The organism is Aurantimonas sp. 22II-16-19i, assembly GCF_002088275.1.
Lineage (GTDB): Bacteria > Pseudomonadota > Alphaproteobacteria > Rhizobiales > Rhizobiaceae > Jiella.
This window is the reverse complement of sequence record NZ_AQQS01000035.1, coordinates 1-57193: the sequence shown is the minus strand read 5'-3', so window position 1 is coordinate 57193 and position 57193 is coordinate 1. Positions and strand designations below refer to the sequence as shown.

47 protein-coding genes and 3 pseudogenes (1 of these 50 cut by a window edge) are annotated in these 57193 nt (G+C 66.1%); 22 read left to right on the top strand and 28 right to left on the bottom strand.

The window, feature by feature from the left end; all coding sequences use genetic code 11:
- The 3 genes from ATO4_RS21775 to ATO4_RS21765 all read right to left on the bottom strand — a co-directional run.
- Nucleotides 1-134, bottom strand: the 5' end (the start) of a protein-coding gene (locus ATO4_RS21775; protein WP_083593874.1) for a XapX domain-containing protein. Its footprint begins 160 nt before the window's first position; the window shows 134 of its 294 coding nt (coding positions 1-134); its start codon is at nucleotides 132-134; its stop codon lies off the left edge, out of view.
- Nucleotides 135-198: 64 nt separating this feature from the next.
- Nucleotides 199-852: a hydrolase gene (locus tag ATO4_RS21770; protein WP_083593873.1), complete on the bottom strand. Its 654-nt coding sequence runs from the start codon at nucleotides 850-852 to the stop codon at nucleotides 199-201.
- A 146-nt stretch (nucleotides 853-998) separates the two neighbouring features.
- Entirely contained in the window at nucleotides 999-1583 is a 585-nt protein-coding gene (locus tag ATO4_RS21765) for an AraC family transcriptional regulator (RefSeq protein ID WP_139802617.1), read from the bottom strand.
- 352 nt (nucleotides 1584-1935) lie between these two features.
- Here ATO4_RS21765 and ATO4_RS21760 point away from each other — a divergent pair, with 352 nt between their 5' ends.
- Nucleotides 1936-2661: a LuxR C-terminal-related transcriptional regulator gene (locus tag ATO4_RS21760; RefSeq protein ID WP_083593872.1), complete on the top strand. Its 726-nt coding sequence runs from the start codon at nucleotides 1936-1938 to the stop codon at nucleotides 2659-2661.
- Nucleotides 2661-3050, top strand: a complete 390-nt coding sequence (locus ATO4_RS21755; protein WP_176223115.1) for a response regulator — start codon at nucleotides 2661-2663, stop codon at nucleotides 3048-3050. The genes ATO4_RS21760 and ATO4_RS21755 overlap by 1 nt, the downstream gene beginning before the upstream one ends.
- 206 nt (nucleotides 3051-3256) lie before the next feature.
- Here the strand turns inward: ATO4_RS21755 and ATO4_RS21750 are convergent, their stop codons facing one another.
- From ATO4_RS21750 to ATO4_RS21725, 6 genes are all read right to left on the bottom strand, one after another.
- Nucleotides 3257-4054: an AraC family transcriptional regulator gene (locus ATO4_RS21750; protein WP_139802616.1), complete on the bottom strand. Its 798-nt coding sequence runs from the start codon at nucleotides 4052-4054 to the stop codon at nucleotides 3257-3259.
- A gap of 205 nt (nucleotides 4055-4259) precedes the next feature.
- Complete coding sequence (locus ATO4_RS21745; protein WP_083593869.1) at nucleotides 4260-4895, bottom strand: response regulator; 636 nt, start codon at nucleotides 4893-4895, stop codon at nucleotides 4260-4262.
- The gene (locus ATO4_RS21740; protein WP_083593881.1) at nucleotides 4885-6363 is read right to left on the bottom strand and encodes an ATP-binding protein; all 1479 of its coding nucleotides are present in this window, start codon (nucleotides 6361-6363) and stop codon (nucleotides 4885-4887) included. Before ATO4_RS21740 ends, ATO4_RS21745 begins: the two co-directional genes overlap by 11 nt.
- A complete protein-coding gene (locus ATO4_RS21735; protein ID WP_348626478.1) occupies nucleotides 6360-11123 on the bottom strand; it encodes an AAA family ATPase in 4764 nt (1587 codons plus the stop codon). Before ATO4_RS21735 ends, ATO4_RS21740 begins: the two co-directional genes overlap by 4 nt.
- Before the next feature lie 540 nt (nucleotides 11124-11663).
- A complete protein-coding gene (locus ATO4_RS21730; protein WP_083593867.1) occupies nucleotides 11664-12359 on the bottom strand; it encodes a response regulator transcription factor in 696 nt (231 codons plus the stop codon).
- A complete protein-coding gene (locus tag ATO4_RS21725) occupies nucleotides 12349-13896 on the bottom strand; it encodes an MASE4 domain-containing protein (protein WP_176223113.1) in 1548 nt (515 codons plus the stop codon). The genes ATO4_RS21730 and ATO4_RS21725 overlap by 11 nt, the downstream gene beginning before the upstream one ends.
- 598 nt (nucleotides 13897-14494) lie before the next feature.
- Here ATO4_RS21725 and ATO4_RS21720 point away from each other — a divergent pair.
- Both ATO4_RS21720 and ATO4_RS21715 read left to right on the top strand, forming a co-directional pair.
- Nucleotides 14495-14683, top strand: a pseudogene (locus ATO4_RS21720) (MFS transporter); the annotation flags it as partial.
- Nucleotides 14684-14838: 155 nt separating this feature from the next.
- Nucleotides 14839-15954, top strand: a complete 1116-nt coding sequence (locus ATO4_RS21715; RefSeq protein WP_083593865.1) for an FAD-dependent monooxygenase — start codon at nucleotides 14839-14841, stop codon at nucleotides 15952-15954.
- 251 nt (nucleotides 15955-16205) lie between these two features.
- Here the strand turns inward: ATO4_RS21715 and poxB are convergent, their stop codons facing one another.
- Together poxB and ATO4_RS21705 are read right to left on the bottom strand one after the other, a co-directional pair.
- Nucleotides 16206-17942: a ubiquinone-dependent pyruvate dehydrogenase gene (gene poxB / locus ATO4_RS21710; protein ID WP_083593864.1), complete on the bottom strand. Its 1737-nt coding sequence runs from the start codon at nucleotides 17940-17942 to the stop codon at nucleotides 16206-16208.
- Between the two features lie 267 nt (nucleotides 17943-18209).
- Nucleotides 18210-18797 carry an AraC family transcriptional regulator gene (locus ATO4_RS21705; RefSeq protein WP_210191120.1) on the bottom strand — a complete coding sequence of 196 codons (588 nt, stop codon included), beginning with the start codon at nucleotides 18795-18797 and terminating at the stop codon, nucleotides 18210-18212.
- A gap of 206 nt (nucleotides 18798-19003) precedes the next feature.
- Between ATO4_RS21705 and ATO4_RS21700 the strand changes: the two genes are divergently transcribed.
- Entirely contained in the window at nucleotides 19004-20917 is a 1914-nt protein-coding gene (locus ATO4_RS21700; RefSeq protein WP_083593862.1) for an ATP-binding protein, read from the top strand.
- Nucleotides 20918-21151: 234 nt separating this feature from the next.
- Here ATO4_RS21700 and ATO4_RS21695 read toward each other — a convergent pair whose 3' ends face one another.
- From ATO4_RS21695 to ATO4_RS21680, 4 genes are all read right to left on the bottom strand, one after another.
- Nucleotides 21152-22120: an alpha/beta hydrolase gene (locus ATO4_RS21695; RefSeq protein WP_083593861.1), complete on the bottom strand. Its 969-nt coding sequence runs from the start codon at nucleotides 22118-22120 to the stop codon at nucleotides 21152-21154.
- A 138-nt stretch (nucleotides 22121-22258) separates the two neighbouring features.
- Complete coding sequence (locus ATO4_RS21690) at nucleotides 22259-22738, bottom strand: hypothetical protein (protein WP_083593860.1); 480 nt, start codon at nucleotides 22736-22738, stop codon at nucleotides 22259-22261.
- 567 nt (nucleotides 22739-23305) lie between these two features.
- Nucleotides 23306-24220, bottom strand: a complete 915-nt coding sequence (locus ATO4_RS21685) for an AraC family transcriptional regulator (RefSeq protein ID WP_176223112.1) — start codon at nucleotides 24218-24220, stop codon at nucleotides 23306-23308.
- Complete coding sequence (locus ATO4_RS21680; RefSeq protein ID WP_083593858.1) at nucleotides 24217-25107, bottom strand: AraC family transcriptional regulator; 891 nt, start codon at nucleotides 25105-25107, stop codon at nucleotides 24217-24219. The genes ATO4_RS21685 and ATO4_RS21680 overlap by 4 nt, the downstream gene beginning before the upstream one ends.
- Nucleotides 25108-25562: 455 nt before the next feature.
- Between ATO4_RS21680 and ATO4_RS21675 the strand changes: the two genes are divergently transcribed.
- Together ATO4_RS21675 and ATO4_RS21670 are read left to right on the top strand one after the other, a co-directional pair.
- Nucleotides 25563-26759, top strand: a complete 1197-nt coding sequence (locus ATO4_RS21675; protein ID WP_210191119.1) for an HlyD family secretion protein — start codon at nucleotides 25563-25565, stop codon at nucleotides 26757-26759.
- A complete protein-coding gene (locus ATO4_RS21670) occupies nucleotides 26756-28333 on the top strand; it encodes an MFS transporter (RefSeq protein ID WP_245308879.1) in 1578 nt (525 codons plus the stop codon). The genes ATO4_RS21675 and ATO4_RS21670 overlap by 4 nt, the downstream gene beginning before the upstream one ends.
- A 284-nt stretch (nucleotides 28334-28617) precedes the next feature.
- Here ATO4_RS21670 and ATO4_RS21665 read toward each other — a convergent pair whose 3' ends face one another.
- From ATO4_RS21665 to ATO4_RS21645, 5 genes are all read right to left on the bottom strand, one after another.
- Complete coding sequence (locus ATO4_RS21665; protein ID WP_083593857.1) at nucleotides 28618-28923, bottom strand: UBP-type zinc finger domain-containing protein; 306 nt, start codon at nucleotides 28921-28923, stop codon at nucleotides 28618-28620.
- Between the two features lie 39 nt (nucleotides 28924-28962).
- Nucleotides 28963-29961 carry a cytochrome d ubiquinol oxidase subunit II gene (cydB, locus tag ATO4_RS21660; RefSeq protein WP_245308878.1) on the bottom strand — a complete coding sequence of 333 codons (999 nt, stop codon included), beginning with the start codon at nucleotides 29959-29961 and terminating at the stop codon, nucleotides 28963-28965.
- Nucleotides 29962-29963: 2 nt separating this feature from the next.
- Nucleotides 29964-31373, bottom strand: a complete 1410-nt coding sequence (locus ATO4_RS21655; RefSeq protein WP_083593855.1) for a cytochrome ubiquinol oxidase subunit I — start codon at nucleotides 31371-31373, stop codon at nucleotides 29964-29966.
- A 9-nt stretch (nucleotides 31374-31382) separates the two neighbouring features.
- Nucleotides 31383-33695, bottom strand: coding sequence for an FdhF/YdeP family oxidoreductase (locus ATO4_RS21650; protein WP_083593878.1), 2313 nt, complete (start codon nucleotides 33693-33695; stop codon nucleotides 31383-31385).
- Nucleotides 33696-33838: 143 nt separating this feature from the next.
- The gene (locus ATO4_RS21645) at nucleotides 33839-34357 is read right to left on the bottom strand and encodes a DNA starvation/stationary phase protection protein (RefSeq protein ID WP_139802612.1); all 519 of its coding nucleotides are present in this window, start codon (nucleotides 34355-34357) and stop codon (nucleotides 33839-33841) included.
- Nucleotides 34358-34665: 308 nt separating this feature from the next.
- Here ATO4_RS21645 and ATO4_RS21640 point away from each other — a divergent pair, with 308 nt between their 5' ends.
- Entirely contained in the window at nucleotides 34666-35496 is an 831-nt protein-coding gene (locus tag ATO4_RS21640; RefSeq protein WP_083593853.1) for a helix-turn-helix domain-containing protein, read from the top strand.
- 484 nt (nucleotides 35497-35980) lie between these two features.
- On the opposite strand, the gene ATO4_RS21635 is transcribed toward ATO4_RS21640, so the two are convergent.
- Nucleotides 35981-36640: a response regulator gene (locus ATO4_RS21635; RefSeq protein WP_083593852.1), complete on the bottom strand. Its 660-nt coding sequence runs from the start codon at nucleotides 36638-36640 to the stop codon at nucleotides 35981-35983.
- A gap of 15 nt (nucleotides 36641-36655) precedes the next feature.
- Here ATO4_RS21635 and ATO4_RS21630 point away from each other — a divergent pair, with 15 nt between their 5' ends.
- From ATO4_RS21630 to ATO4_RS21620, 3 genes and pseudogenes are all read left to right on the top strand, one after another.
- Nucleotides 36656-37168, top strand: coding sequence for a response regulator (locus ATO4_RS21630; RefSeq protein ID WP_083593851.1), 513 nt, complete (start codon nucleotides 36656-36658; stop codon nucleotides 37166-37168).
- Nucleotides 37169-37435: 267 nt separating this feature from the next.
- Nucleotides 37436-37635 (top strand): annotated as a pseudogene (locus ATO4_RS21625) (hypothetical protein); the annotation flags it as partial.
- Between the two features lie 118 nt (nucleotides 37636-37753).
- Nucleotides 37754-38920: a sensor histidine kinase gene (locus ATO4_RS21620; protein WP_083593850.1), complete on the top strand. Its 1167-nt coding sequence runs from the start codon at nucleotides 37754-37756 to the stop codon at nucleotides 38918-38920.
- 169 nt (nucleotides 38921-39089) lie between these two features.
- On the opposite strand, the gene ATO4_RS21615 is transcribed toward ATO4_RS21620, so the two are convergent.
- Both ATO4_RS21615 and ATO4_RS21610 read right to left on the bottom strand, forming a co-directional pair.
- Nucleotides 39090-39995 (bottom strand): PHB depolymerase family esterase, encoded by a 906-nt coding sequence (locus ATO4_RS21615; protein WP_083593849.1) that lies wholly within the window; start codon nucleotides 39993-39995, stop codon nucleotides 39090-39092.
- 233 nt (nucleotides 39996-40228) lie between these two features.
- Complete coding sequence (locus ATO4_RS21610) at nucleotides 40229-41095, bottom strand: transglutaminase family protein (protein WP_280940518.1); 867 nt, start codon at nucleotides 41093-41095, stop codon at nucleotides 40229-40231.
- A 57-nt stretch (nucleotides 41096-41152) separates the two neighbouring features.
- On the opposite strand from ATO4_RS21610, the pseudogene ATO4_RS28535 reads away from it, so the two are divergent.
- Nucleotides 41153-41299, top strand: a pseudogene (locus tag ATO4_RS28535) (3-oxoacyl-ACP reductase); the annotation flags it as partial.
- 273 nt (nucleotides 41300-41572) lie between these two features.
- On the opposite strand, the gene ATO4_RS21600 reads toward ATO4_RS28535, so the two are convergent.
- Nucleotides 41573-42472, bottom strand: coding sequence for a LysR family transcriptional regulator (locus ATO4_RS21600; protein ID WP_083593847.1), 900 nt, complete (start codon nucleotides 42470-42472; stop codon nucleotides 41573-41575).
- 429 nt (nucleotides 42473-42901) lie between these two features.
- On the opposite strand from ATO4_RS21600, the gene ATO4_RS21595 reads away from it, so the two are divergent.
- Nucleotides 42902-43738: an alpha/beta hydrolase gene (locus ATO4_RS21595; protein ID WP_083593846.1), complete on the top strand. Its 837-nt coding sequence runs from the start codon at nucleotides 42902-42904 to the stop codon at nucleotides 43736-43738.
- A 92-nt stretch (nucleotides 43739-43830) separates the two neighbouring features.
- On the opposite strand, the gene ATO4_RS21590 is transcribed toward ATO4_RS21595, so the two are convergent.
- Nucleotides 43831-44943 carry a GAF domain-containing protein gene (locus ATO4_RS21590; protein ID WP_245308877.1) on the bottom strand — a complete coding sequence of 371 codons (1113 nt, stop codon included), beginning with the start codon at nucleotides 44941-44943 and terminating at the stop codon, nucleotides 43831-43833.
- Between the two features lie 251 nt (nucleotides 44944-45194).
- Here ATO4_RS21590 and ATO4_RS21585 point away from each other — a divergent pair, with 251 nt between their 5' ends.
- The 7 genes from ATO4_RS21585 (at nucleotide 45195) to ATO4_RS21555 (ending at nucleotide 54196) form a co-directional block, all read left to right on the top strand.
- Nucleotides 45195-46811, top strand: a complete 1617-nt coding sequence (locus ATO4_RS21585; protein WP_083593845.1) for a GMC family oxidoreductase N-terminal domain-containing protein — start codon at nucleotides 45195-45197, stop codon at nucleotides 46809-46811.
- Nucleotides 46812-47151: 340 nt separating this feature from the next.
- Nucleotides 47152-47805: a hypothetical protein gene (locus ATO4_RS21580; protein ID WP_139802611.1), complete on the top strand. Its 654-nt coding sequence runs from the start codon at nucleotides 47152-47154 to the stop codon at nucleotides 47803-47805.
- Nucleotides 47796-48887: a cytochrome c peroxidase gene (locus ATO4_RS21575; protein ID WP_210191118.1), complete on the top strand. Its 1092-nt coding sequence runs from the start codon at nucleotides 47796-47798 to the stop codon at nucleotides 48885-48887. The genes ATO4_RS21580 and ATO4_RS21575 overlap by 10 nt, the downstream gene beginning before the upstream one ends.
- Complete coding sequence (locus ATO4_RS21570; RefSeq protein WP_139802610.1) at nucleotides 48884-51421, top strand: two-component system VirA-like sensor kinase; 2538 nt, start codon at nucleotides 48884-48886, stop codon at nucleotides 51419-51421. The genes ATO4_RS21575 and ATO4_RS21570 overlap by 4 nt, the downstream gene beginning before the upstream one ends.
- 22 nt (nucleotides 51422-51443) lie before the next feature.
- Complete coding sequence (locus ATO4_RS21565) at nucleotides 51444-52169, top strand: response regulator (RefSeq protein ID WP_083593841.1); 726 nt, start codon at nucleotides 51444-51446, stop codon at nucleotides 52167-52169.
- A gap of 286 nt (nucleotides 52170-52455) precedes the next feature.
- Nucleotides 52456-53568 (top strand): FAD-dependent monooxygenase, encoded by a 1113-nt coding sequence (locus ATO4_RS21560; protein ID WP_176223111.1) that lies wholly within the window; start codon nucleotides 52456-52458, stop codon nucleotides 53566-53568.
- A gap of 4 nt (nucleotides 53569-53572) precedes the next feature.
- The gene (locus ATO4_RS21555; RefSeq protein WP_083593839.1) at nucleotides 53573-54196 is read left to right on the top strand and encodes a phosphatase PAP2 family protein; all 624 of its coding nucleotides are present in this window, start codon (nucleotides 53573-53575) and stop codon (nucleotides 54194-54196) included.
- Nucleotides 54197-54204: 8 nt separating this feature from the next.
- Here ATO4_RS21555 and ATO4_RS21550 read toward each other — a convergent pair whose 3' ends face one another.
- On the bottom strand, nucleotides 54205-54588 hold the full coding sequence (locus tag ATO4_RS21550) for a helix-turn-helix domain-containing protein (protein WP_083593876.1): 384 nt from the start codon (nucleotides 54586-54588) through the stop codon (nucleotides 54205-54207).
- A 56-nt stretch (nucleotides 54589-54644) separates the two neighbouring features.
- On the opposite strand from ATO4_RS21550, the gene ATO4_RS21545 reads away from it, so the two are divergent.
- Nucleotides 54645-54968, top strand: a complete 324-nt coding sequence (locus tag ATO4_RS21545) for a nuclear transport factor 2 family protein (RefSeq protein WP_083593838.1) — start codon at nucleotides 54645-54647, stop codon at nucleotides 54966-54968.
- Entirely contained in the window at nucleotides 54968-55753 is a 786-nt protein-coding gene (locus ATO4_RS21540; protein WP_083593837.1) for an SDR family oxidoreductase, read from the top strand. The genes ATO4_RS21545 and ATO4_RS21540 overlap by 1 nt, the downstream gene beginning before the upstream one ends.
- A gap of 118 nt (nucleotides 55754-55871) precedes the next feature.
- Here ATO4_RS21540 and ATO4_RS21535 read toward each other — a convergent pair whose 3' ends face one another.
- A complete protein-coding gene (locus ATO4_RS21535; protein ID WP_083593836.1) occupies nucleotides 55872-56297 on the bottom strand; it encodes a DoxX family protein in 426 nt (141 codons plus the stop codon).
- A 139-nt stretch (nucleotides 56298-56436) separates the two neighbouring features.
- On the bottom strand, nucleotides 56437-56937 hold the full coding sequence (locus ATO4_RS21530) for a cupin domain-containing protein (RefSeq protein ID WP_083593835.1): 501 nt from the start codon (nucleotides 56935-56937) through the stop codon (nucleotides 56437-56439).
- Nucleotides 56938-57193: the final 256 nt, after the last annotated feature.

The window sequence follows — 57193 nt, the reverse complement described above, 5'->3', positions numbered from 1 at the left end:
ATCTGTTCGCCGACCAGGATCCCGAGAAGGCCGACCAGAGCGACGACGGGCGGGGCGGGCGAGCGCACGTTGATCAGGGCGTAGATGATGCCGACGAGGAGCCCGGCACCGAGCGAGAGGAGATAGATCTTCATGCAGCTCTCCGTCGCAGAAGAAGGAGGGGGCGCCGGTTCGTGGCAGATCCGGCGCCGCGATCGTTCAGCCCTCGTGGGCGTTGAACATCTGTTTCGCGTAGGTGATGCCGAGGCCGTAGGCGCCGCCGAGCTTGCGGGCGATGCCGGTGGTCATGTCGTAGGTCTCGGTGCGTGCCCAGTCGCGCTGGAGTTCCAGCAGATATTGCAGCGAGGTCATCGGCGAGGCGCCGGCCTGGACCATGCGGTCCATCGCCCGTTCGTGAGCCTCGGCGGACACGTCGCCGCAGGCATCGGCGATGACATAGACCTCGTAGCCCTGTTCGATGGCCGAGAGCGCCGGGCCGACGATGCAGACCGACGTCCAGAGGCCGCAGAGGACGAGGCGATCCTTCCCCATCGCGCTGATCGCTGCCACGGTGGCTGCATCTTCCCACGTGTTCATCGAGGTGCGGTCGTAGAGCTGCGTTTCGGGAAACACGTCGGTGATCTCGGAAAACATCGGGCCGGAGAAGCTCTTTTCGGCGACGGTCGTCAGCACGGTCGAAACTTCGAAACCCCTGGCGGCACTGGCCACGAGGGCAGCGTTGTTGCGAAGCGTGATCGCGTCGATCGACTTGGTGGCGAATGCCATCTGCGACTGGAAGTCGATCATCACCAGCGTGTGGTCGGTGGGGGTGACGAGCTTGGAGCCCGGGATCGGCGTGGCGGCGATGGGCATGGTCCAGAGTTCCTCTAGCCGGTTCAAAGGGAGTGGTTCGCGTCATCCTTCGGCGATCGCGTCGGCACGATCTTGTCGCCTCCTGGCCGATTTGGACGGATGGGCGGTCGATCGCCGCGCGGCGGGGCGCCGCCGCCGCATGATCGTCAGGCCGCCTGCCGGCAAACCGAGCGCCTTCGCCAGTTCGAGGGCGTCGTTGCGAAGTGACGGCGGAAGAGGCGGGAGAGATGGGCCTGATCTGACAGGCCGCACATCAGCGCGATCTGGCTGAGAGGTTCGTCCGTCGAGGCCATCAGCAACTGGGCATGCTCGATCCGCCGGCGCATCACGAAGCTGTGCGGCGTCTCGCCGAAATGCGCCCGGAAGGCCCGGCAGAAGTGGCTCGCACACAAGGAGACGAGCGCGGCGAGGTCGGCGACGCGGATCGGTGCCTCGATGTTCTCGCCGATGTAGCGTTCGACGCGGTTTGCCTGCCAGGGGGCGAGGCCGCCGATGCGTGGCCCGGCTCCGGCGTCGCGCTGCCGGTCTTCCTGCTTGCCGGGCCCGAGCGACGCGGTGGCGGCGAAGGAGGTGAGACGATCCAGCGATCTGAGCGCCAGGATCTCGCCATCGGGAATATGCCGCCTGACCTCCGCGACAAGACCCTGAAGGACGTCGGGAGGTAGATCCCATGCCGCACTCGTTGCAGTTCGCGAAAGCGGCGAGCCATTGAGAGCGATGGCCGATGTCATCCGAGGTATCCTTTTCCGATCAAGGCTTCGGAAGGGATAGGCCAGTCGCACCCGCGGCCCAATTATACGCAGGGGTTAGTGGCGGAAGACGCTGGGGGGTGTCGGGGGCGGCTGGAGCCCCTTGCCGCCGGGACGCGTGCAAGGAATTCGAGCTGCGAGCTTTCTGCTGCTCAGGCAACGGATCCGTTCCGGGCCTTCGAAATGTTCCAGCACTGATCCTCATAGACAAGACATGGAACCTGCGAGATGGCCAAGCTGGCGGCTCATACGGTCTGAGGAATTGGGCGACCCAGGGGAGAGGACGGGAGCCGCCGGCGCTTCGGGCCGAGCCTTCACTCCGGAGCGTGGTGCCATGGACGAGCGAAGAAGAGCCGAGAACGAAACCTTGAAAGAGGGGCTGGTCTTCGTCATCGATGACGATCAGGATGTCCGGACGGCCCTCGGCTCGCTCTTGCGGGCCGTGGGATACGACGTAAGCACCCGGTGCGGCGTCGAAGGTTTCGCCGAGAGTGGCCTGCCGGAGCGGCCGTGTTGCCTGCTTCTCGACATTCATCTTCGCGGCGCCAGCGGGCTCGACTTTCAACGATCCCTCGCCGAGCGCCGGGTCGCCATTCCCGTCGTGCTCCTGACCGGCGCGGGAACGATCCCGATGAGCGTGCGCGGCATGAAGGCCGGCGCGATCGACTTCCTGTCGAAGCCGTTGCGGGTCGAGGCCGTCCTCGGCGCCGTCGCCGAGGCGCTCGACATCGATCGCCGGCGCCGCGAAGGTCGCTCCTTCGAGCGGGAGGTGCGCGATGGCTTCGGCACGCTCTCGCCGCGGGAAAGGGAGGTGATGGGGTTCGTCGCGGCCGGCCTGATGAACAAGCAGATCGCCGGACAGCTCGGCCTCAGCGAGATCACCGTGAAGATCCATCGCGGTAACGTCATGCGCAAGATGCGGGCCCAGTCGCTGCCCGATCTTGTCCTGATGGCCGAACTCCTGGACGTGCGCGCCGCGACCGGGCGTTTCGGCTCGAAATGTGGCGATCTGCGGGAGGCGTTCGAGCCGAACATGCTGCCCCGGCGGACGTTGGGCTGATGAGCGGCGAACAACCTGCGGGAAGACCGCTGATCTGCCTCGTCGACGACGAGGTCGGCGTTCTCGCCGCAGTCTCGGCGGCGATCCGCAGTCGCGGCGACTACGACGTCCAGGGCTTCGACCGTGCGGCCGCCTTTCTCGCCTTCGTCCGGGCGCCGGCGACCAACTGCCTGGTGACGGACTACAAGATGCCGGCGCTGAGCGGTCTTCAGCTTGTCCGGGAGGTGCGGCGGCGGCAGTGGACGTTTCCCGTCGTCGTCAGCAGCGGCCTCGCCGGCGACATCCGGCGCGGCTTTGCGGGGTTGAACGTCGCCGCATTCATCGAGAAGAACGCCGGGTCCGACCTCCTGATCGCGACGGTCTTCCAGCTTCTCCAGCCGTTGCCGTGACGGTCACGATCGGACGCTCGCCCGGTAGCGGCGTGGCGTCGTTTCGAGGGCGGCTCTGAATGCATGGGTGAAATCGCACTGGTCGGCGAAAGCCGCAATGACCTGAGCCGTCTTGAGCGATGCCGTCGCCTGACTCCGGAAGCTTCGCAACGTGAATCGGCGCGCGATCCCTCCGCCATGAGCCGGTCCTGCGTCTGTGGGATCAGTCATCGCTCGCGCCTGAATGCCGCTGGAATCATGCCGACCTCAGCCGAAAACACCCGGGTGAAGTGGCTGTGATCGGCAAAGCCGCAGCGGAAGGCGATCTCCTTCAGGGGCAGGGTCGTCCGGAACAGCATCTGCTTGGCCGCTTCGATGCGTGCCCGTCGCAGCCACCGCGCCGGCGTCAGGCCCGTCGTGCGGCGGAAGTCGCCGGCAAACCGCAGGACCGGCAGACCGCACAGCCGGGCAAGGTCCTCAAGCGCGGGCTCGCCGCGAAGATCATCCGTCAGGCGCTCGGTGACGAGCCGCTGCTGCCATGGCGCGAGGCGGCGCTCCGAGGCGAGCCTGGCCGCGGGAGCGGCATAGCGGTCGGACAGATGAGCCAGCATGGCGCAGACGATCTGGTCGAAGAACAGGCGCTCGGGTCTTGAGAAGGCCTCCGGGGCTCGCTCCAGCACCGGCAGCAGAGCCTCGGCGAGATGGCGCATCGTCGTGTCGATCTCGCCCTTGCGGCAGCGAAGAAGCCCCGGATCCTTCCGGTGTTGCGCATCGGCGAAGGCCCGCAGGGCAGCGTCCGGCACCTCGAGATGGAAGCAATCGAACGCCGCTGGAACGATGGCTTCGGGCTGCTCTTCCAGATGGATGATCTCGATCGAAGATTCGGGATAGGGCTCGTCGCTGTAGAGCTTTCCGAGCTTGAACAGGGATTGATGTGCGATCGGAGCGAATTGGACGCAGACGAAGCTCGTCTGTTCGACCGGCGGGATCGGTGTCGGGTCGGAACCGAGACCCGACCCCGCCACGCGCCGCGCCAGCAACGGTACGCCCCCGATCGCGACCTCATGCTCCCGCGAGGCGAGATATGGCGCCAGATTTTCACTCAGCCTCGACAAGAGCTTCACCGCCCGACAGTGTGATGGCACCGGCGGAATCTACGGCCGAGCGATCGGCCGAACCATTGTCCTCCTGGCTCCTGCGACTAGACCATCGGAGGGGGTGGTGACGCAGTCAGAGGCCCATCTCGACCGCGCGCCGGATGAGCGCGGCGAAACTGATCACCCCGAGCTTCTTCATGATCTGTCCCCGATGGGCCTTCACGGTTGCCTCGATGATGCCGAGCCGGGCGGCCGCTTCCCGGTTCGTCAGCCCGGATGCGACGAGGGTCAGGACCTCGCGCTCCCGCGGCGACAAGGCCTCGAAGGCCGATTGCTGCGATTTGGCGGCTGCTTCCAGCGCTCGGCGCTCGCGGTCCGTCGCAAGCGCCGAATGGATCGCGTCGATCAGTTCCTGGGGGCGCAGCGGCTTGGTGAGGAAGTCGGCTGCGCCGAGCTTCATCGCGCGCACGGCCATCGCCACGTCGGCATGCCCGCTGACGAAGACGATCGGCATGCGCGAGCCGCTTTCGACGAGGTCGGCCTGGAAGGCGAGACCGCTTAGACCGGCGAGCCGGACGTCGAGGATGAGGCAGCCGGGAGCATCGACGCGGCCGGACGCCAGGAAGGCTTCCACCGACGCGAATGTCTCCACCGTGAGATGAACCGACCGAAGCAGCCCTTCGAGGGCGAGGCGGACGTCGCGGTCGTCGTCGACGAGGAAGACGGTCTGGCGCTCCGCGGCGGAGCGATGTCCGCGCTCAAAGTTCATCGCGGCGCAGCGGAATAGCAAAGGCGAAGCGCGTGCCGGGCGCGCCGGGTTCGACCCAGATCCGGCCGCCATGGCCCTCGACGATCGAACGACTGATCGACAGGCCGAGCCCCATGCCGTCCGGCTTCGTCGTGAACATCGGCTCGAAGATCTCGTCCGGCCTGCTGCTGAGCCCGCTGCCGGTGTCGGAGACGGTGACGGTCAGCGCCTCTCCGTCGTTGGCCGCCGCGGTGATCTTGAGCCTTCGCTGCCGCCCCTCCACCTCCCGCATGGCGTCGATCGCATTGGCGATGAGGTTCGAGACGACCTGCTGCAACTGCACCCGGTCGCCGCTGACGGTCGGCAGCGAGGCGGAAAGGCCGAGGTCGAGCACGATCTCGCATTCGCGGATTTCGCTTCGCCTGAGCTCGATCACCTCGTGGATCAGCGCCTCGACGTCGACGTCGGAGATCTCCTGGCGTGAGCGGCCGACGAGCGTGCGGATGCTGCGGACCACGTTGCCGGCTCGGTGGCCGTTGTCGACGATCCGCTCGGCCGCCTGCCGCGCCTCGTCGAGATAGCGCAGGCACGTGTCGGCATTGGTGACGATGGCCGTCAGGGGCTGGTTCACCTCGTGGGCAATCATCGCGGCGAATTCGCCCAGCTGGGAAAGCCGCGAAACCAGCGTCAGCCGGGCCTCGGCCTGGCGCAGCGCCTGGTCCATCTCGCGCTTCTGACTGATGTCGCGAAAGACCAAGACGACGCCCGAGATTTCGCCGTCGTCGTCGATGATCGGCGATCCGCAATCGTCGATCGGGATCTCGCGTCCGTCCCTGGCGATGAGCACCGTATGGTTGGCGAGACCGACGATCGTGCCGAGCCGCAAGACCTTGGCGACCGGATCCTCCACCGTCTGGCGGGTGTCCTCGTTGACGATCCGGAACACCTCCTGGACCGGGACGCCCTTCGCCTCGGCCATGGTCCAGCCGGTGAGGGTCTCCGCGACCGGGTTCATGAAGGAGACGAGCGCCTTCGCGTCAGTTGCGATGACGCCGTCGCCGATGCTTGCGAGGGTCGTCGCGTAGCGCCGTTCGCTCTCGCGAAGCCGCCTCTCGGCCGCATGCTTGTAGAGCGCGATCTCGATCGCGGTGCGCAGCTGCTGATCGTCGAATGGCTTCATCAGATAGCCGAAGGGCTCGGCGTTGCCGGCGCGCCGGACCGTCTCGTCGTCGGCATAGGCGGTCAGGAAGATCACCGGCGCGGCGCAGGCCCTGCGAATCCGCTCGGCGGCCTCGATGCCGTCGATCTCGCCCTCGAGGCGAATGTCCATCAGGACGATGTCCGGCGTCTCGCCGAGGGCAATATCCACCGAAGCTTCGCCCGTCGTCGCCGCACCCAGCACCTCGTAGCCGATGCGCCGAAGTTGCTGCTGGATATCGCGCGAGACGATGCGGTCGTCCTCGACGACGAGGATCCGCGCCGGCGTCACCAAGCCGGAGCCCCGGTGCCGAAGCTGATCTCGAAGCGCGAACCTGGCATGGAAACGATCTCCAGCCGGCCCTTCAATTGATCGGAGAGGTCGCGGACCAGCTGCAGGCCGAGCGTATCGCCGGTTTCCCAGCCGTCTGGCAAGCCGATTCCGTCGTCGCCGACGACGAGCACGACGCGCCCCGAGGCCGCCCGGCGCAGCGAGACGTGGATGGTCCCCGTCGCGGGCGGGGGATAGGCATGTTTCAGCGCGTTAGAGACGAGTTCGTTGACGATCAGCCCCAAGCTCACGGCGCGGTCGAGGTCGAGGGCGATGTCCTCGACATCCACTTTGACGGAGATGCCGCTCGCCAGGCTCGCATAGGCCCGCTGGAGATGGGCGCACAGGGTCTGGATGTGGTCGGCCATGGTGATGCGCGCATAGCTGCCGGCGCGGTAGAGGTTTTCATGGACGAGGGCCATCGAACGGATGCGGTTGCGGCTTTCGGCGAAAAGCTCGGCGACGGCTGGATCGGCAATCCGCGAAGCCTGGAGATTGAGCAGGCTGTTGATCAGCTGAAGATTGTTCTTCACCCGGTGATGGACTTCCTTCAGGAGCGAATCCTTCTCCTCGAGGGCGGCGGATTCCAGCGACATCGCGGCCTGGGCGGCGAGGACACGCAGAACGGCGATCTGGCCGGAGGAAAATGCACTTGGCGTCGGGCTTTGCAGCAGGAGAAGTCCGATCGGCTTCCCCTGCCGTACCAGCGGAAGCGCCAGGATCGATCGGTCATGGTTTGCCCGCAGATAGGGATCCGCCGAATGGGCATGAGGCTGCGCGGCGTCGGCGATGACCAGCGGCGTCAGGGTTCTGAAGGCGTCGCGCACGAGCGAAAGAGGGGCATTGGCCGGATCGGCCGGTTTGCGATCGCAGCGCACGTCGATCGTTTCCGGGCCGGTGACGGCCTCGGCCTCGATCATCAGCTCGTCGCCTTTCGGCAGGATCAAAAGGCCGCGTTCGGCGCCGGCGTTCTCGAGGGCTATTTCCATGATGCGCCCGATGAGTTCGCCGATCTGCAGCTCGTTCGAGACCGCCTCGGAGGAACGGATCACCGAATGAAGGTCGTTCCGGTCGAGATCGCCTGGCGCCGACCAGCGCTCGGTCGGCACCCTCTCGCTCCGCAGTTCCGGCCGCAGCCTTTCGAGCTGGCGAAGCTTGGCGTGCGCGCCCCAGCGCCGATAGGCGTCGTAGCTTCGTTTCAGGTTGGCGGCCTCGAACGTCGCCAGGCCATGGCGGCGGCAGAAGCCCGCGGCCGCCTCGAGCGCCAACGCTTCGACATGCAGGAAGCCTTCGCGCTCTGCCGATGCGATCGCGGCTTCGTAACCCTTGATGGCCGCCATGTCGTGGCCCTCGATCCGCTCGATCTCGGCATGGACCAATGCGGCATGATGCAGGAAATTCTTCGGACAGTTGTCCGCCCAGGTCTGCAGCGTCCGGTGGTGCTTGCGCAACGCGGCGAGATGGCGTTCGCCCGCTCCGCCGGAAGCCGCGGCTTCATGGGCGCCGGCATGGGCAAGGGCGGCATAGAAGTGGTATTCGACCAGCTCGAAGTGGCCGCCGGTCGTCCATGTCAGGGGAGCCGCCTTGGCTTCGGCGGCGAGGGCCGCGGCGAAATCCCCCTCGAAGACGTGGGCCTGCATTTTTCGGATGAAGTACCAGCAGGCGGCGATCTTCAGCCCCGGGTTGCTTTCGAGACGGGCTTCGAAGGCGCCTTCATCCAGGTTGTCGTCGTCGAAGGTGCCCGGGCCACGGGTCACCCCCTGCAGCCGCCGCACCAGCATCAACTGGGTGGTGACGATGTCGACGATCAGGCCGAATTTGGCGCGCTCGACATGGGCGAGCCCCTTGGTGGCTTCGCGCTCGATGCGCGGCAGCGGTTCGCCCGAACCCAGATAGTTGCTGAGGAGCGTGCAGGTGCTGAAGCCGGTATAGGTCAGATCGCCGACCTCGGCGGCCAGATCGAAGGCGCGCCGCAGGATGTCCCGGCTCTCGCGCATCGGCTTGGAAAACGTCATCACGTGGCTGGCAAAAGCCATCACCACCCGGGCCCGGAAGCGGCCGCTCGCCGAACTCTCGATCAGGTCGAGACCCAGCTTGCCGAAGGCGTAGCCGGCCGGGTAGTCGCCGAAATACGGGCCGAGTACCATGCCGAGATAGGTATAGCCGAGGGCGGAGGCGTCGCTGTTGCCATGGATGCGGGAGATGTTCGCCATCCGGCAGAGCAGCAGGCAGACGAGCTTCTCGTCGGTGAAGAAGGCCGGTGGCAGCATCGCCGCAAGCACTTCGAGCGTGTCGCGGCTGTCCCTGTCCTCCAGAGGTGACAGATGGCGTCTGGCTTCGATCCTGCCTTGCGCGATTTCCTCGGCGATCGGCGCGAATTCGAGGTCGAGGTCGGCGCGATCCGGGTGGGGATCGACGACGAAGCCGCCCGTGCCGAGATAGGCGAGCCCCAGCGCGATCGCGCGGTCGAGCCGCCCGAGCGCCGTGTTCAGCGTGATTTGCGCCCAGACGATCCGGGCGGCGTCGGAGCGGCTTTCGGCGCGCGGGGACAGCCGGTCGAGGCGCTGGTCGGCCGCTTCCGGCTCGCCGGTGAGGAACTCGCAATCGGCGGTTCGAAGCTCGAGCTCGAAGACGGTCCGATGATTTTCGGACCAGTCGCCTTCCCGAAGCAGCGCGGCTCCGGCGAGATAGTAGGAAAGGGCCGTCGCATGGGCGGTGGACGTTTCGGCGCGTATGCCGGCTTTGAGGTTGTACGCCATCAGGGCAACCCGTTCGGCATCGCTCTCGATGCACTCGCTGCCACGGTTCATCTGGGAGGCGATGTCGAAGATCGCATCCTCGCTTGCCCTCTCGTCGCCATTTCGGGCGAGACGGCGGCCGATGGAGAGATGCATGGCCGGACGGTCCGTCGCAGGGATCAGCCGATAGGTCGCTTCCTGCACCCGGTCGTGCAGGAACAGGTATGCTTCTCCTAGGCGGAAGACGAGGCCGGCGACGATCGCCTCCGTCAGAGAGTCGCAGACGGTCGCCTCGTCGGTGCCGCAGGCGCGGGCAAGCCGGTCGGCCGTCACCGCGTTGCCGAGGCAGGCGAAGCGCGCGAGGCAGTCCTTCGTGGTGGTCTGCAGGGCTTCGAGCTTGGCGGTTATCAGGTCGACGATGTCGAGGCTGGCGCTTCCCGCCAGCTCGTCGTGATCCCAGAGCCAGTGGCGGCTCTCTTCGTCGAAGCTGAGCTTGCCGGTCTCGACGAGCGAGGCGAGGAGCTGTTGCGCGAAGAACGGATTGCCCGCGGTCTTTGCCAGGACGATGTCTGCCAGGGGGGCGATCTCCTCCCGGTCGGTGCCGAGCGAATCGGCGAGAAGCCGGCCGACCGCTCCAGCCTCCAGCGGTCCGAGAAACATCGCCTCGACGAGACCGCCGCCGCTTCGCACGCGTTCGATCATCCCGGTCAGCGGATGGGAAAGCGGAACCTCGTTGTCGCGATAGGCGCCGACGAGGAGCAGAGGTCCGATCGTCCGCTCATCGGTCAGCCGTTCGAACAGTTCGAGCGTTGCCTGATCGATCCATTGCAGATCGTCGAGAAAGATCGTCAGCGACGTCGCCTGTCGGACAAAACCCTCGATGAAGCGCAAGAGAATCCGGTGGTACCGGCTTCGGGCCTCGTGCGGCGGCAGATCGGGAGGCGCCGGCTGATCGCCGATCAGCTCCAGGAGGGCGGGCAAGAGCGAAAACAGAAGGGCGCCATAACCGCCGACGGCCTGGAGGATCGCCTTCCGCCAGCTTTCGCGGGTCGGCGTGTCCCCCTGGAGAATGTCGAGAAGCGCCGCCTGGAAAGCCTGAGCGATCGTCGCATAGGGGACGTCGCGGGCAAGCTGGTCGAACTTGCCGGACAGGAACAGGCCGGGGGCATGGTCGAGATGGCGCCCGAATTCGCGAACGAGTGAGGACTTGCCGATGCCGGAATAACCGGAGACGAGCAGCAGACGTGTTGTCTTCTCCGCCAGCGTCTGCTCGTGGCTGGCAACCAGCCGGGCGATTTCGGCATCGCGACCGTAAAGCTTCGTCGGCACGGTGAAGCGGCCACGGCTGTCGTCGGAGCGCAGGACGAACGGGGCGATGCGCCCGTGGCTCTCCCAATCGGCGAGGCAGCGGGCAAGGTCGCGCGCGAGGCCCCGGGCCGTCTGGTATCGATCCTCCGGCGCCTTTTCGATCAGCTTCATGACGATCGAGGCCAGCATCGTCGGAACGCCGGGGACGAAGCGACCGGGAGCCATCGGCTGGCGCGCCATGTGGCTGTGCATCCACTCCGCCGTGTCGCGTGCCGAAAATGGCAGCCGGCCTGTCAGCATCTGGTAGAAGACGATGCCGAGCGAATAGAGGTCGCTTCGCCGGTCCGCGACGCGGTTGCGGCCGTTGGTTTCGGGGGCGGCGTAAGGCTCTGAACCCGGCGGCCGGTCATGTTGCCTCGATCGAGGCAGACCTTCTCGGTCAGCATGGCCAAATCCGGTCAGCCGGACTTCGGGCAAGAGGCCGAAGATGAGGGTTTGCGGCCTGAGATCGCGATGAACGACGCCGTTCGCGTGGATATGATCGACGCTTTCCGCAAGCGCGACCGCGCGGGCGAGAACGTCCTCGATCGCAAGCGGCCATTCGGCGGATGGATCAGGGATGTTTCCGCCGTCATCGCCGAGCAGGAGGGCCGGTGCGCCGTCGAACTCGACCATCTCCCGGGCGGTCGCGACATGGGCGGGATCGAGACTGTGGGTCGCCTGGTATTCGCGCTGCATCCGCGTCCGGCCTTGCTCGGCGGACGCTTCCGGTGTCGCACGCAGCATCAGAATGTTCGGCAACTCCGGCCCATATCCGCGGAACAGGATCGTCTCCGCATCCCGCCGCAAAACCACGAATGAATAGGCGTCCCACCCCGGCACGGCTGCTGTGATCCTTTCAAGATCATCCCATCATACGATCTTCACCAGACAACGGAAGGGACCGGCGGACGCGAAGGGGAGGAGCTTCGGCCGCCGGCCTTCCCGCATGGACGCGGGGTTCAGGCAGGGCGTCTCATGCGGACGATCGGCCTCGGGGGAGAAGCCGGTCGGTCTACTCGTGGTCCGGCGAGGCAATCGGGATTCTCCCAACCGTCGCCATCGCGGGAGAGACTAGATCGACGGACAGGCGGGGCTTCGAACCTTGCTTGCCTCGACACGACGAAACATGGACCTCGGGGTCGCAGGGGACAACCATACGTAGGTTTGGTGAACTCATACATTGTCTGTCCCGCCGCCCTGTGGCGCATGCCGGCCTGCAGAGGGAGATCGCAAGACGACGCCCGCCGACGCCCTCCCTCTTGCGGCCGTGATGCGGTCGGCGATCCGGACGAGATCGGGCAGCGATCTGGCCTGCAGCTTTGCCATGACGCTGGCGCGATGCGCCTTGACTGTCACTTCGCTCACGCCGAGGGCTGCGGCGACCTGCTTGTTCAACTGTCCTGCAGCGACGAGCTCCAGAACCTGCATTTCCCGGGCGGTCAGCGAAGCGACCCGCTCGTTCAGCTCGCGCGATTCTCTTTCTGCCGCTTGTCTCGCCCTGTCCCTTTCCAAGGCGGCGTGCACGGCCTCGAGGAGATCCTGGTCGCGGAACGGCTTGGTCAGGAACTCGACGGCGCCTGCCTTCATCGCCGCGACCGACATCGGCACGTCCCCGTGGCCCGTCACGAAGATGATCGGCAGCCGGAAGTCGGCTTTGGCCATTTCTGCCTGGAACTGCAGCCCGCTCGCCCCGGGCAGCCTGACATCGAGGACGAGGCAGGCCGGACCGTCCGGGCGCCTTGCCGCAAGGAGATCGGCTGTCGACCCGAAGCTCGCGACGGCGTAGCCGACCGAGCGGAGCAGGCTGTCGAGCGACTGGCGCAAGGAAGCATCGTCATCGACGACGAGGACGGTCGCGTCACATGTCATGGCCTGCCTCCTTCCTGTGGGATACGGTTTCCGCCATCGCCGGGAGGACGAACTCCAAGATCGTTCCTCGCGGGTCGTTGTCCGACATCGTAAGCCTCCCGCCATGCGCTTCCACGACGAGGCGACTGAACATCAAGCCCATCCCCATTCCATCGGGCTTCGTCGAAACGAATGGCTTGAAGATATCGGGCTTGAGATCGGCTTCTATGCCGCATCCGGTATCGGCAACCGAGACGGCAACGGAGCCATCGGCAATCTTGCGCGTCGTGATCCGCAACATACGGTGATCGGCCGGGCTGTCCTGCATCGCGTCGACCGCATTGGCGATGAGATTCGACACGACCTGCTCAAGCTGGACCGGTTCTGCCGGGACATTCGGAAGCGCCGAGCCGAGGTCGAGGTCCATGGTGATTCGGGACAGCCGCAACTCGTCGCTGCAGCGCCGGACAGCTTCTGTCACGATGTCGTTCACCGCCACCGGGACGGTCTCGCGCGTGTTGGAACTGAACATCGACCTGATGCTTCTGACGACTTCTCCGGCACGGTGTCCCTCGGCGACGATGCGCTGCAGCGCCGCCTGAGCTTCGTCGCTGTGGGATGCGCCCCGGCCCAGCCAGCGCAGACCCGCGTCCGCATTGGTGACGATGCTTGCCAGCGGCTGGTTGATCTCGTGGGCGATCGACGCGGACAGCGCTTCCATCGCGGTCAGGCGATTGGCGCGGGCGCGACGCTCGGCGATCATCGAGCGCGCCAGGCGGTCATGAAGCGAAACCTGCTCGACGAAAAGCACGATGAGGACGATGCCGCTGGCCGCCAGACCGTAGATGCGACCGGCCCACCAGCCGAGGCTGAGCCGCACCCCGGCGCTGACATAGCCGAGGAGAACCGTCTCGATCATCATGGCGCACAGAACGACGATCAGCCAGAGATCGATGATCGTCCGGCGGCGAAGGATCAGCCAGAGGAGCGCCACGCCATAGAGCATGAGCGCGGCTGCCGGAACGTAGCGCCAGAGGGATGTGGCGACCAGGGGCGATGCCATGAAGGTCGGAAGGTCACCATGGAGCCCGATCGCCAGCCAGCCGAGCAGGCAAACCAAGGCCGCCGGGATCAAGATCGCGGCGCCGATCATCCGCCTGGTTGCCGGGGCCGATCCGTCGCGCGATGCTGGGCGGTCCCGCAAGGCGAGGTAGGCCAGAACGAAAAGCGGAAAGCCCAGCCGCCGAAAGGCAGCGACGAACGCGGCACTCTGGAGTTGCGCGTCGAGGCCCAGCTTTGGAAAAACGTCTGGAAATGTCAGCGCCCAGGGGATGATCAGGAGGGCCGAGAACAGATAGCCCGATCCGAGGACCAAGATCGCCGGCGACAGCTGTGCCGAATAGAGCGCCAGCAGCAGCGCCGCCGTCAGTGCCTCGAGCAGAAGTGCCGCCGCCGCATAGGCCGGCAAGAGGCCCGACAGCCCTGTCAGCGGCGTGTGGGCGGCGGGGATCGTCGCGACAAGCCCCAGGCAGAGGACTGCTATAAGGGCAAGAGCCATCTTCCGATGCGCCTGCGACGGGGACGTCGTGGAGATGAGGAACGGATGATCGTCTACCACCGACTCTGCCCATGATCTCGCTGCATGTCGCATGGACCAGCATCTTCGTCCCCTTGGGATTCCGACGCCCGGCCGGTTCGAGAATCTTCGGTGACCCGAGATATCGGACGGACGAGCGAAACTGCGGCCACGCTTTCAGAGCCTCCAGGACTTGCGATTGTCGCGGCCGATCCGGTCTTGAACCGGCAGCTGGACTGTTCGATCGGCTTCCGCCGGGAGCGATCATAAGAGCAAATGCCGCCGATTGCGACGCGGGGGAGATCGCGTCCGAACGAGACCTGCGGCGCGCCTGTTCACCGCGGCGACCAGCAAGTTGTGAGACGTCCATTCAACCGGCAGCAGGGTGCGACAAGCAAGGCCCTGACGTCGGCCGCCAGAATGCCTCTTGAACGGGCAGGGCCCGCGACAACACGGCGGCAGCCTCCGCGGAGGCTGCCATACCACCATCGCGAAAGGGGTTTCAGTTATGACGGCCGAGACGGCTGCGAGCGTTCGTGTTCGCCCATCGCCCCATCTGTCGTGGGTTCTCCTATTCCTGATGGCGGTCGTCGCGGGTCTTGCCGTCGCCAACATCCACTACAACCAGCCGATGCTCGGCCTGGTCGAGGACGCCTTTCCCGGCAGCGCGGCGGGGCTGATCCCGACGGCGACGCAGCTCGGCTATGCGGCGGGCCCACTCCTTCTCCTGCCGCTCGGCGATCTCGTTCGTCGCCGGCGGCTGATCGTCGTGCCGGCTCGGCTGGCGCGACGCTCGCCCGGGACCAAGGGGGGATGGAATGCGGACTGCGCCTTCGGCGCGGTGCTCGCCGCCGCCGGCTGCCTGATCGAACTCTGCGGGCGCAAGAGCCGTGCGAGGACCGACGGCGACATCGCGAGGCCGGCATGAGCCGGCTTCGGATCGCCATCGCCGGCGGGGCGCTCGGCGGGCGCTTCGCCGCGGCGCTCCTCCTGCGCGCCGGGCACGCGGTGACGGTGTTCGAGCGGTCGGCGGGCGGGCTCGCCGGAAAGGGCGCCGGGCTCGTCGCCCAGCGCGAGGTGTTCCGCATCCTTCGGCTGCTCGGCTGCGAGCACGTGGCGCAAATCGGCATTCTCGCCAGCGAGCGGATCACCTTCGACCGCAACGGCGACATTGCCGACGTCCAGGCGACGCCGCAGACGCAGATTTCGTGGGATCGGCTGTACCAGGCCGTGCGCGAGGCGGTTCCCGATGCGAGCTACCATGGCGGCCGACGCATCGTTGCAGTCGAGGGCGACGCCGCCGAGGCCAGGGTCTTCTTCGACGACGGCAGCGCTCTCTCCGCCGACCTCGTCATCGGCGCGGACGGTGTCGGCTCGATCGTCCGGTCCTTTGTCGCGCCGGAGGATCATCTGCCGCGATACGCCGGCTACGCCGCCTGGCGGGGCCTCGTGCCGGAACGCCAGATCCCGCGGCAGGCGTCCGAGGCACTGTTCGGGCGCTTCGCGTTCTATCATCTGCCGCGATCGCACATCCTCGGCTATCTCGTCCCGGGACCGAACGGCGAGACCGGGCCCGGCGAGCGGCGCTACAACTGGGTCTGGTACCGGCCGATCCCGACCGACGAACTCGCCGACGTTCTGACTGACCGCGAGGGACGGCAACATCCGTTCTCCCTCGCGCCCGGACAGCTGCCGGCCCATCGCCGCCGCAGGCTGGTCGAAGACGCCCTGCGTCTCCTGCCGCCGCCCTTCGCCGCAGCGGTCGCGGCGGAAGAACACCCCTTCCTGCAGCCGATCTTCGACTACGAGGCGCCGCGCATGGTCCGTTCGCGGACCCTGATCCTCGGCGACGCCGCCTTCGTCGTCCGGCCGCACACGGCAATGGGGGTGTCGAAGGCGGCGGGCGACGCGATGGCGCTGGCGGACGCGCTCGCCTCGATGAAGCTCGAAGCGGCGCTCGCTTCCTTCGAGGCCGAGCGGCTTTCCAGCGGGCGGGCGATCGCTGCCTACGGCCAGCGCCTCGGCGCCTCGCTTGGATGAGGTGCTACGGGCAGCCTGGACACCGATGAGAAAGGCGCGGCAAGCCTTTGCCGTCGCCCCTTTTGTCCAGTGGCGGCCGGCATCATGTCGGGCCGGCTGGATCATCTTCTGCACATCGGCAACGCCGGTCCGACCGCCCGGAAGCCCGTGGCGGGTGAAATCCCGGTGTTCGGCCTCCCGGCGCCCCGCACCCGCCGAGTGATCCACCACGTTCCTGTGGCCGGATCAGCGCTGTTGCAATTGCTGCCCGCTCAGCGGGAGAAGAGGTTCTGTTTCGCCAGATCCACCACTTCGTCGCCGCGCCCGCTCATCACCGCACGGATCATCCACAGGCTGAAGCCCTTGACCTCCTCGGCCTTGATCGTCGGCGGCATCGACAATTCCTGCGTCGCCGTGACGACGTCGAGAAGGGCCGGCCCGTCATGGGCGAGGATCTCCGCGACCGCTCCCGGCAAGTCGCCGGGATCCTCGACGCGGATCGCATGGATGCCGATGGCGCGGGCCATGGCGGCGAAGTTCGGGTTGTCGAGGCGGGTGCCGAGTTCGACGAGACCTGCCGCCTTCATCTCGAGCGCGACGAAACCGAGGGTGCCGTTGTTGAAGACGACGATCTTTGCCGGCAGCTTCTCCTGAACGAGCGTCAGGAGATCGCCCATCAGCATGGTGAAGCCGCCGTCGCCGGACAGCGAGATCACCTGTCGGGTCCGGTCCGCCGCCTGGATCCCGATGGCCTGCGCCATGGCGTTGGCCATGGAGCCGTGGGCGAGCGAGCCGATCAGCCGCCGCTTGCCGTTCATCGTCAGGTAGCGGGCGCCCCAGATGGTCGGGGTGCCGACGTCGAAGGTGAAGGCCGCGTCGTCGTCGGCCGCCTCGCTGACGAGCTTCGCCAGGTATTGTGGATGGATCGGCTTATGGCCGGGCGAGCCTTTGGCGAGGTCATCCAGTCCCTCGCGGACTTCGACGTAGCGCGAGACGCTGTGGTCGAGATGCCGCGTATCGGATTTCGCCGTCAGCTTCGGCAGGACGAGCCGGATCGTCTCGCCGACGTCGCCCACGATGCCGAGATCGAGCTGCGCCCGCCGGCCGAGCTGCTCCGGCCGGATGTCGACCTGAACGATCTTCACGCCCTGCGGAATGAACTGTTTGTAGGGAAAGTCGGTACCGAGCATCACCAGGAGATCACAGGCATGCATCGCCTCGTAGCCGGAGGCAAAGCCGATGAAGCCGGTCATGCCGACGTCGTAGGGATTGTCGTATTCGACATGCTCCTTGCCGCCGAGAGCGTGGACGATCGGGCTCTTCAGCGTCTCGGCGAGCTGCATCAACGCCCCGTGCGCGCCGGCACAGCCGCGGCCGCAGAAGAGGGTGACCTTCTTCGCCTCGCCGAGGAGGGCGGCGAGGGCGTCGATCTCGGCCTCCTGCGGTCGAACGATCGGGACCGGGGGCAGGAGCCCTGCAACGCTCGACGGCTTGCGCCGCGGCGCCGGCTTCAACGCCACGTCGCCGGGGATCACCACCACCGCGACGCCGCGCTGCCCGACGGCGGCACGGATGGCGTTCTCGATGACGAAGGGCATCTGGCTCGGATCGGAGACCATCTCGCAATAGACGCTGCACTCGCGGAATAGGTTCTGGGGGTGGGTCTCCTGGAAGTAGCCGCCGCCGATCTCCGAGGAGGGGATCTGAGCGGCGATGGCGAGCACGGGAGTGCGTGTGCGCTGGGCGTCGAAGAGCCCGTTTATGAGGTGGAGGTTTCCAGGCCCGCAGGAGCCGGCGCAGACGGCGAGCTGGCCGGTCACCTGCGATTCGCCGGCCGCCGCGAAGGCCGCCACCTCCTCGTGTCGCACATGCACCCAGTCGATCGTGCCCCGCGATCTGAGCGCTTCGGTCAGCGCATTGAGGCTGTCCCCGACGACGCCGTAGATGCGTCGGACACCGACCAGTTCGAGCGTCTCGACGATCAGATCGGCAACGTTGTCTTTTGCCATGGTGGTCTCACTCCGTTTGGGTCAGTGCGAGCGACTTGTTCAAGCCGTGACCGCGACGAACAATCCTCCCGCCTGGGCTTGTGCCAATGATGTCGCTGGCCGCACCTTGGAAGCTGGAGCGAGGCGACATTGGTGGAAGCAACGGACGAGAGATATCACAACACACGTGCCGTTCCCGCGATCCGTGAGGTGTCGGCCGGGGCGCTACAGCCACTCCTGCAAGCCCCAGGTCAGCCACATGCGGACGCGACGCCGCCGTCCGCATGCTCAGGCGGTCTGACGATGGGCGCGGCGCCAGTTCAGCGGCGTGTCGCCGACGAAGCGGCGGAACAGCCGAGTGAGATGCGCCTGGTCGGTCAGGCCGCAATCGCCGGCGATCCGGCTGAGCGGCGAGCGGGTGGTCAGCATCAGGTGCTGTGCCTCCTCGATCCGCCTGCGCATCACGAACCGGTGCGGCGTCTCGCCCAGCGAGATGCGGAAGGCCCGGGAGAAGTGGCTGTTGCTCAGCCGGGCGACTGCGGCGAGTTCATCGAGGCGGATCGTTTCGGAGAGCCCGGCATCGATATGTCGGACCACCTGCCGGATCTGCCATGCGGCCAGGCCGCCGCGAACGGATCTTGCCGTCGCAGCTTCGGCGGCATCGCGCGTGGTCTGGAGCCGCGGCGCCTCGACGAGCGTCGGCGTCAGCAGGTGTTCCAGTCGGCGCAGATAGTGGAGTGTCAGTTCGGGATCGAGATCGAGCGCCTGCCTGGCGCTGGTCACCAGATCGAACGCGATCCTGCCGCCATCGTCGTCGGCCCAGGGTCCGGCGAGAACCGGGCGCGGGCGGCCATCGATCGTCGTGCGCTGAAGCAAGGCTGGACCCTCCATTCCCTGGTGAGGACTGGAAAGCTACGCCCTGTGGAGGCTTCGGACCTATCGAACACAGGTTGGCGCGGTGCGGGCCGGATGGTCGGAAACCCCATACCGATGGATGGGATGCCGCCGGTGTTCGGCGGCCGTTGCAACGACACGCCAGCGGCTTCGACCGGCGTGTCGTCGATCGGAAGGAGCGGCGTGCGATGAACAGGCGTCTTGGCGATCTGGCGCTCGCGGGCCGCAGAATGCGCGCCGGTTCTCGCGGAAAACTCGCCGCTGCCGGCATTCTGGCATCGGCGATCTTCGTCGTCGATACCTTCACTCAGCTCGCAAGCGCCGTCGCGGTCCTCTACGTCATCGTCATCCTGATCGTCGACGACACTGCGGGCCGGCGAGGCATCTGGTTCTCGTCGATCACCTGCGTCCTCATGACCTCCGCGAGCTTTGCGATCGTCCATGGGATCGACGCCGGCTCGGAAACCGTCCTGAGGCTGATCGTCAGCCTGAGCGCCATCGCCGCAACCAGCGCGCTGATCTTGCGGGGCAGCGCCGACCGGCGGGTCGTGGAGGCCCAGGCCCGGCTCCTCGACATCTCCGGCGACGCGATCTTCCTGCGGGACAGGGACGACAAGATCATCCTGTGGAACGAAGGCGCCGAGCGGATCTATGGCTGGCGCCGCGAGGAGGCTCTCGGCTGCAATGCTCACAACCTGCTCGGGACCCGCCCGAGCGACCCCTTCGAAGTGATCGCGGCTGCGCTCGCAACATCCGGTTTCTGGGAGGGTGAGCTTCGCCAGAAAAACAGGGACGGACGCCAGATCACCGTCCTCAGCCGCTGGCAGCAGCAGCGCGACGGGAGCGGGATCGCCTCGACCACCCTCGAGAGCAACACCGACATCACGATGCGCAAGAGCATCGAGGAAGCGCTGAGGTCGAGCGAGGAACGCTACCGCACCATCTTCAATTCGCTGGCGATCGGGATCTGGGAGCACGACCTCAGGCCGCTCGAAACAATGATCGCCGCGGTGCGGGCGGCGGGCGTCACCGATTTCCGCCGCTATGTCGCGGAGCATCCTGCATGGGTGAGCCAGGCGCGGGCCTCGGTGGCCATCACCGACGTCAACGACACTGCGCTGCGCATGCTGAAGGTGCCGGCCAAACAGGATTTCTACCGGCGGCTCGACGAGTTTCTGGTCGACCCCGGCGAGAGCTTCGCGACCTTCATCGTCGCCATGGCGGAAGGCAGGACGAGCTTCGAGGCGGAGGCGGCGGTGCGGACCCTCGACGGCGAGACGATCCGGGTGCTCGTCGCGATGCGTTTTCCCTGCCGCCATACGTCCCTGGAGCGGGTGCATGCGAGCATTCTGGACCTGACCCAGCGGGTGCGCATGGAGGAGAGGCTGGAGGAGACACGGCGGGAACTCGAGCATGCCATGCGAGCGGCGACGATGGGCGAGGTGTCGGCCTCGATCGCTCACGAGGTCAACCAGCCGCTTTCCGCGATCACGACCTATGCCGATGCCGCCCGCCGCTGGCTTCGCCGCGATCCTCCGGACATGGAGGAGGCGCGCCTGGCGCTGGACGAGGTGGTGGTGGCCGCACGCCACGCGGGCGATGTGGTCAAGCGAGTGAGAAGCCTGCTGGGCAAGGCGACGCCCGACAGCGCTCCGCTGGCGCTCGGTGCCGCGGTCACCCAGGCCTTGAGGTTCGTCGAGCGGGATCTGGCGACCCACCGCGTCGCGCTGTCCGTGGACCTGCCGGAACGCCCCCTCATGATCGAGGGCGACATGATCCTCCTCCAGCAGGTGTTCATCAACCTGATGGTGAATGCCGTCCAGGCGATGGAAGCGGTTTCTGCGGGGGCGAGGCGGCTGTCGATCTCCGCAGTGCCGGAGGGCGACCGGGTCGCCATCACCTTCGCCGATACCGGGCCGGGGTTTCCGCCGGAGGTCGCGGCGCGGGCGTTCCAGGCCTTCTTCACGACGAAGGACAAGGGCATGGGGCTGGGATTGTCCATGTGCCGGTCGATCATCGAGGCGCATCGCGGAACGATCGTATTGGGCGATCCTCCGGGGGATGGCGGGACGATCCTGATCCGGCTGCCCGTCATCGCGTGATCTGTCGTTGGACGAGCCAGCGCGAGGAGCTGTCGGCAAGCCCGCTTGCAAGCGGGCAAACGATCCTAGAGCGATCGAAGCATCATTTCTGCGCTGCGCGAAACGGGCGCGGAGGCCGTCCGGAAGCCGGGCGGCCTCCGCGCAGGAGGCGACAGGCGAGCGGTGGGAGGGCCGCATCAGCCTGCGAGGCATCGGCTGTCGCGCCGGTCGCGCGACTGCCGATACCACCAGGTATTACTTCTGGATGAAGGCCAGCATGTCCGGGTTCACGACGTCCGCGTGGATCGTCATGAAGCCATGCGGGTAGCCGTCGTAGATCTTCAGCTCAGAACCCTTCACGAGCTTCGCCGACAGCTTGGAAGCGTCGTCGATCGGTACCACCTGATCGTCGCTGCCCTGCATGATCAGGGTCGGGATGTCGATCTTCTTCAGATCCTCGGTGAAATCGGTCTCGGAAAACGCCTTGATGCCATCATAGTGCGGCTTTGCGCCGCCCATCATGCCCTGGCGCCACCAGTTGTCGACCACCGCCTGGTCGAACGCCGCGCCCGGACGGTTGAAGCCGTAGAACGGGCCGCTGGCGACGGCGACGTAGAACTTCGCCCGATTGGCCGCGAGCTGGGCGCGGAAGTCGTCGAACACCTCGATCGGGGTGCCGCCGGGATTGCTCGCCGACTTGACCATGATCGGGGGAACGGATGCCAGCATGATCAGCTTGGCAGCCCGGCCCTTGCCCTGATTGGCGACATAGGCCACGGCCTCCCCCCCGCCCGTCGAATGGCCGATGTGGATGGTCTTCTTGAGGTCGAGATGATCGATCACGGCCGCGACGTCGGCGGCATAGTGAGCCATGTCGTGGCCGTCGCTGACCTGGGTGGACCGGCCATGGCCCCGCCGGTCATGGGCGACGACGCGGTAGCCCTTTTCGACGAAGTAAAGCATCTGGGCGTCCCAGTCGTCCGAGGAGAGCGGCCAGCCGTGGTGGAAGACGATGGGCTGGGCGTCCTTCGGACCCCAGTCCTTGTAGTAGATCTGGACGCCATCTCTGGTGGTGACGAATTCTTCGGTCATGATCGGTTTTCCTTCGTGGGAGGTTCGGCGCGACGTCTCGGCTGCCGCAGCCGGAAGCGCTATGGCAAGTGTCAGGGCTGCTCCCGAGAGCAGCGTCTGTCGGCGGGTGATCAGGGGATTGAGCTCATTCATCGGTCGATCTCAAATGGCGGGCGGGGGGGAACAGGCATCACCCGGATCGTTCGGGAGATGCCGGCGGCTCTTCGGACGTTCGTCGAGGCCGCCTCGCGGCGCGGGCCGACCTCAGGCACGACCGTCGGGACAGGCGGTCTAGTTGCCGCCTTCCTCGATCTTCAGGCGCGTCGCATCGTCTTCGAGGTGGATCGTCGCGTCGGAGCCCGGAATGAGGCCATCCGGTGTCTTGTCGATCGTCGTGCCGTCGGGTGCCCGGGCGGCTTCCCTCGCGCCCCTCTCGCCCGGCAGCTTGCCGCTCTCGTCGACGTCGAGCCGCGATGCGTCGTCCTCGGCGTGAATTGTCGCGTCGGAGCCCGGGATGAGGCCATCCGGCGTCTTGTCGATGGTCGTGCCGTAGGGCGCGATCTCGCCTTCCCTCGCACCCTTCTCGCCGGGCAGCTTGCCGCTCTCGTCGATTTCGAGGCGCGTCGCGGCATCCTCCAGACGCGTCGTCGCGTCGGAGCCCGGCAATAGCCCGTCGGGCGTCTCGACGATCGTGGTGCCGAGCGGTGCCTGAGCGTTCGCAGTCGAAGAGAGGGCGACGAGTGCGGCAGCGGCCGCCATGAAGATGCGCATTTGAGCCTCGCGAGTTGGGAGTGGTTCGGTGAGCGGCCTTGGTGCCGTCCGTCTTCAAACTACCCTTTGCGAGGAACGCTTCGAGACACGACTGAGTATGCGAATCCATGCCTTGGTATGGCGCCGGCGGGCTCGCGTCTGGGATGGCCCATTCCCGCGGATGCGAGCGGCACCTTCCTCAGTATCTTCGGCCCGGCATTCCCCCCTGAAAGCTCTGTGAGCGTGCGTCTCTCGGTGGCGGCATGAGGATGCAGCGCCGCTGCCTTCGGGCCGTTCATCGGGCGGGGTCGCTGCGACACTGGTGATCGGCTCTTGAGGGTTGGCGCCCGGGTCGAGCATGCGCGAGCCGCCATGTCGCCGTCTGCAAAGGCCAATTCGGGACCGGGTGGCCGGGAGCGCCAGCGCCGCCTGTCTCTACGGTGGTCGACGCGCCGACCGTTCCACGACAAGGCGAACGATGTCGGGGCGGCCGCACGATACTGGAATTCATGAGGAAATCGGGCCCGCACCGCGACAATCAGGGCTGCGCTTCGAGCCGTTGCCGATCGTCTGCGCCTTCTTGCGCAATCAACTGCGTCGGGCGCGGCGGAACGAGGCTGGCGTCGTGCCGAAGGCATCCTTGAAAGCTCTGGTCAGGTGTGCCTGGTCGGCGAAGCCGCAGCAGGAGGCAATGTCGGCAATGGCTCGATCGGTGCATACCAGGAGGCGACTGGCGGCGCTGAGTCGCTGCTGCTTGAGCCACTGGTACGGAGCAACGCCGGTGGTTCGGTGAAACGCTCGAGAGAACGTCACCGTCGGCATGCCGCAAGTGGCCGCGACATCGACAAGATTGGGGCTTGCGGCGAGATCTGCGGCCAGAAGCTCCTTGGCCTGCCTCTCCTGCGTCACCGACAGGCTGCCGGCATTGGCGGGCGCCCGCCATCCGCGGCAATGGCGGGCAATGAGATGAGCGCAGACGGCCGTCACGACATGATCGATGAAGAGCAGACTGGCCTCCGTCGGGCGCGCCAGTGCCGGCAGGATCGATCGGCACAACGCCGCGAAGACCGGGGTTCCGGGTTGATGCCCGTCCGTTGCGCCGTCGAAGAGCGGATAGCCCTCGCTTTCTGCAAGCTCGCGCAGCGCCAGGTCGGGAATGTGGAACTGCATGCTGTCATAGGCATGCGGGATGTAGGCCCTTGGCTCCTCTTCCAGATGAAGCAGGTACATCGATCCTTTGGCGAGGCCGCCGGCCCGCCGCATCCTGCCATGCTTCCAGAGTTCGTGATGCTGAAGATCGGCAACCAGATGGGTGACGATCCAGGCCTTTTCGAGGGGGATCGGGGCGGTCATCCCGATCTGGCCGGCGTGTGCCGAAAGCCGCGTCACGCTGACCTGGGCGGTCCGCAGGGACGTGGTGCGGATGGACTGAAACCGTGCGGAGCCGAAGTGGCGCGCCATCTCGGAGCCGCAGGCGGACGTGTCGCGGCTTTCGACCTTCATCTCTCGCGCCTCCATGCGGCGGGCGTCATGCCGACCGCCGCGGCGAACGACCGGCTGAAATGAGGGGGGTCCGCAAAGCCGCACCGATGCGAGATCTCCTTCAGCGGTTGGCCCGTTCGGAAAAGCAGCTGCTTGGCGTACTCGATCCGGTAATCGCGACGCCACTGGCTCGGCGTGCGGCCTGTCGTGTTTCGGAAGGCTTGGGCGAAGTGCGTCGCCGGGATGCCGCATGCTCCGGCAAGCTCGGCGAGAGGGATGTCGCGAGCAAGATCGACCGAGAGCATTTCCAGCACGCGCTGCTTCTGCGACGGGTCGAGCCGATCGACCGGTGTGGCGTCCGGCCGGCATGCACCGTAGCGATGCGTCACATGCGCGAGCATCGCCAGGATGATCTCGTCGGCAAACAGCTGGTCGACCGGTGACCTTGCTCCGTGAGGCCGCGCGAGCGTGGGAAGCGCCGCTTCGACGAGAGCCGACAGGAGCGGATCGATCAGGGCAAACCGGCAACCGAGCTGCGCAACGTCGGATGTATGGTTGGCTTGCGTGAAGGCCGACAGGCTCTCCCTCGGCACCTCCAGATGGAAACTGTCGAACCTGGTCGGCGTCAGTGACTGGGTCAGGTCGCGAAGGTTGATGATCGCGATCGAGTGGCGGGCCATGGGGGCATTGCTCACCATCTTGCCCCAATTCCACAATTCCTGCCTCGGCAGGCAATAGCGCTGGACGCAGATCAGGTACGTGTCTTCCGGGTTCGGCGCCTCGGTCAGCTCGCTGCCCAGTCCATCGCCCGCGACATGACGCGCCAGCACCCTCGACGAGCCGATCGCGATCTCGCGGATTTCGCAGCTGAGATGCGGTTCCATCTGCCGGCGAAAATCAACAGCCATGCTGCGAAGGCCTCACCACCACGCCGGCGATGCGTCTCGGCGCCGGGAGCCATTTCATCTGAAGACCCAACCCGAAACCCTTCGCTCCGGACACAGCGCAAGAACGTCGACCAGTCGCAGGTTCAGCCTGTCGACGGATATATCGCTGCGTCCCCAGAGCGGCAATTCGCCCGAAGGAGGGTGGACCACGACCATAGGAGGGGGTGCTGCCGCCAAAGGGAGGGGCGCGAAGCGAACGCGTGTCGAGACAGCCATCGCTTCAAGCGGCGAAGGGGGTGAACCGGCGGGAAGGCGGGTTTTCATCCAATAAACAGGCACTGGCGCAGGCTAGGCTCCGGGATCGTCGCGAACACCTCGCTGCTCGACCCGGAGATGACCGCGATGAGCGTTCCGACGGCCCGAGCCGCAAGATCGGGTCGCCGTGTCGGTCTGCGTCTCTCCAGAAGGATGATCCGATGTTGCTCCGCCCTGCGGCCAGGCCGGCAAACACCACCCGGCGTGAGGACGCCGTGACAGGACAGGGCCAGGCGGAGACCGCAACGATGCTCGGCGAGAGCGGGCGCGCGAGCATCCTGCCGCCGATCCTGCACGCCCTCGTCGCCGTGACCATCGTCGCGGGCGGGTGGTTGATCGCCTCGCGGTGGGACGCATGGACGGGCCGGGCTCGGTTTCAGACGACCGCCGACGCCTATGTCGCAGGCGACGTCACGCCGCTCGCGGCGCAGGTGGCAGGCACGATCAGGCGAACGGCCGTCAACGACAATCAGTGGGTCGAGCCGGGGGATCTGATCGTCGAGATCGACCCGGCGGATTACCTCGCCAAGGCTGCTGCCGCCCGTGGCGACCTGGCGCTCGCCGAGGCCAATCTGGCCGCCATCGGGGACCGCAGGGCCGTCCAGCAGACGATGATCCGGGAAGCCGAAGCCAGGATGTCCGGGGATCGCGCCAATAGCGAGGAGGCCGCTGCGGAAGCGGCCCGCCAGCGAACCTTGTTGAAGGGCAGGCTCGTCGGTACCCAGCAACTCGTCCAGGCGGCGGATGCCGCCGCCGCAAGCGCTGCCGCGGCCGTCGACTTCGATGAGGCCAATCTCGACCAGCAGAAGATCCAGTTGCAGCAGCTCGACATCGTCGAGAAGCAGCTCGTCTCGCAGCGTGACGTCGCGGCGTCCGAGTTGCGTCAGGCGGAGATCGACCTCGGCTATACGCGCATCGTCTCGCCTGTCTCCGGGATGGTCGGAACCCGTCAGGTCCGGCCCGGCCAGTTCGTCGCCGTCGGCAGCCAGGTGATCACCGTGGTGTCGCTGCCGAAGGTCTGGATCGTCGCCAATCTCAAGGAGACACAGATGACGAATGTGCGTCCGGGCGATCCGGCGACCATCACCATCGACGCCTTTCCGGCCCTGAGGCTGACGGGCCGGGTCGACAGCTGGGCGCCGGGAACGGGCAGCGTCTTCGCGCTGCTTGCGCCGGACAATGCCACCGGCAACTTCACCAAGGTCGTCCAGCGGGTGCCGGTGAAGATCGACATCGACGACCATCCCTCGCTCGGCCGGCTGGTGCGGCCGGGCATGTCGGCGGAGGTGACGATCGACACCGGTGGGCAGGTTGCTGCCGCCCCTGGCAGCGAGGCGGCGGCAGGGGCGAAGCCGTGACGGCCCCTTTTGCCGCACGTGCCGGCCGGCCGGCCGGCCGATGGCTCGACGCCAAGCGGCCTTATGTCGGTCTTCTCGGCGTCATGCTGGGCTCGATGATGGCGACGCTCGCGACACGGGTGACGACCTTTGGCGTGGCCGACCTTCGCGGCAGCCTCCATTCCGGCTTCGACGAGGGGGCGTGGATCACCACGGCGTTTGGTGCCGGTCAGCTGCTGTCCGGCATTTCCTGTGCCTATTTCGCCTCGATCGTCGGTGCCAGGCGGCTTCTCATGACCGGCATCGCAGCGTTCTTCGCGACCAGCCTGCTCGCGCCGCTCTCTCCTGACCTCTACGCCTTCTATCTTGCCCAGTTCATCGGCGGGCTCGGGTCGGGAACGTTCATTCCGCTGACGATCATCTTCGTCCTGCGCAACCTTCCGAAGAAATTCCTGATCCTGGGCCTCTGCGTCTACGCGATGAATTCGGAGTTTTCGCAGAATGTCGCAGCCTCCATCGAAGGGTTCTATGTCGAGCGCTTCTCCTGGCACTGGATCTTCTGGCAGTACTGCCTCGCCCTGCCGGTGATGCTCGCCTGCATCGCCTTCGGCATGCCGAAGGACGATCTGCCGGCCGAGCGCCAGCCCGTCGATTGGACAGGCCTCGTCTATGCCTATCTCGGTTTCGGCTGCCTCTACATGGCCCTCGATCAGGGCAACCGCCTCGACTGGACGAACAGCGGGACGGTCAACGGGCTGCTCTTCGTCGGGCTGGCGTCGCTGGGAGGGTTCGTCGCCAACGAGCTCACCAGCCGCAGCCCGGCGATCGAGATCCGCCTGTTGCTGCGCACCCGTCTCGTCCTGTTTCTGGTGATGCTGGCCGGCTTTCGCGTCATCATCCTTTCCACGGCCTACATCATCCCGGCCTATCTCCAGGTCGTGCAGGGCTATCGGGCTCTCGAGATCGGCTCGGTGCTCGTCTGGATCGCATTGCCGCAGTTCGTTCTGGTCCTGCCGCTGGCCTTTCTGCTCGGCCGGATCCATGCGCGCTGGACGCTCGGCTTCGGCACGGCGCTGGTGGCTTTGGCCTGTGCGATGTCGACGGCGCTGACCGGGCAATGGGCAACGGCCGACTTTCTTCCCGGCCAGGTGATCCAAGCGGTCGGGCAATCGCTCGCCTTGACCAGCCTGGTCGTCCTCATCGCGACCTCGATCACTCCCAAGGAGGCGGTGACGGTCGGTGCCTTCATCCAGATGTGCCGGCTGTTCGGCGGCGAGATCGGCATCGCTTTCATGGAGACGTTCCTGCGCGTTCGCGAGCAGGTCCATTCCAATCTCGTCGGCCTGCATGTCCAGTCGCATCAGGACCTGACGGCCGAGCGCCTCGCCGCCTACGAGCATCTTCTCGCGCCGCACATGACCGATCCCGCCGCCATCGCCGGCCAGGCGACAGGCCTCCTGGCGTCGGCGGTCGCGCGGCAGGCGGCGGTGCTGTCCTATATCGATGGGTTCACTGCGGCTGCGATCGTCGGAAGCGGACTGTTCGTTCTCGCCGCGTTCCTGACCACGCCGAGGCCGGCGGTTCCGAAGAGCTGAAAGCGTCCGGGTCAGAAAGGGTTGCAGCGATCGGACCGAGGCAAGGGGTCTGCACCCGGGGCAAATGGAAAGGGGGGCGGGCAGGCTTTCGTCACGACCGGTTCAGACGCGAGCCCCACGAGTGTCGGCCGCAGACCCGCAGGCACCCGCCGGCCGACAATGCGCCCCGCGGGCCGGGTCGGAACATGCTCAGTCCGACCGAGCAGACCTGGGCGTGCAGCCAAGCCCGCGTCGGCCCAGCGGACGTCGACTCCGTCATCCCGGAACATCCATCGGACCCGGCATCAGACGAAATTCGGGATCGGACCGATCTGCGGGGTGGTGTCCTCGCCGAGGTCGAAGACGACCTCGTCGACATAGCACCAGCCCCAGCCTTCCGGAGGATCGTAGCCCTCGATGATCGGATGGTGGGTCGCGTGGAAATGTGCCGTCGCGTGGCGGTTGGGGGAATCGTCGCAGCAGCCGACATGGCCGCATGTCCGGCAGAGGCGCAGATGCACCCACCAGGAGCCGGTCTTCAGACACTCTTCGCAGCCCTTGGACTGCGGTGTCACTTTTCGGATCGTGTCGAGATGGGTGCAGCTCTTCATGGTCGATCGGCCCTCTTGCGTTGGGGATGGGTAAGCCGGCTACTCGCCGACCTTGCCGCGGAACACCCAATAGGCGTGGATCTGATAGGCGAGGACCAGGGGCACGAAGATCAGCGCGCCCACCGCTGCGAAGGCAAGAGTCTGGCTGTCCGAGGCGCCGTTCCAGATGGTGATGTGACGCGGCACGACATAGGGCCAGAGGCTGACGACGAGGCCGAGCGTGCCGAGCAGGAAGAGACCGACCGACAGCTGGAATGGCCGCCCATCATGGGGCCCCCAGAAGCTCCGCCACAGCGCGGCGACGACGAGCGCGGTCAGGACCGGCACGAGGGCGAGGTAGGCGATGTTCGGAAACGAGAACCATCGTGCCGCGACTTCCGGATCGGCGAGGGAGGTGAGGGCGCTGACGACGATCATCATCACCGTGACGAGGATCAACGCGGCCCGCCCGACCTCGCGGCCGAAGACCTGGGTCGAGCCGGTCGTCTTCAGGACCAGCCAGCTTGCACCGAGGAGCATATAGCCGGAAGCGACGCCGATGGCGCTGGCGACCCCGGCGAGGGTGAGAAAGCCGAACGGGCCGCCGGCATACATGCCGTTCTCGATCGGCACGCCGGCGACGAGATTGCCGAGGATGAGCCCCTGGCAAAGCGCGGTGAGCAGGGAGCCCAACGCGAAGACCGTGTCCCAGACCCCCCGAAACCGGCTGGTCTCGGCCCTGAAGCCGAAGGAGATGCCGCGCAGGATCAGTCCGAACAGCATGAAGACGACCGGCAGATAGGCCGCCGGAAGCAGCACGTAGTAGGCCGCCGGGAAGGCGGCGAGAAGCAGGACGCCGCCGAACACGAGCCACGTCTCGTTGCCGTCCCACACCGGATCGATGCTGGCCATCATGGTGTCGCGATCGGATTCGCGCGGCGCCACCAGGAACAGCATTCCGATGCCGAGATCGAACCCGTCGACGACGACGTAGATGACGACGGCGAGCGCGATCACCGCGACCATGATCAGGGCCGCATTGGCTTCGATGAACCCCATGGTCATTCTCCTGGAACAGGCTGCTCGGAGATCGAGCGCTCTCGGGAAAGCAGTGGGCGCACGCCCGTCCGGACGATGCCGGTGGCGGCAAGGCCCTGGCGTGCCCGGTCGCCGGGGCCCCTCAGGACGAGCCGCGTGGCAAACCACATCAGCACCACGAACAGGCAGGCATAGAGGACGACGAAGACGAAGAGGGTGGTGGCGACCGCGCCGGCGGCGACCGGCGAGGCCGCATCCGCCGTGCGCAGCAGGCCATAGACGACGTAGGGCTGGCGTCCTGCCTCGGTGACCGTCCACCCGGCGATGACCGCAATGAAGCCGAGCGGCGCGGTGACCATCGTGCCGACCAGGAACCAGTTCGTCGTATAGAGCCTGCCTCGCCAGCGCAGCACGGCGGCGGTAATGGCGGTGGCGAAAAGGAGGAGCCCGATGCCGATCATGATGCGGAAGGAAAAGAAGACGACAGGCACGTAAGGCCGGTCGGCCGCCGGGACGGCATCGAGCCCCTGCACCGCCCCGTCCCAGGAGTGGGTGAGGTAGAGGCTCGCGAGATGCGGGATCTCGACGGCGAAGCGATTGCTGGCGCTCGCCATGTCCGGCCAGGCGAACAGGACGGAGGGAACGGCGCTGCGCGATTGCCACAGCCCTTCCATGGCCGCGATCTTCATCGGCTGGTGCTGCAGCGTGTTGAGGCCGTGGGCGTCGCCGAGGACCATCTGCAGCGGCGCCAGCAGCAGCGCTGCCCAGAGAGCCATCGAGAAGGCCGTGCGGGCAGCCTCCACATGCTGTCCCCGCCAGAGATGGAAGCCGGAAACGCCGGCGACGACGAAGGAGCAGGTCAGGAAGCTGGCGCAGACCATGTGGGCCAGGCGAAAGGGGAAGGACGGGTTGAAGATGACGTCCCACCAGCTCGTCACGTGGAAGATGCCTTGCGCGTCCTGGATCGCGCCGGCCGGCGTCTGCATCCAGGAATTGGCGGCGAGGATCCAGGTGGCGCTGATCAGCGTGCCGATCGCCACCGTCGCGCAGGCGAAGAAATGCGCCCCCTTGCCGACCCGGTTCTCGCCGAACAGCATGATGCCGATGAAGCCTGCCTCGAGAAAGAACGCTGTCAGCGTCTCGTACATGAAGAGCGGGCCGAGAACGTTCGAGACCGAGCGCGAGAAGCCCGCCCAGTTGGCGCCGATCTCGTAGCTGAGGACGACGCCGGTGATCACCCCCATGCCGAAACCGAGGCCGAAGAGCCGGGCCCAGAAGCGCATCAGGTCACGGTAGACGGGCTTGCCGGTCCACCACCAGAGGCCGCTGAGGCAGGCGACGAAGCAGGCGGTACCGATCGAGAAGGTCGGCCAGATGATGTGGAAGCCGACGGTGAAGGCAAATTGCAGCCGGGAGAGGATTTCGGTGTCCATGACGGGGCCTCAACGGGGCTTGCCGGCAGCATCACCCGGCCCGGTGCTGGGGCTCAGGCGGACCGGAACGGATTTCGAGGAGGGGGTGTGGCTGATCGCATCGTGGGCATAGAGCGGGACGAGCGGATTGACCTCCGGATAGTAGGCGCCACAGCAACCGTCGGGCAGCGCATGGGCGCGGATGGTCAGCCCCCGCACGACCCGCTCGCGACCGTCCAGCGAAGCGGTCGTGACATCGACGACATCGCCGCTGCGATAGCCGCGACGCTCGATCTCCCGCTCGTTCAGGAACAGGACGTCGCGCCGGCCGAAGACGCCGCGATAGCGGTCCGAGGACGAGTAGATCGTCGTGTTGTACTGGTCGTGGCTGCGCATCGTCGTCAGCCGCAGCACGGAAGCATCGGTCTCGTGAACGTCCTCTTCGACACCTTCGAACACGAGGAAGTTCGCCTTGCCCGTGTCGGTGTTCCAGATCCGCTCGCGCGCGCTCGACGCCAAATGGAAGCCGCCGGGGCGCCGGATGCGTTCGTTGTACGCCTGGAAGATCGGGAAGACGGCCTCGATCGCCTCGCGGATCTGGTCGTAGTCCGCGACCATCGCGTCCCAGTCGACCTTCGAGGAAGCGCCGAGCGTCGCCTTGGCGATGCCGGCGACGATCGCCGGCTCGGACAAGAGATGCTCCGAGGCGGGCGGATTGCTGCCGGCCGAAGCATGCACCATCGACATGGAGTCCTCGACGGTGATCGATTGCGGGCCGCTCGCCTGAACGTCGATCTCGCTGCGGGCAAGGCAGGGCAGGATCAGCGCCTCGCGGCCATGGACGAGATGGCTGCGATTGAGCTTCGTCGAGACATGGACGGTCAGATCCAGATTGCGGATCGCGGTGCGCGTCAGATCCCAGTCGGGAATCGCTGCAGCGAAGTTCCCGCCCATGCCGATGAAGACCTTCGACGTGCCGGCGATCATCGCCTGCAGTGCCGTGACGACGTCGTGGCCATGCCGGCGCGGCGGCTCGAAGCCGAAGCGCGCCTCGATCCGATCCAGAAGGTCGGCGGAGGGTTTCTCGGTAATGCCGACCGTGCGGTCGCCCTGAACGTTGGAATGTCCGCGCACCGGGCAGATGCCGGCGCCGGGCCGCCCGACATTGCCGCGCAGGAGCGCCAGATTGGCGATCTGCCGGACGTTCTCGGCGCCCCGCTCGTGCTGGGTGAGGCCCATGCCGTAGACGAGGATGGCGCTCGGCGCTTCCGCGTAGATCTTCGCGACGGTGGTCAGTTCGGCGCGGGTGAGACCCGACTGGCGCTCGATGACGCCCCAGTCGGTCTGCCGGAGATCCTCGATCAGGGCTTCGATGCCGACCGTGTGACCGCGGATGAAATCCCAGTCGAGGACGAGTGGCCCCGCACGCGCGGCCGCCTCGTCGTCGGCCTCGACCATGGCCTTCATCATGCCCTTCAGGGCAGCCGAGTCCCCACCGACGCGGACCTGGTAGATGTGTTCGCTGATCGGCGTCGAGGTGAGGGTTCCCATCTCGACCGGATCCTGCGGCGCCTGGAAACGCTCGAGGGCCCGCTCGCGAAACGGATTGAACGAGATGATGCGGGCCCCGCGCCTCGACGCGGACCGAAGGGTCGACATCATCCGCGGGCTGTTGGTCCCGGGATTCTGGCCGAAGATGAAGATCGCGTCCGTCACGTCGAAGTCTTCGAGAAGGCAGGTTCCCTTGCCGACGCCGATCGAGGCCGGAAGCCCGACGCTCGTCGGCTCGTGGCACATGTTGGAGCAGTCGGGAAAGTTGTTCGTGCCGAATTCGCGGACGAAGATCTGGTAGAGGAAGGCGGCTTCGTTGGAGGTCCGCCCCGAGGTGTAGAATTCGGCGGCGTCCGGCGTCGACAGCCCGTCGAGGTGGCGGGCGATGGTGGCGAAGGCGTCGTCCCAGCCGATCGGCACGTAGCGGTCGCTCGCCGCATCATAGACCATCGGGTGGGTCAGCCGGCCCTGCATTTCCAGTTCGTAGTCGCTCCAGGAGGTGAGGTCCTCGACCGTGTGGGCGGCGAAGAACTGCGGCGTGCAGCGGGCCGCCGTCGCCTCCCAGGCGAGCGCCTTGGCGCCGTTCTCGCAGAATTCGAAGGAGGACGTATGCTTGGGGTCGGGCCATGCACAGCCGGGACAGTCGAAGCCCTCCGGCTGGTTCATCTTCAGGAGCGTCCCGGCGCCCTTGATCGCCGCGCCCTGGAGCGTCAGCGCCGCCGCTGTCGCTTTCAGCGCGTCCCAGCCGCCGGCGGGGTGAGTGTAGAGACGGAAGGATTTGCCAGTCGTCATCGGATGTTCACTTTCCGGCAGAGCTTCGCCGTCGGCGCCGATGATGTCGGCGGCCAGGGAAGAGGGGGGACGTTGCAGGCGGCGGAGGGCCATCCGGCCGGCGCCTGCGGCCGACCGGGCGTCCCGGCGACGGCGGCGGGCGATCAGGGCTCGTTGCTGTGACGCGACGTCTCGAAGAGGAACCACACGCGGCGCTCGGTCTCGTCGATCCAGTTCTCCAGGAGGCTGGCGCCTGCGACGTCGCCGTGTTCGTCACACAGCGTATGGACGGCCCGCATACGGGCGGCGAGCTCCTTGTTGTCCTCGCGGAGCTCGGCGAGCATGTCGAGCGGCGAGACGTAGTCGGCATCGTTGTCGAGGACGCGCTGCAGCCGGCCGGCATGGCCGAGGGAGCGGAGCGTCGTGCCGCCGACCTTGCGGACGCGCTCGGCGATGTCGTCGGTCATCGCGAAGATCTGCGCGCCCTGCTCGTCGAGCATCAGGTGATAGTCGCGGAAATGCGATCCCGAGACATGCCAGTGGAAGTTCTTGGTCTTGAAGTAGAGGGCGAAGACGTCGGCGAGCAGCGTCGTCATCGCCGAGGAAATCTCGGCGATCGCGTCGGTGGAAAAAACCGTGGGCGTTGCCAGGTCGGCCTTACGGCGCAGTTCGAGCGTGTTCATGCGGATCATCCATCTCCTGGAGAGGCGGCGGCGGCCGTCTGCCTTCGCAGCGGCTCGCCGAGGCCCGATTGGCGATGGTCGAAGGATGGCATCCGGACCGTGCGGGTCTTTCGAAAACGCCTCGATCGTTTCAAATTGGCCCGATTCTGCCTGACATCGTCAAATGAACGGGCGGATCCGACAAATTTGTCCATTTGAGCTGCGGTTGGGAGAAAGCATAGGCGAGCCAAACTCATGTATGACTAACATGGTGCGACCAAACACGCTGGAATGACTGCGCCAGAATTTTCAGGGAAGGCGCAGTTGCAATGACGATGTCGGACGTCCTGAACGAGCCCCCGGGGTGGTCGGCGGCCTTCGTTCCCCGCGACGAAGGAGCCGGCGCGGACGAGGAGGTCGAGCCCTTCGCACGGGAAGGGTCGGGACGGGCGGCACGCACGCTCCCGCTCGTCGATCTCGATCTGCTCGTCACGATTATTCCCTCGGCGCAGGGCGACCTCGCGACGCCCGTGCGCATGCAGACCCGCAGCCTCGATCACCTGTCGGAGACGGTCGGTTCCCTCGGGCGGACCACCCGGGCTGCCGGTGCGGAGGAACCGGCGCAGGAGGCGGCAAGCGCTTCGCACCGGGCGGCGACCTGCGACGCCGTCATCGGGCGCCTGGCGCAGGCGCTTGACTGGATCGACGACAATCCTTCGCCGCACGGTGCCGTCGTCGGTGACGCGATCCGGTTGTCGATCGCGGCGCGCATGGCCGCGATCCTGCCGGGCGAGGAGCCTGCCGGCGATCCGGACGCCTCGGTCGGCACCCTGCCGAAATGGCGGCTGCGCCGGGTGCGAGATTTCGTCGAGGCGCATCTGGCGGAAAAGATCACCCTTGCGGATCTGGCGCGCGTCGCCGGCCTCAGCCGCATGCATTTCGCGGCGCAGTTCCGGGCCAGCACCAGGCTCCGGCCCCACGAATATGTGCTGCGCCGGCGCATCTCGCGTGCCCGCAAGCTTTTGAAGGCGCCGGATCGTTCGCTGGCGGATGTCGCCCTTGCCGTCGGGTTCCAGACCCAGGCGCATTTCACCACCGTCTTTCGCGACATCGTCGGCGACACGCCCCATCGCTGGCGAATGGCGAACACGCAACGCTAGAGCATGATCCCGAAACGTGGGAACCGGTTTTCGGAAAAGGTCATGCCGCATGATGAGGATGGAGCGGGATGCCGATCGAAGCTGATCTCATCCCGCTCCGGAGCCGCGCTGCCTTGCCCGAAGGCTTCCGGACAGGGCCGCGGCGCGAACTTCCCCGGACTGAAGCCGCCGCAGGTGCCGCCGGTCGACCACGTCGCAACTGTCCAAGCGCTGCGCACCCCGAACAGGCACGGTGGAGCGCCCCTCGGTCCTGCAGAAGGCGTTCGCGACCTCTGCCGCGGCGGCACGCATATGCGGATCCTGCGCGCCATTTCCCGCGCGGCCGAGACCCAGATCGCCGAAACGGAGACGAGCCCCAGAATGGAGACGGACCGATGAGCTCCTCGACGTTCGAGACGCTGAGCCGGCGCAGTTTCCTCAGGGCAGGGGCTCTCACCGTCGCCTGAAGGCGGCGGCGACCGTAATTCGCCGCCCCGCCGGCGCGTCAGTGGGATGCGGATTCGCGTTCGAGCGCCTCGTGCATGCGGACGAGATCGGCGACCGTGCGGGCGCCCATCTTCTTCATCAGGCTGGCCCGGTGCAGCTTCACGGTGATCTCGCTCAAGCCCAGTTCTGCGGCGGCCTGCTTGTTCATCAGGCCGCCGCAGACGAGCTTCATCACCTGCAATTCGCGCGGCGTCAGCGTCGCATGGCGATCGACGAGCCGTTGGACCACGGCCCGGTCCGCCCGTTGCTGGCGGTCGTTCTCCAGCGCGCGCGTGACGGCATCGAGCATGTCCTGATCGCGAAACGGCTTGGCGAGGAAGTCGACCGCGCCGGCGCGCATGGCCCGAACGGTCATCGGGATGTCGCCGTGGCCGGTGATGAAAACGATCGGGGTGCGGTCGCCCCTGGCCCGGAGCCGGACCTGCAGGTCGAGACCGCTGATCTGTGGCAGCCGGACGTCGAGAACCAGGCAGGAGACCGATGTCGGCACCGGCGCCTCGAGGAGATCCGTCGCAGTCTCGAAGGCGATCGTGCGCAGGCCGATGGACCGGAAGAGGCTGCTCATGGCGCCGCGCACCAGAGGGTCGTCATCGACGATGATGACGGTCGGCTGCTCGCAGGCCGCCGCACTCGCAAGAGACTCACGCCGGACGTTCATGGGCCGGTTCCTCGAATGATGGCGGGTGCGGCAGGCCGGCTGGCCCGATGCCGCAGGTCCTGTACAATCCGTGGCACTTTCACGGACCTACCCTATGATGGAAGCGCATGCCGACACCAGACGGCACCGCCGGGCGCGAACAGAGTTCAGTCGATGCCGCAAGCACAGACAGTCGCAGTCGTCGACGATGACCTGCTCGTCCGCAACGGCATTGGCACGCTGATCCGCTCGGTCGGATACCGGGTGGAGGTCTTTGCGTCCGCCGTGGACTTTCTCGAGGCCAATGTCGGATCCTTCGCCTGCGTCATCTCCGATGTCCAGATGCCGATCATCGACGGTGTGGCGCTCCAGAGTGCCTTGCGAACGAAGGCGCCGGATCTGCCGATCATCTTCCTCACGGCGTTTCCCGACACATCGCTTCGCGAGGCCGTGATGACGGCGGGCGCCGTGTCGTTCCTCGAAAAGCCCTGCGATCCGTCGGACCTGATCGACAGCGTGGAGACGGCCATGCAGGCGCGCTCTCGGTGACGAAGGCTTGCGGCAGGGCTCCGCAACGGCATTCCACTCTCCTTCGGCTCCACGGCACGCTCCAATCGTTCAGGTATCGGTTTGTCCCGGTTCGAGGTCACAGGTCTTGTCGATTAGGATCGTTGTTTGAACGCTGTGCCTCCCCGATCGAAGGCAGCGCGACGGGACGCGGCGAACGCCCGGCGATCGCCGCGGACAAGAAAAGCTGTCTGCGGCAGGGCATCCGAAGGCGATGCGGCTAGTCTCGTCGTCAACGCTCCTTGCAGGCCGGCACCGGGCCACAAGATCCATCCCGAGCTTCTACGCAAGCTGCCGGTGACCCGGACCGTCTCCCAAGCGTCTATCTCGCCGCCGTGATCGACTGCTTCAGCCGCCGGGTGCTGAGCTGGCGGCTGTTCAGCACGATTCAGGCCGATCTTTGCATCGAGGTCGCCGAGCTTTGCATGGAGGCTGTCGAGGAGGCCTTGCGTGGCTCCGGTTTCCGCAATCGCGGGTGAATTTTGCAAAGGTCTGGCGGAGGTTCTATATGAAAGACGTCAAACGCCTGCCGGCCTTCCAGGCTCGCCTGATAAAAAGTGAGCTACCGTGGGTGATGCACAATCTCCAAAGCGCTTCCAGGAGCCTCTTCGGCTCGCAGATTTCATCCGCGCCAACGTCGATTCCATCGTCGCAGAGTGGATAAGGTTTGCGCAAACGCGTGAACCAGCCAGCGAAAACATGACGGACCTGGCCCTGAAGGACCATATCGTGGAGATCCTGGCATTTATCGCCGACGATCTTGAAACGACGCAGACGAAGAAGGAGCAGGTCCAGAAGTCTCGCGGCCTCGGTATCGCAGACGGGGAGTTTACCCGCAGTGCGGCGGAAGTCCATGCAACGCTCCGGTTGTCCGACGGCTTCAACATCGATCAGATGGTCTCGGAATACCGTGCCTTACGGGCAAGCGTCGTGAAGCAGTGGACGGCCACGGGACAAGTCCTCCCTGCAACGGATCTTGAGGACCTGACGCGCTTCAACGAAGCGATCGATCAAGCCATGACGGAGTCGGTTGCCGAGTACACCAAGGTGATCAACCAGTCCCGAGACATGTTTCTCGGTGTGCTTGGACATGACCTGCGAAATCCGATCAGCGCGGTCTTGATGACGGCACGAACGATGTCGAAGCGCGATACGGCGGACAGCAGGCAGAGCATGCTTGCCAGCCAAATCGCGAGAACGATGGAACGTGCGACCTCCATCCTTGACGATCTCCTCGAGCTCACGCGCTCGACGTTCGGCGCGGAGATCCCGCTCGTCAGGACCCCGATGCAAATGGACGAGCTTGGTGCTCAGCTCGTCGAAGAGATGCGGACGTTTTCCAACGGCAGACAGATAGAAATCGATACGCGGGGCGAGATGCAGGGCGAGTGGGACAAGGCGAGAATGGGGCAAGTGTTTTCTAACCTTATCGGGAACGCCCTCCAGTACAGCCCCGATGGCAGCGCAGTAACAGTGACGGTATCCGGTCAGGAAGATCGTGTTCTGATATCCGTTCACAACAGCGGCGATCCCATTCCTCTCGATACACAGAAAACGATCTTCAAGTCCTTGACGCGGGGCTTCGACAGCAGCTCTCAGGGAGCCGGTTCGACAAATCTCGGCCTGGGTCTCTTCATCGCGCACAAGATCGTGACGGCGCATGGTGGGACCCTCGCCGTTGATTCCAGTCGCGACAGGGGGACAACCTTTACCGCGGTCATGCCCAAGTTCTGATCGCGCAACGTCGTCATGCAGCAAAGGAAGGTCAGGAGGGAGTGGTTGTTGCCGGGCACGTCCTGAGCACCCGGATCCATCCCTGGCGCGTCCCGCGGTGTCGCTCGTGCCAGAGCTTGCTCGGCCGCCGTTCGGCGTTCCGGTGGCACGAAGCGTGACGCCGGCCCTGCTACTCGGCCAGGCCCCAGAAGCGCGCGATGTGACGGGTCGAGGAAATGCCGACTTCCAGCATGTACTTGCCTTCTTCGCCAAGGCCTCGGTCGCCCCCTCCCTTGATCGGTGTGCCGTGGCCCATTCCCTCGATGATGTATTCTTCGATCACAGCCCGCCCGCCTCCTTCGCACCAGATCCGCCGGGGAAAGCCGTCGACCTGCTCCACCCGCGTCGGCGGTCCTTCGACCCCGTGTAACTTCTGCCACTGCCGAACGATGGAATCGGCGTTGGAACTGGCGACGGTTGTGTCGCGGCCGCCGTGCCAGACCGAGATCGTTGGCCAGCGGCCAGTGAATTTCGAAGCCCCCCGCACGAGCGCATTGAGCTTGTGGTCCGAGACCACGCCATATCCCTTCATGCGAAAGATCGCCTGCATCAATGTGCCTGCGGTGCCGTAGGGCAGACCGGCGATGATCGCACCCCCTGCAAACACCTCCGGATACGTCGCCAGCATCACCGATGTCATGGCGCCGCCCGAGGACAGCCCGGTGATGAAGACGCGCGACGGGTCGACGGCGTGATCATCAATGACCTGCCCGATCATCTGGCGGATGGAAAGCGGCTCTCCGGCACCGCGGCGGCTGTCGCCCGGCTTGAACCAGTTGAAGCCGCCAACGACGTTGTTGGCTCGTTTCTGACCGGGAAACAGAAGCGCCACCCCGCATTCGTCGGCAAGCGTTGACCAGCCAGATCCGAGATTGTAACTCTCTGCCGACTGGCTACTGCCATGCATCACGACGACGAGCGGACCGCTCTTCCGGAAGCTCTCGGGGATGTAGGTGTTCGCGCGGAGCGATCCGGGGTCGGTTCCGAATCTCTTCAGAATGGTCAGGCGGTCGTGGCTGTCCGATGATGCCGGCATGCGAACTCCTAGTTCGTTACCGCGACAATGACATGGGCTGGACAACTGTTCCCAGCGGAGCCCTTCGCCCGAAAGCTTCGGCTGTCGGTTGGCGCCACCACATGGGGAACTGGACGGCGGCGGCGGCCGGCACGGGCGACCGACAAAGCGGCTCCGCGCCGGCTGGTTCGGGTTGTCTCGTCTGAACGAACGACACTCCAGACGCCTTCGCGAGCAGCCTGGCGGATTGGCGGTCAGCCAGACGCGACGGAAACTTCGACCCTCATGCCGATCAGCGCATCCGGTCGCCCGACGAAGCTTCCGGCCACGGGAACCGCTTGACGGATGTCTCGTGCGACAGCCACAGGAATGAGGTTCTTCGACCCCACGCTGCGATTGGTCGGGTCGAAGGTGATCCAGCCCGCCCCGGGAATGAAGACCTCCACCCAGGCATGGGTGGACCCTGGGCCTGCAGATCCGACCAGCTCGTTGTCGGGGTCGAACAGATACCCCGAGACCAATCGCGCTCCGAACCCGAGGATCCTTGTGGCGTCTGCGAGCAAGACCGCAAGATCGCGGCACGACCCCCTTCTCCGTGTCAGGGTTTCCGATGGAGACTGCGTGCCTTCATCCTCGCGAGCCTCGTACGAAATTTGGGAAGAGACACCCTCACTGATGTTTTTCAGAAGGGTCAGTGTGTCAGTCGGCCGCTGAAACACGAACCCCTCGACCCATCGAAGGAGATGGCCGTCGCGGTCGAGGGATTGCGGCTGCGTCAGTGCGCCGAGATCCGTCCAGTCGTCATTGGAATAGGAGAACGGATAGTAGATCGCGCTCGCGCAAATCGGAAACACCGGCCAGAGGGGCGCGCATAGTTCCAGCTGAGATCGACTTTCGATCGTCAAGCGATCAGTCTGGGAGCGAAACGCGGCGGTCGCAATCGCATTGCCCGACACGTCCTGCGACCATGCGATCTCGGCCTCCGGCGTGAGGTCGATCTCGTGGGAAATGAGCCTGAGGTCGCGGGTTTCGCGCGGGCGCAGCATCAGCCGATGCGGGCTGAGTGAGACGGGACAGCGATAGGTATAGATTGTCCTGTGGAACGTGGTCAGACGTTGCAAGATGCATCTCCATGTGAGGTGCGACAGGGATAACCGTCTTCCCATACCAAGTGGCGAGGCGCCATCCGCAACGATCTCGGCGGCGGCTTGAACGACGTGTTCGAGGCGCTTTTCGCCGGGCAGACCGCACTCGGCCGCGTCGGCGAGCCCGACGACGTCGGTCGGATGATCGCGAGCCTCCTCTTGGACGACACGCCTGGGTAGAAAGCCCAGACCATCGAGGTCTCCGGCGGCTGCGTCATCTGATCCACCCATACAACCCCATCAGGCCCGATCTGCCCCATCAAGGAGAGCCCCGTGCTCGAAGATGTCTTCATCTCGGGCGGCGATCTCGACCGTTCCACCGCCTTCTCCACAGATGCGCGCCAGGCTGTTCTCCATGCACCGCGCTCGCTTGCAGGAGCGGTGGAGGCCTCATGGGCAGTCCCGAGGTCGGCGGATCACGGCGGAGGCGATGGCCCTCGCGGCCCGCGTCCTTCAGACAGGAGACGTCGTCCGCGGGATCGTTTCGGCCAGATAGTCGATGAGGGCCCGGATGGCGGGGGTAAGGCCGCGCCGGGAGGAGAAGTCGGCGTAGATCGTGCCCTCGGCCGTGGCCAATTCCGGCAGGATTCGCACGAGGGTCCCCGACTGGAAGCCGGGGCGACAGACGTGCTGCGGCAACAGGGCAATGCCCAATCCCGCTTCGGTTGCCATCCGCAGCAACTCGACATTGGTAGAGAGAAGACGCGGAGCGACTTCGATCTGCCGGCATTCGCCCGATCGATCGACAAGGTTCCATATCGTCTCGTGGGCCATCGCCAGCGTCGGAAGCCGGGGGATGTCCTGAAGGAGAGGCAGCGTCCCCAGCTCCGCAAGGTAGGCGGGCGCAGCCGCGAGGACGCCGGCCTCCCGGCAGAACTGCCGAACCACCAGATGGGCACCTGCCTCGACCTCGTAGCGGGCGCGGAGCGCCACATCGATCCGGTCTCGAACGAGATCGGCGGGCCGGTTCATTTCCTCGAGATGCAGGCATATCCTGGGGTGGAGCCGCAGGAAGTCGGGCAGGATCTCGGCCAGCATGCCATGGATCAGGCCTTGCGGGCTGCCCACCCGCAGAACACCGTTCGGCTCGGCCTGGGCAGACGCGGCGACGGCTGCCGCCGCTCCCAGCCCGGCGACGATGGCCTGCGCCTGCTCGAAGATCTGCCGCCCCACTTCGGTCGGCCTGACGTTGCGGGTCGATCGTTCCAGAAGACGCACGCCCAGGCGTTCTTCCAGCCTCGCGACCCGCTTGCTCAGCGTCGCCTTGGGCAGTCCGACCCGGCGTGCAGCGGCAGAAAATCCGCCATGGATCAGCACGGCGTGCAGCGCGACGTAGTCGTTGGCATCATCCATCCGCCGGCCCGCTGTTTCGCCTGGGAAACGACGCGTTGCTCCAGGGGTGGCTAATCATGCCGTTCGTTTCCGCATAAACAGCTGCAACGGCCGCAGTCAACGATCGGCTCGGTGATTATCACTGTCCTGTAACGCGGCAGGATAACGGAACGAACCAGCTCACGGACTCGGTACAAAGATCTCGATCTGCCCGAGCCGACATGCGGGTCCTGAATCGCCGCCGAGCTGGCGCCGATCGCGCCATTGGTCCGCATCCGGCGCGACGCATGTCTTCCGAAGCCACGCGCGAAGCCGGCCGCAGGTCGGGTATGGAGAAGGCCCCGGCTGTCCGTCCGGATCGCCGGATCCGTTTCCGACCTTTGCGGCTCGGTCGAAGAATTCATCGGTATGTCGGGCGAGATTCGATCGTCCGACCAATGGAGAGCGAGAATGAGCAGGATGGGAAATGCGATCATGGCTGCCCTGGCTGGAGCAACCCTCGTCGCCAGTGTCGCGGCCACGCGGGCGGAGAACATGGCGTCGCCGCCTTCCGTCAGGAACGTCGTGCTGGTGCACGGAGCCTTCGCCGACGGTTCGGGCTGGCGCGGCGTCTACGACGATCTGACCGGACGCGGCTATCGCGTCACCATCGTCCAGAACCCGTTGACCTCGCTGGCCGACGACGTGGCGGCGACGAAGCGGGCCCTGGACCGCCAGGACGGACCCACCATCCTCGTCGGCCATAGCTGGGGCGGCACGGTGATCACCGAAGCGGGCGTCGATCCGAAGGTCGCCGGGCTCGTCTATGTCGCGGCCCTGTCGCCCGACGCCGGCCAAACCACGGCGGATCTGTATGCGGGCTTCACCACCCCGCCCGAATTCGTCCTCGAGACGACTGACGACGGGTTCGGTTTCGTGAAGCCGGACACATTCAAGGCCGGCTTTGCGGCGGACACCACGGATGCGGATGCCGCCTTCATGAGGGATTCCCAGGTGCCGATCAACATGTCGGTGTTCTCGACAACGCTCCAGAACGCCGCCTGGCGCACGAAGCCGAGCTGGGCCGTGTTCGGCACCGACGACAAGGCGTTCGACCAGCGGATGCTCCACGCCATGGCAGAACGCATCGGCGCCGAGGTCACGGAAGTTGCGGCCAGCCACGCCATCTTCATGACCCAGCCGAAGGTCGTTGCCGACGTCATCGACAAGGCTGCGCGTGAGGTGTCGACCGCCACCGCGGATGGTGCCGCCGCGGCTGCGCCGGACAGCATGCCGCAGTCACAGTGACAGGCGGCGGCCGGCGACCTTGATCCAACTTGGGGCCCACCCTGATCGCGCCGTTGCCGAACTTGCGGCGCGATCGGACGATGGGCAGCCGGTTAGCTTCGGGCCTGCGGGTCTTGCGGCTCCGCGCGGCGACGCGCCTCGCGGAGCTGGCGTTCGGTGGATCGAAGGCGGAACTCGTCGGAAGCCAGCCCTGCCAGGGCGAGGAGGCTCTTTTCCTGGGAGTCCTCCAGCACGCGCGGCTTGTAGTCGATGACGCACAGGGACCCCAGGGCGAAGCCGTTGCCGTCGCGGATGGGCGCCCCCGCATAGAACCGGAAGTTCGGTGGGGCGATGACGGCGGGATTGGCCTCGAAGCGAGGATCGCTTGCCAGATCGCCGACCGCGAAGATCCCCTTCTGCAGGATCGTGTGATTGCAGAAGGACCAGTCGCGCGGGGTCTCGGCAAGGTCGAGGCCGATGCGCGATTTGAACCACTGCCGGGTCTGCGCCAGCAAGGTCACCAGCGCGACCGGCGCGTCCAGTGTATGGGCCGCCAGCCACGCCAGTTGGTCGAAGGCTTCCTCCGGCGCTGTGTCCATCAGGCCGGACTGCTCGACGGCAGCCAGCCGCTGACGCTCGTTCCGGGCGATCGGGAATGTCGCGTCGGCCGGCGAGCCCGCCGTTTCACCGGTACCGGCGAAGGCTTTGCGCAGGGCGGCCGCCGCAGCGTCGGGGGTTTCGACATGGCTGATCCTGTTGCCGCCGTTCGGTGCCGGGGCTCCGACGGCGAGAATAAGGGTGTCGCCGAGAGCCGGATTGTCGACGAGGCTCGAGAGCAGCGCGTGCCGCGAGGGATCGGCAGCCTGCAGGTCGACGACGACGCCGAAGGGTCGCGTCGAACCGATCGCGAACGCCGCCGCATGGGGATCGTCGAAGGCCTGGAGAGTGCATTCGGGCATCGCCGAAAACAGCCTCTCGTAGACCGGCAGCCGGTCTGCGGAGGCGCTCACCACGACCAACGCCGAGGGCAGGTGGGCGTCCATGCCGGAGCCTGCGATCAGCGCCTCGACATCGGTTCGATAGACACGGCGATGCCCGCCCGGGGTCTTCCACGACGGGATCGAGCCGCCCTCGATCATCAGCTGGGCAGTCCGCACGGAGACGCCGAACAGCTTGGCTGTCTCGGCCGTCGTCAGAATGTCCTTGTCCCTGTTCGGCATGGCCATCGCCCATTGGTCGCTGCGGAACAGCGCAGCCCGTCGACCAGTACGAGGCGCGGCCCGGTGTTTCAATTGCAATACGATACAAAACCGATGACTTCGTCGTGAATTGATAGAAATGATAGAATTGATATTTGCAATGCAGCGACCGAGACAGGGCGTGAGGCGCGGTCCCACAGGACATCGCGGCACGAGCCTGGGTACGGGAGCGCTCCCATTCGAGCGCCGAGCGCTCGATGCAAAGAAGGAATTTTCGCATGACGACACATGCTGAACACGGCGACCGCGAGCGCGATTCACGCCCGCAGGAAAGCCGGCGCCCGGCCACCGCCGCGCCGAAACCCGCTTATGACTTCATCGTCTGCGGCGCCGGCGCTTCGGGCTCTGTCATCGCCCGGCGGCTTGCCGAGAACGCCGACGTCCAGGTGCTCCTGATCGAGGCCGGCAGCGACGACGAGGCCGAAACCGTGCTCGATCCGGCGGCGTGGCCCGTCAATCTGGGCAGCGAGCGCGACTGGGGTTTCCAGGCGCAACCCAACCCGCATCTGAACGGCCGTGCCCTGTCGATGTCGATGGGCAAGGGGCTCGGCGGCGGATCCAGCATCAACGTGATGGTCTGGGCGAGGGGGCACCGAAGCGACTGGGACTTCTTCGCCAGGGAGGCCGGCGATACGGCCTGGGGATATGAGAATGTCCTCGATCTCTACCGCCGGATCGAGAACTGGCAGGGCGAACCCGATCCCGAATATCGCGGCTCGTCGGGACCCGTCTGGGTTCAGCCGGCATGCGAGCCCAGCCCGATCGCCTATGCGATGCTCGCCGCAGCGCGGGAGATCGGCGTTCCGACCTACGAGCACCCGAACGGCCGGATGATGGAGGGTCCAGGAGGCGCCGCCCTGACCGACATGCTGGTCCGCCACGGACGGCGGCACTCGCTGTATCGCGCTTATGTCCATCCGTGGCGCGACCGCCCCAATCTGACGATCCTCACCGGGACGACGGTGCTTCGCGTGATGATCGAGGGCAAACGGGCGACCGGCGTCGAGGTCCTCCACGACGGGCAGGTCGTCTCGATCGGCGCACGAGCCGAAGTGGTGCTGTCGCTCGGCGCGATCCAGTCGCCGAAGGTGCTCATGCATTCCGGCATCGGCGACGAGGCCGAGCTGGCTCGCCACGGCATCGACGTCGTGCAGCATCTTCCCGGCGTCGGGCAGAACCTCCAGGACCACGTCTCCTTCGGATGCACCTGGGAATATCGGGAGCCGATCGCACCGCGTAACAGCGGCAGCGAAGCGACGCTCTACTGGAAGAGCCGTCCCGATCTCGACGCGCCGGACCTGGTCTTCTGTCAGGTGGAGTTTCCGGTGCCCAGCGACCGGACAGCGGCGCGGGGCGTCCCGGAGCACGGGTGGACGATGTTTGCGGGTCTCGCACACCCGGAAAGCCGCGGCCGTCTGCGGCTCCAGGATGCCAATCCGCTGACGCCGCTGGCAATCGACGCCAACATGCTGAGCGATCCTGCCGACATTGCGACCGCCCGCCGCTGCGTCGAGCTTTGCCGTGACCTCGGCAATGCGCAGGCCTTCCGGCCGTTCGTCAAGGGCGAGGCCATGCCGGGCGAGATCAAGGGGGCAGCGCTCGACGACTATATCCGCGACGCGGCGGTCACCTACTGGCATCAGACCTGCACCAACAAGATGGGCCGCGATGAAATGTCCGTCGTCGACGCGTCCCTCAGGGTCTACGGCATCGACGGGCTGCGTGTGGCCGACGGCTCGATCATGCCGCGGGTGACGACCGGCAACACCCAGGCCCCGTGCGCGATCATCGGCGAGCGGGCTGCGGAAATGCTGCGGATGGCGCATGCCGCATGACCAGTGACGACGCGGCGGTGATGATGGCGAACGTCGCCGCCGCGTCGGCACGCTTCGCCGGAACTGGAGCTGCCGGAAGGCGGTCGCTCCGCCCCCGGGGAGCCCTTCCGTCGTCTCGATCGGTCGAGGCGTGGGCGGATGGTCCTCTCCGGGGCAGGGGCGGGGGCCGGGGCCGGCAGGAGCCGGGTGCGCCGGCGACATTGCTCCCCGCACCGGGGGGGCACTGAAGAAAGCAACGCGGCGCGGGTAACGACACCGGTGTGCAGATCCGAATACCCAGCAACTGGGCCGACTGTCCGACCCGGCGGCAACGGTTCACACCGAATGCCAAGGAAGCATGATGACGTATCAGCAAAATGCCGGCCTGACATGGCGCACGGCGAAAGGGTTGCCGCGGCTCATTTTCTGCTGCCGCGACCTGCCGGACATCCTCAAGTTCGCCCGCGTCGCAGCGCATTCGGTGGCACCCACGGCCTGCTTCTACGGCCCTGCCGGTTCCTCGCTTCCTGCCCGCCGGGGTGATGTCGTGGTCGAAATGGGCCTTGTTTCCGCCGAGCAGGCGATGATCGAGGCGCAGTTTGCTTCCATGCTCTGCGCGGACCTTTCCCTGGCTTGTGCCGTTGATGTCAGCCGCGAGGCCGGGATTGCCTGGGCCGGGCCGGGAACGACCCATGCCAAGCTGATGCAGTCGTGCCGCGATCAGCAGATGACGCCTTGTTTCGCCAGAACCTCCCCACCTGATGGCGATTGCGACAGCCTGTTGGGCGCATTGCGTGTCGATCCCGTCCCGCTGCTACGCATTCAGACAGTCAGCCTGCGCGGCACCGTCCGATGGCTGCCATCGCATGGCGCGGCGGAGGCGGTCGAGTTGCTCGGGGCAGGGACGCCCGATGCCGGGATCATCAGTCGCCTCGAGCTTCGGCTGCGACCGGCCGCCATCTCCCTCGGGTGGTCTCCCGTTTCGTCGTTGCGGCAGGATGATCCATGTCGATAGCAAGATGGATGCGGACGCCAGGCATTTGCGGGCTCCTGATCGTGGTCAGCTGTATCTGGGGCGCTTCGCTGTCGCAGTCGCTGCTGGCGACGGAACGGCAAACGAATGTGTCAGCTGCGCCAGTCAGCGATGACCTGGCGGGATCGCAGCTCGCTTTGCCGGAACCCATCAGTCCCCTGTCGCCTGTCGGGGGACAGCGGGCGGGCCTGGTTGCCCTCGGAGCCAAGCTCTTCTCGGACGAACGGCTTTCGGCGGATGCCAGCCGCTCCTGTGCCACCTGCCACCGGCTCGAAATGGGCGGAGACGATGGCATGCAAAGGGCGGTTGGCGCGAACGGCGAGGACCATCTCTTCAACACGCCCAGCATATTCAACGCCTGGAAGAACTATCGGTACAACTGGCGGGGTAACTACGCGACGCTGGAAGAGCAGAACGAGGCCATTCTGCTGGCCCCCAACGTCATGGGGAACTCGTGGGCCGTGATCATCTCGCGGCTCGGCGAAGACCCGCACTATCCGCTGAGCTTTCGCAGGATCTTCGGCGAGGGTCCGACCCGGCAGGGGGTTCTCGCGGCGCTCGGCGCCTTTCAACGGTCGCTGACGACGGCCGATGGCCGGTTCGACCGCTATCTCGAAGGAGAGGCAGGTGCGATCACGCCGGACGAGGAACAGGGATACGCGCTGTTCAAGTCATACGGCTGCATATCCTGCCATCAGGGGGAGAACGTCGGGGGAAACCTCATGCAGCGCTTTCCGCTCTTTCGGCCGAGCTTCACGCAGCTTGGAAGCGACGAGGCCGAAGCGGCAAGCATGGCGGATATGGGCCGATATGCCGTCACGGGACGCGCGGAAGACCGCCACGTGTTTCGGGTGCCAAGCCTGCGGAACGTTGCCTTGACGGCCCCCTATTTTCACGACGGTCGCGCGGCAACGCTCGAAGCGGCCGTCGCAGATATGGCCGCGCGCCAACTGAGGCGAACGATTCCGGCGACCGATGTCCGTCTGATCGTGAAATTCCTGGAGACGCTCACCGGCGTCAATCCCACGGAGCGAGGTTCTTTGCGCGGGGATCCCGACCATTGAACCGCTTGCAAGTCTTTCTCGGCGCTGCGGCCGGGATGCTCGTCATCCTGACGACCCTGTTCGTGCTCAGCATGACCCCGAACGATGCCCGCCACCAGAAAACCCTGGAGGCATTGCGAGCGATCGACACGAGCAACGCATCGCTGCAACGCGACGTGCTGCAGGCCCGCAGCTCGATCCTGCACAACTATGATCCGTTGGTCCGCAGCCTGGCTGTGATGCAGCGGTCGTCGCACACGCTGGACGAGGCCGTCGGCGGGGAGGATGCGCAGCTTGCCCGGATCGCCGTCGACCTGGACATTGCGCTGGACCGCGCCGGCGAGCTGATAGAGCGTTTCAAGTCGAAGAACTCCGTGATGCAGAACTCGCAGATCATCTTCGGCGATACGCTGGAGCTGGTGAAGAGGGGGCTGCCCTCGAGAAACGGCGAGGCCCATATGCGCCTGACGGGCGTCGCCGGAACCGTTTCCCGATTTACCCGCGAGCCGAGCCCGGAGAACCAGAGAAGGCTCAATCTGGCGCTGAACCGTCTGCAATTCCCGTTCCTGCCCGAGTTTGGCGGACATCTCGCCCGCACGCTGATCATTCACGGACGGGTGCTGGCGAACACGTTTCCCATCGTCGACGCGATCGCTGCGGACCTGCAACGGGTTCCCACTGCCGTCCTGGTGCAGCGATATCAGGCACGCTATCTCGCCCTCCACGCAGAGGCGTTGGATCGGGCCGCCGTCTTCCGCGTCGTCCTCTACGGCATCGCGCTGATTCTCTGCGCATACGTTGCCTATCTGTTCGTTCGCCTTCAACAGAACGCGGCGACACTGCGCGACCGGCTGGCACTGGAAGCGGCCATCGCGACGGTCTCGACCCGCCTGATCGACATGGATCTGGATCACCTTTGCCAGGAGATGGAGGCGGGGCTGGCCATCCTCGGCCGCTCGGCCGGCCTCGACGAGGTGCGGGTATTCCCCCGCGAAGAGGTGCCGGCCGGAGCCCTTTGCCCGGCCGGACAGCCGGGGCCGGACGACGGCGCGGCCTCGGTCTTCCGGCTGGCCGAACACTGGGACGGCAGTCGCGCTTGCCATGGCGGTATCGAGGTCGCGAAAGTGTCGGCGCTACCGATCGGCGGCCAGCGAAACCGCCTCGAGCGCCTTGGCTACCGATCGTGGCTGGCCCTGCCGCTGCAGAATGCGGAGCGCAACTTCGGCTACCTCAGCTTCGCGACGCTGTCACGGGAGCGGCGCTGGCCGGCGGACGAGGTCGCTCTGCTTCGCACTGCCGCCGAAATCTTCACCAATGCACTGCAACGGGCCCACGGCGATCGGCAGCGGGCCCTTCTGGAAGCCCGGCTGGCGGAGTCCCAGAGGCTGGAGTCGCTGGGGACGCTCGCCGGCGGGATCGCCCACGAATACAACAACATTCTGGGCGCGATCCTGGGTTACGGCGAACTCGCCCTGTCCGAGCTGGATGCCGACGGCACGCCGCACAGGCAAGTCCAGCAGATCGTGCGCGCCGGGATGCGCGCGCAGAGCATCACGGACCAGATCCTGGCGTTCAGCCGTCGCCGCGACAACCGCTATCGTCCCATGCGAACGGTTCCGGCCGTCAGCGAGGCGCTCGAACTGGTTCGCGCCTCGCTCCCCGGCACGATCACGATCCAGACACGCTTCGCGGACGGCGAGGGGGTCATTCTCGGCGATCCGGCCGAGTTGCAGCAGGTGGTGATGAACCTTTGCGCCAACGCGGCCCACGCCATGGACCGCGAGGGTGTCGTCGAGCTGGCCGTCGACGAGGTCGCCGTCGCCCGCGATCGCGAACTGTCCCACGGGCGGCTCAAGCCCGGGCGCTACGTGCGCCTGGCCGTGCGTGACCGCGGACACGGCATGAGCGCCGAGACCCTCAACCGGTTGTTCGAACCCTTCTTCACAACGAAGTCGGTGGGAGAAGGCACCGGGCTCGGACTGTCGGCCGTGCATGGGATCGTGACGGCCCACAAGGGGACGCTCGACGTCAGCAGCGAGATCGGCAAGGGAAGCAGCATCGAAGCCTATTTCCCCCGCAGCGACCTCCTGCCCATCGAGGAGGAGGATGCGGCGGCGCTGGATCGAGACATTCCCCGGGGCAATGGTGAGACGATCCTCGTCGTCGACGCTGACAGGCAGCGGCGGACATTGCTGGAGGAAATGCTGGCCCATCTCGGCTACGAGGCTGTCGGCTTTGGCCAGACGCAGACGGCACTGGATGCCGTTGCCCGCAACAACGACCGCTTCGATCTCGCGCTGCTCGACGAAGCGGTCATCGACCCCGGCCTGCAGCATGCCTGGAGCGGTCCGTCGGGTCCGCTTGCGAGGCTGCCCGTTCTCGTCATCGCGGAGCGCGGCTCCGGTGACGGCAGGCGCGAATGGAGCCACACATTCCGCATGAGGCTCGAGAAGCCGCTGCGCATGGAAGCTCTTGCCATGGCGCTTTCGCATGAGATCCAGCGAGATTCCACCGGGGAAAACCCGCCACTTCAATTGGCGGCGCGTCGACCATGACGTGCGGCAACGGGGCAGTTTCATGAACGGCAGTCACATCCTCGTCGTGGATGACGATCCCGCCATGCGGGACCTCATCGGTACCTATTTCGCCAATAACGGCTACGAGGTCAGCACCGCTCCCGACGGTGCGGCCCTGAAGCGCGTGCTCAACGCGCGTCCCGCCGATCTCATCATCCTCGACCTGCAGCTCGCCAGGGAGAACGGGCTCGACCTGATGCGTGGCATCTCGTCCGACAGCCAGGTCCCGGTCATCATCATCACCGGGCAGCGCCGGGACGAGCCGGACCGGGTGGTCGCCCTGGAACTGGGGGCCGACGACTACGTCACCAAGCCCTTCAGCCTGCGGGAGCTGATGGCGCGGGCCAGAGCCGTCCTGAGGCGCTCGGAGCGCGCCGACGGGCGCTCGCGGGAGATCCAGCAGCGGATCCGCTACAGGTTCGCCGGGTTCGAGCTCAGTGTCCGCATGCGTCGCCTGACGTCTCCGCATCAGACGCTGGTCAAGCTGACGGTCGGCGAGTTCAATCTTCTGACCGCCTTCCTGCGTTCGCCGCAACAGATCCTCAGCCGGGAACAGCTGATCGCTGCGACGCGGATGCACGACGAGGAAGTCTTCGACCGCAGCATCGACGTCTTGATCCTGCGGCTGCGGCGCAAGCTGGAGACCGACCCGAGCAACCCACAGCTCATCCGGACGGAGCGCGGCGTCGGATACCTGTTCCAGGCCGACGTCGAAGTCGTGCGGTAGCGCCGACTCCTGCCCGGAATCGATGCCGTCGCCTGTTGCGGTGCCGCCGCCCGCGGCCCGGCGATCACGCCCGCGCGGGGAGCGGAATTGTTTCCGATGTAGCGCAAGATCGTCGCATCGAAACAATCGATACATGCGCGGGATCCAGAAGCCCCGGCGCGCCGCCACAGCGAACGAGGCGGAGCCGTCCTGGCACGGCGCGGCAACTCACCCGCCAAATCAGCATAGCGATCGGCCGGATGGCGCGAACCATTCGCCGCGATTTCGAGACATGCGAGGAAAGACCATGAAGATACTCATCGCCGGCGCCGGGCTCGCCGGCCTGTCTCTGGCGCGCGCGCTTCTCAAGCGCGGCATCCGTGCCGACGTGGTCGAACGGCGCGTGGACTGGTCGTCATCGGGCTTCGGGCTTTTTCTGCCCGGCAATGCAACCCGTGCTTTCGCTGAACTCGGCCTGTTTTCCGAGATAGCGCAGTCGGCCGTGCCGATTTGCCGGCAGGACTTCTTCGACCATCGCGGCCGGCACCTCAGCACGGTCGATGCCGAGAAATTCTGGGCAGGTTGCGGGCCTTGTCTCGGCATGCCGCGGGCCGCCATGCACAAGATCCTCCTGGATTCGGTCGCCGCGTTGCCGATCCGCACCGGCCGGGCCATCGCGAACCTCCGACAGGTGGCCGGCGGATGCATCGTAACGTTCGACGACTGGAGCTCGGAGACCTACGACCTCGTCGTGGGGGCGGACGGTCTCAATTCCACCGTCCGCCGCCTGGCCATCCACCCTGCGCCTCCGACCTATACGGGCAACGGATGCTGGCGCTTCTTCGCCGACAATCATGCGGGCATCGACGCCTGGACGGTGATGGTGGCCAAGGGCCGGACCCTCTTGGCCGAACCGGTCGACCGATCGAGGCTCTATGTCTACGCCGAGCTCACCCAGGCGGTCGGCGATCCGCGGGAACGGGCCACTCGCGCCGAGTTGCAGGCCATCTTTGCCGATTTCGCAGCGCCGCTCGGGCCGCTGCTCCGGCAGGTCCAGCCCGAGACGCCGGTGCATTTCAGCCGGATCGAAGCCGTTCAACCGCCGGTCTGCTTCAGCGGCCGTGTCGTCCTGATCGGTGACGCGGCGCATGCGACGTCTCCCAGCATGGCCGAGGGTGCCGGAATGGCCTGCGAGGATGCGGTCCTCCTGGCCGAGACGATCACGGCGGGCGACGCGCTCGACACTGCGCTCGGCCGATACGCTGCACGCCGCAAGCCGAGAGTGGACTGGGTGAGGGGACAGTCGGAAACCCGCGACCGGATACGGCGATTGCCGACGCCCATCAGCACCAGCCTGCTCCGTTTCGCAGGCATGAGGATGTACAGGCGCAGTTACACGCCGCTCCTCGCAGAGGCCTGACCCGATGCGAGGCGCCAATCTGATCGTCCTCGTCGCCCTGATCGTCCCCGTCACGATCTTCGCCGACGAACCTCTGGCAGCCTGGGCGGCAACGCTTCCGATCCGGCTCGCCGAGAGCGCTTCCACCTTGTCGGCGACGCTGGGCCTTTTCGGCCTTGCCGTTGCTCTCGTCGCGGTCCTGATCTCGCTCGCCCCGCAGGTTGCCGGCCACTCCGTCCGGGTGGTGCGGCATCACGGATGCACCGCGACGCTGGTTGCCGTTTCCGCGGTGGCATCTCTCGGCTCCGCCGCCCTTCTGAAGCACGTGGTCGGGCGTATTCGACCCTCGACGCAGGGCGCCGATCCCTGGCGTTTCGAATTCATGGCCTTCGACGACGAGTTCGCCGCATGGCCATCGGTGCATGCAGCCGTCGCCGCCGCCATCGTTCTCAGCCTGTCGATACAGCTTCCCCACCTGCGGCGGCCGCTGCTGATCGCCGGCGTGGCGGCTTGTCTCGCCCGCGTCCTGGCGGGCGCACATTGGCCGAGCGACGTCATGTCAGGCTGGGCGCTGGGCGCCGCGATGGTCGCTGCTGCCCAACTCGGCCTTGCCAGAAGGCGGCTCCGGCGTGTCGCTCGCGACCCGTGAGGGCGCTCTCACTCAGCGCCGCCGTTCGCCGGTCGGGCTTCCGCCCATTTCAGGAGCGCGTCGAGCGCCGGGCAGAGCGACTGGCCCCATGGCGTCAGACCGTATTCGACCTTCGGCGGGACCTGATGGTGCACGAGGCGCGTGACGATCCCGTCCGCCTCCATCTGGCGGAGCTGTTGGATCAGCATCTTCTGCGAGATGTCGGGAATCGCTCGCTCCAGATCCGAGAAGCGCATGAGCCGGCCGCCGAAGAGATTGAACAGGATCACCAGCTTCCAGCGCCCCTCCAGCATCCGCACGGCGCTCTCGATGCCGGACGCCGCCGTAAACGCGGTGTGGCTGGAGGGCTTACTTCCAGGTAAGTACCCAACTTTTTCGTGCGTACTTGTCACTTGCGACATTTCGTCAGATCTCTCTGCAACAGCACCACAACATCGAAGGAATCGACATGCTGAACATGCCCGAGTCACTCGCTGCCTACTTCGACCTCGCTCCGGATGCCACCGTAGCAGAACTCAGCGCCGCGTTCACGGATGACGCCGTCGTCAGCGACGAGGCAAGGCGCCACCGGGGGATCCTGGCGATCCGCGACTGGCGGGCCGAGACCATGGAGCGCACGCCGTTCACGGCGAGGCCCCTGTCCGTCGAACAGCTCGACGACGTCCTCGTCGTTCCGGCCGAGGTGACGGGATCGTTCCCCGGAAGCCCCCTGACGCTCACCCATCGCTTTGTCCTGCGCGACGGCCGCATTGCCACGCTGGAGATCGGGTGATGGGCGGCGGCTGGATCGACCTCGGCGGTCGCCGTGCCGTCGTCACGGGCGGCACGAAGGGCGTGGGCGAGGCCGTCGTTGCGGCTCTGCTCGATGCCGGTGCCCGCGTCGTGACGGGCGCCCGGTCGAAACCCGACAATCTGCCGGAGGCGGTCCGCTTCGTGGCGGCCGACCTGATGTCGCGCGAGGGCTGCGAGGCGCTCGTCCACTTTGCCGAGGCCGAACTCGGGGGCGTGGACATTCTCGTGAACGTGCTGGGAGGATCCGGTGCCCCCGGTGGCGGCTTTGCGGCGCTGGGCGACGACATCTGGATGAACGAAATCAACCAGAACCTGATGGCCGCCGTGCGCATCGACCGGGCTCTCGTGCCCGGAATGATCGAGCGCGGCTCGGGTGTCGTCATCCATGTGACCTCCATCCAGCACGAGTTGCCCCTGCCGGAATCCACGACCGCCTACGCTGCCGCCAAGGCCGCGCTCGCCACCTACAGCAAGGCGCTCTCGAAGCAGGTTGCGCCGGATGGCGTGCGCGTCGTGCGAGTCTCGCCCGGCTGGGTGGAGACCGCTGCGGCCGTTCGGCTTGCGGAGCGTCTCGCCGAGCAGGCCGGGACCGACTACGAGGGGGGAAAGCGGATCATCATGGACAGTCTGGGCGGCATTCCGCTCGGTCGTCCGACCAAACCCAAGGAGGTTGCCGATCTCATCGCCTTTCTCGTCTCACCGCGAGCCGCCGCGATCACCGGAACGGAATACGTGATCGACGGAGGAACCGTGCCGACGGTCTGATGCTCCCTCGGGCGGCGCGCCGCCCGGTGCGGACGCATGGACTTGCCTCAACGGCGAGCCGCCTGCCGACAGGGAGGGCTCCCTGTCGGCAGGCGGGCATCGTGTCGAAGGCCCGCTTTCACCGATACCGCGATTGTTCGCCGGCCGGCCATCCGGCCGGCGAGCGACGGCCGAGTCCCGCCGGCAGGAAGGAGCGGATGCGAGGATCGGCGAGGGCCATCCCGAACCACATGGCCACACCGAGAGCGAGACAGATCAGCTGCGGCGGCGATCCGAAACCATCGATGCGGAAGTGGGTGGCGATGGCGCCCCCCAGAAACCCGGTGGACAGCACCGCCCCGAGCGGCGACAGGCGAGGGATGAGCAGAAGGAACGCGCAGGTCAGCGTGAAGACCGCGACGCGCGGTCCGCTGTCGGCCGTGTATCCGGCATGGGTCATGGCTTCGGCGATCATCGGCGACGAGGCCAGTTGAAGGGAACCGTCGAGAAGCAGGAGAGCACCGACGACGGTCACGATCGAGCGGCCAGCGATGGAAGCGCGCATTTGAAGTCGTCCTTTCTTTCGATTGGGAAGCCTCGGCAGAGAGGCGAGGGCCCGCGGCGTCGGATCGGCGCGAACTGGCCGAAAGCAGCGGGTCGTGGGAACTGCACTGAGACCAGCGGCTTGCGCCGCTCAGGGCGGGTTACGGCCTCGGCCGAGGTGTCAAGACGGAATAGATGTTCTCGAAAGGCGGCGGTCCGAGAACCGTGGAGCCATCGCTTTCGTTCGATTCCAACACGGCCGACAGATCATCGCCCTGCAACGATCCGATGAGCCTGAACGTCCTCTCGAGATGCCCGGGCGAAAAGATGATCAGCATCCGAACCGGGCGGTCCGAGAGATTGCACCACGCGTGCGGCGTCCCTCTCCTGACCGTCACGGAGTCGCCTGCCGACAATTCTGCCGTCTGGTCACCACGGACGAGATGAACGCTGCCTTCGAGAATGACGAAGTGTTCCTCCTCGTTCGCGTGAACATGCATGGGGACGCCGTTGCGCGGATCGGCGATGATCTCGAGCATCGTGTAGATGCCCTGTGTCTCCTGAACGGAGGTGCGAATGACAAATCGCTCGCCGGGCGTGACCTCCCGCCATCCACTGTCAGAGCTCGGAGCGGCGGGCAGACTTCTTGGTAAAATACGCATGCCAGTCTTTCTGTCTTGGTGGCTGAACAGCGTCAGACTTGAGAGGCCCGTGTTACATCTCTGCTTCGGAGAGCGCGTTTGATGTTTCAGTCGAAACTCATTCCCTGGAATGGGCGCGAGGCGCAGCGAACCGCAGGGCTTCGTTCGATGCGGCCACTGCGGCCGCCGCCGTCGGGGCGCAGACGTGGATGTCGTCGTCGAGGCATGAGCGCATGCTCGCGGTAAGACCGGCCATTCAGAAACGCCGGTGCTGGCG

What these genes read in the sequence shown, in the direction of transcription:
- ATO4_RS21770 (WP_083593873.1), bottom strand. Translation starts at nt 852, where the DNA reads ATGCCCATCGCCGCCACGCCGATCCCGGGCTCCAAGCTCGTCACCCCC.
- ATO4_RS21765 (WP_139802617.1), bottom strand. Translation starts at nt 1,583, where the DNA reads ATGACATCGGCCATCGCTCTCAATGGCTCGCCGCTTTCGCGAACTGCA.
- ATO4_RS21760 (WP_083593872.1), top strand. Translation starts at nt 1,936, where the DNA reads ATGGACGAGCGAAGAAGAGCCGAGAACGAAACCTTGAAAGAGGGGCTG.
- ATO4_RS21755 (WP_176223115.1), top strand. Translation starts at nt 2,661, where the DNA reads ATGAGCGGCGAACAACCTGCGGGAAGACCGCTGATCTGCCTCGTCGAC.
- ATO4_RS21745 (WP_083593869.1), bottom strand. Translation starts at nt 4,895, where the DNA reads ATGAACTTTGAGCGCGGACATCGCTCCGCCGCGGAGCGCCAGACCGTC.
- ATO4_RS21735 (WP_348626478.1), bottom strand. Translation starts at nt 11,123, where the DNA reads ATGGTCGAGTTCGACGGCGCACCGGCCCTCCTGCTCGGCGATGACGGC.
- ATO4_RS21730 (WP_083593867.1), bottom strand. Translation starts at nt 12,359, where the DNA reads ATGACATGTGACGCGACCGTCCTCGTCGTCGATGACGATGCTTCCTTG.
- ATO4_RS21725 (WP_176223113.1), bottom strand. Translation starts at nt 13,896, where the DNA reads ATGGCTCTTGCCCTTATAGCAGTCCTCTGCCTGGGGCTTGTCGCGACG.
- ATO4_RS21715 (WP_083593865.1), top strand. Translation starts at nt 14,839, where the DNA reads ATGAGCCGGCTTCGGATCGCCATCGCCGGCGGGGCGCTCGGCGGGCGC.
- poxB (WP_083593864.1), bottom strand. Translation starts at nt 17,942, where the DNA reads ATGGCAAAAGACAACGTTGCCGATCTGATCGTCGAGACGCTCGAACTG.
- ATO4_RS21700 (WP_083593862.1), top strand. Translation starts at nt 19,004, where the DNA reads ATGAACAGGCGTCTTGGCGATCTGGCGCTCGCGGGCCGCAGAATGCGC.
- ATO4_RS21695 (WP_083593861.1), bottom strand. Translation starts at nt 22,120, where the DNA reads ATGAATGAGCTCAATCCCCTGATCACCCGCCGACAGACGCTGCTCTCG.
- ATO4_RS21690 (WP_083593860.1), bottom strand. Translation starts at nt 22,738, where the DNA reads ATGCGCATCTTCATGGCGGCCGCTGCCGCACTCGTCGCCCTCTCTTCG.
- ATO4_RS21685 (WP_176223112.1), bottom strand. Translation starts at nt 24,220, where the DNA reads ATGAAGGTCGAAAGCCGCGACACGTCCGCCTGCGGCTCCGAGATGGCG.
- ATO4_RS21680 (WP_083593858.1), bottom strand. Translation starts at nt 25,107, where the DNA reads ATGGCTGTTGATTTTCGCCGGCAGATGGAACCGCATCTCAGCTGCGAA.
- ATO4_RS21675 (WP_210191119.1), top strand. Translation starts at nt 25,563, where the DNA reads ATGTTGCTCCGCCCTGCGGCCAGGCCGGCAAACACCACCCGGCGTGAG.
- ATO4_RS21665 (WP_083593857.1), bottom strand. Translation starts at nt 28,923, where the DNA reads ATGAAGAGCTGCACCCATCTCGACACGATCCGAAAAGTGACACCGCAG.
- cydB (WP_245308878.1), bottom strand. Translation starts at nt 29,961, where the DNA reads ATGGGGTTCATCGAAGCCAATGCGGCCCTGATCATGGTCGCGGTGATC.
- ATO4_RS21655 (WP_083593855.1), bottom strand. Translation starts at nt 31,373, where the DNA reads ATGGACACCGAAATCCTCTCCCGGCTGCAATTTGCCTTCACCGTCGGC.
- ATO4_RS21650 (WP_083593878.1), bottom strand. Translation starts at nt 33,695, where the DNA reads ATGACGACTGGCAAATCCTTCCGTCTCTACACTCACCCCGCCGGCGGC.
- ATO4_RS21645 (WP_139802612.1), bottom strand. Translation starts at nt 34,357, where the DNA reads ATGAACACGCTCGAACTGCGCCGTAAGGCCGACCTGGCAACGCCCACG.
- ATO4_RS21640 (WP_083593853.1), top strand. Translation starts at nt 34,666, where the DNA reads ATGACGATGTCGGACGTCCTGAACGAGCCCCCGGGGTGGTCGGCGGCC.
- ATO4_RS21635 (WP_083593852.1), bottom strand. Translation starts at nt 36,640, where the DNA reads ATGAACGTCCGGCGTGAGTCTCTTGCGAGTGCGGCGGCCTGCGAGCAG.
- ATO4_RS21630 (WP_083593851.1), top strand. Translation starts at nt 36,656, where the DNA reads ATGATGGCGGGTGCGGCAGGCCGGCTGGCCCGATGCCGCAGGTCCTGT.
- ATO4_RS21615 (WP_083593849.1), bottom strand. Translation starts at nt 39,995, where the DNA reads ATGCCGGCATCATCGGACAGCCACGACCGCCTGACCATTCTGAAGAGA.
- ATO4_RS21600 (WP_083593847.1), bottom strand. Translation starts at nt 42,472, where the DNA reads ATGGATGATGCCAACGACTACGTCGCGCTGCACGCCGTGCTGATCCAT.
- ATO4_RS21595 (WP_083593846.1), top strand. Translation starts at nt 42,902, where the DNA reads ATGAGCAGGATGGGAAATGCGATCATGGCTGCCCTGGCTGGAGCAACC.
- ATO4_RS21590 (WP_245308877.1), bottom strand. Translation starts at nt 44,943, where the DNA reads ATGGCCATGCCGAACAGGGACAAGGACATTCTGACGACGGCCGAGACA.
- ATO4_RS21585 (WP_083593845.1), top strand. Translation starts at nt 45,195, where the DNA reads ATGACGACACATGCTGAACACGGCGACCGCGAGCGCGATTCACGCCCG.
- ATO4_RS21580 (WP_139802611.1), top strand. Translation starts at nt 47,152, where the DNA reads ATGACGTATCAGCAAAATGCCGGCCTGACATGGCGCACGGCGAAAGGG.
- ATO4_RS21575 (WP_210191118.1), top strand. Translation starts at nt 47,796, where the DNA reads ATGTCGATAGCAAGATGGATGCGGACGCCAGGCATTTGCGGGCTCCTG.
- ATO4_RS21565 (WP_083593841.1), top strand. Translation starts at nt 51,444, where the DNA reads ATGAACGGCAGTCACATCCTCGTCGTGGATGACGATCCCGCCATGCGG.
- ATO4_RS21560 (WP_176223111.1), top strand. Translation starts at nt 52,456, where the DNA reads ATGAAGATACTCATCGCCGGCGCCGGGCTCGCCGGCCTGTCTCTGGCG.
- ATO4_RS21555 (WP_083593839.1), top strand. Translation starts at nt 53,573, where the DNA reads ATGCGAGGCGCCAATCTGATCGTCCTCGTCGCCCTGATCGTCCCCGTC.
- ATO4_RS21545 (WP_083593838.1), top strand. Translation starts at nt 54,645, where the DNA reads ATGCTGAACATGCCCGAGTCACTCGCTGCCTACTTCGACCTCGCTCCG.
- ATO4_RS21540 (WP_083593837.1), top strand. Translation starts at nt 54,968, where the DNA reads ATGGGCGGCGGCTGGATCGACCTCGGCGGTCGCCGTGCCGTCGTCACG.
- ATO4_RS21535 (WP_083593836.1), bottom strand. Translation starts at nt 56,297, where the DNA reads ATGCGCGCTTCCATCGCTGGCCGCTCGATCGTGACCGTCGTCGGTGCT.
- ATO4_RS21530 (WP_083593835.1), bottom strand. Translation starts at nt 56,937, where the DNA reads ATGCGTATTTTACCAAGAAGTCTGCCCGCCGCTCCGAGCTCTGACAGT.